The sequence below is a fragment of the Euzebya sp. genome, from assembly GCF_964222135.1.
Classification (GTDB): domain Bacteria; phylum Actinomycetota; class Nitriliruptoria; order Euzebyales; family Euzebyaceae; genus Euzebya.
In genome coordinates this window covers 1-49061 of sequence record NZ_CAXQBR010000020.1, presented here as the reverse complement: position 1 = coordinate 49061, position 49061 = coordinate 1, and the positions used below count along the sequence as shown (strand labels likewise).

The following is a 49061-nucleotide window of genomic DNA, read 5'->3' as shown; positions in this document are numbered from 1 at the left end:
CCGCCGCCGATGAAGGCGATGCCGATGGCGGCGAGGACGACGCCGAGGATGCGGATGCGGGACGCGATCATGACGGTGGACCTCCTCGTAAGGTCCCAGGTCTCCGGTCTGGTGTGGGGTTGGTGGGGTGTGGTGGAGACACCATCAGCATCGACACCCGGCCGGTCTGTCGACAGGCCGCACAGCCCCCTCCCCGCGGGACCCTCGACCCCACCCGGCACGGACCACACGACCCGGGCCCATCAGCTGGCGTGCACCGGCGTCGGACGTCGCGTGCGATGTCACAGGGGGGCGGCACCCTGCACACCACCCCGTCGCACGGCGCCGCCGCAGGCCCCGGCGTCGCAGGCCCGACGCCCCGACCCACACACACCTCCGGAGCCCCCACATGACCGGTCGCACCCACGCGCTGCTCGGGGCGGTGACGTGGGTCGTGGTGGCGGGCGAGGCCGTGCCCGGTGCCCCCTCCTCCGGCGAGATCGCGTTCGGGGCCGTGATCTGCGCCGGCAGGGCCCTGCTCCCCGACCTCGACCACGTCGGCAGCCGGGCCAGCCGCGCGGGTGGGGTCGCCACCCGCGCACTCGCGGTCGGCGTCCGGACCGCGGCCGGGGGCCACCGCGGCGCGACGCACAGCGCGGTGGCGGTCCTGGCCCTGTGGCTCGGGCTGACCGCGGTCGCGGATCGCATGCTGGTGCCCGACGCGCGGTGGATCGCCGATGCGGTGGCCGCCGGGGCGCTCAGCCACCTCGTCGCCGACGGCCTGACCGCCGGCGGCGTCCCGCTGCTGTGGCCGCTCACCCGCCGGCGGCTGGGCGTCCCCCTCGCCCGGACCGGCGGGTCCGTCGACCGACTGGTCGGCCTGGCCTGCCTCGCCCTGCTCGCGGTGGTCGCGATCCGGTCGGTGTGGCCGGCGCTGCTCTGACCGGTCCCGGCCCGGCCGTCAGCCGGCCGGCTGCTGCTCGCCCAGGGTGGCGTCGAGGGTCAGCTCCTCACCACCGCGGACCACGTCTAGGGAGATCGTGTCACCCGGATCGTGCGTCTGGACGGCGACGGAGAGGTCGGCGATGGACTCGACCGGTTCGCCGTCCACGGCGACGACGATGTCGCCCCGACGGACGCCGGCCTCGTCGGCCGCTGAGCCGTCCTGCACCTGGGCGATGACGGCGCCCGACTCGACGCCCAGCGCGTAGCGCTCGGCGACCTGGGGGTCGACGGTCTGCCCGGCGACGCCGAGGGCGGCGTGCACGACCGTGCCGGTCTCGAGGATCTGGTCGGCGACGTCCCGGACGGTCGTCACGGGCACGGCGAACCCGACGCCGCTGGAGGTCCCGCTGCCGGACAGGATCGCGGTGTTGAGGCCGATCAGCTCACCGTCGCCGTCGACGAGTGCGCCGCCGGAGTTGCCCGGGTTGATCGAGGCGTCGGTCTGGATCAGGTCGCCCAGCACACCGGACTGCCCGCCGAGCGTCCGGTTGGTGGCGCTGACGATCCCGGTCGTGACGGACCCCTCCAGCCCGAACGGGCTCCCGATCGCGATGGTGGGCTCCCCGACGGTCGGTTCGTCGTCGGCGAAGGGCACGGACGGCAGGTCGGTCGCGCCGATCCGGAGCACCGCCACGTCGGTGGCGGGGTCCGCCCCGACCACCTCGGCCGGGAACACCTCGCCGCTGGCGAGCGTGACCTCGACCTCCGCGGCGTCAGCCACCACGTGGGCGTTGGTCACCAGGATGCCCGCGGGGTCGTACACCACCGCAGAGCCCGAGCCCTGCCCGGCCGGACCGGACACCCCGACCCGGGCCACGGAGGGTGAGACGGCCGCCGCGACCTCTGCCACCGAGGGCATCTCCGCCACGACGGGCGCGGTCGTCCCGCTCGTCTCTGCAGTCGGGGCAGTCGGGTCGTCGACGGTCGCGCGGGCCACTGGGACGGCGACGGCGGCGGCGACGACGGCCGCGATGGCCGCGCTCGCGACCGGCGTCCACCGACCCCGGCGATCTCCGCGGCGGTGGTGCGAGGTCGACGGCGGCGGGGGGACCGGCAGCGGTGCGGGTGCGGGCGGGGTGTGGCGCTCGTCGACGTCGACGGGGCGCTCGATGACGGTGGGCATGCGACGAGGGTGCAGCCCACCCCGTCAACGCTGGCCCGCACGACCGCCAAGACTTCGCCACGACCTGCCGGTCATGGCAAAGCTCGTCTCAGGCCGGGCTCACCTCAGGCCCGCTCACCTCATGCCGGCCCGTCCCAGATCAGGCGGCGACGAGCGGCGTGGAGATGTAGAGGCGTGACCCGTCGGTGTAGCGCAACCGGTTCTTGTGCACGTCGACCAGTTGGAACCGCCCCTCGGGCTCGTCTCCTGTCAGCTTCTGCACGGTCTCACCCTGGATGCGGTACCGCGAGCCGGACTGGGTCCGGATGATCCGCGGCGCGTCGGTCCTCTCGGGGGTGGTGGTCTGGGTGGTCATGGTGGTGTACCTCCTGACTGCGAGGACATCATCCCCCCGCGCTCGCAGGGTGTAACGGGCCGTTCGGACGGGGTGACCTCGCGTAGGACGACCCCTGATCGGCCGGCCGGCGGGAATGTTGAGCGCCCGCCCCGCGCTGTACCGCCCATGACCACGATCGGCATCACCGGATCCACCGGGCACGTCGGCGGGATGGTGGCCCGCCAGCTCGCTGACGTCGCCCCCACCCTCATCGTGCGCGACCCCGATCGCGCGCCGGACATCCCCGGCGCGACCGTGCGGGTCGCCGACTACGCCGATCGCGGGGCGTGCGCCGACGCCTTCGCGGGCGTCGACGTCCTCTTCCTGGTCTCGGGCGCGGAGCATGCCGACCGCCGCCAGCACCACCGCAACGCGATCGGCGCAGCCGCCGAGGCCGGTGTGACCCACCTGGTGTACACGTCCTTCGCGGGCGCCGCGCCGGACGCGATCTTCACGCTGGGGCGGGACCACGCCGACGCCGAGGCGGCGATCAGGGAGTCCGGCCTGCCCGCGACCATCCTGCGGGACAACTTCTACGCCGACCTGCTCCCGTGGTTCGCCGACTCCGAGGGGGTCATCCGCGGGCCCGCGGGGGAGGGGCGGGTTGCCGCCGTGGCCCGCGCCGACGTGGCGGACGTCGCCGCGGCGGTCCTCCGCGACCCCGCCGCCCACGCCGGTGCCGTCTACGAGCTGTCCGGCCCGGAGGCGCTCACGATGGCCGAGATCGCCGACCGCGCCGGGGCCGTCATCGGCAAGGAGCTGCGGTACGTGGCCGAGACGGTGGACGAGGCTCGCGCCTCCCGCGCCCACCTGGATCCCGAACCCTTCGAGATGGACGCCTGGATCTCCACCTACACGGCGATCGCGGCGGGAGAGGTGTCCCGCGTCACCGACCACGTGGAGCGCGTGGCCGGCCACCCGGCCCGGACGATCGAGGAGGCACTCGAGTAGGCCCGGGCCTGACGAGCGCGCAGCCGCCGACGACGCGCCCCTGAAAACGACGACGAGGCCGACCAGGTGGTCGGCCTCGAGTGCGCTGAAGGGGTGCTACAGCGGCGTGACCTGCTGGGCTTCGTCGCCCTTGCGGCCTTGACCGATCTCGAACTCCACGCGCTGGCCGTCCTCGAGGGACTTGAAGCCAGAACCCGTGATGTTCGAGAAGTGGACGAAGAGGTCCTCGCCGCCGTCATCCGGCGCGATGAAGCCGTACCCCTTGTCGTTGTTGAAGAACTTGACAGTGCCTTGAGCCATTTTGTGAATCACTTCATTCATTGCTGCCGGCCCGATTGTGGCAACCGGCAAAGGAAAAGGTGTCGGGCCGAATCGCACCCGACACCGGACACGAGCCTATCCGCTCGACGCCGATCGCACACCAGTTCCTCCACAGGTCCGATCGGCCGGGCTGGCACCCTGGGCGACGTGGACGACTTCGTCATCGCGGAGAACCCCGAGGAGGGCACGAGCCTGCCGTACCTCGTGCGCATCCCCCTCGGCCCGGACGGGATCGTCCTCAAGACCCGCGACACCTGGCCGCGGACGTCGAAGCTCTACTGCCACCCCGCCGAGTGGCCCGAGGACCCCGTCGTGGTCGAGCGCGTCGCGGTGCGGACCTGCCGTCGGCGCGGCGCCGCGATCGACCTGGTCCTCGACCGCGGGCGGCACAGCCGGTCGCAGTTCGTCTTCGCCCGCGGCCGTGGTCGCCAGATGATCTTCTGGCAGACCGCGACGGTCGCCAAGCAGGCGCGGCCGGCGGTGTCCCTGCCGACCGCGCGGGCCCACGGTCGGGTGCTGACCATCCTGGTGGACACCAACGAGCGGTACGGCTGGCGCTTCGCGAACCAGCAGGCAGCGGTGCTGCGCCGCAGCCTGCCCGCCGGCGACTACGCCGTCGAGGCCGAGGCCGGGCACCTGGCCGCGGTCGTGGAGCGCAAGAGCCTGCAGGACCTCGTCGGCGGTCTGCTCGACGGCAGGGTGCGCCAGCAGGCAGCCGAGCTGGCCGCGGCGCCGCACGCCGCCATCGTGGTCGAGGACCGCTACTCCCAGATCTTCGCGTTGCGCCACGCCCGACCCTCCGCCGTCGCCGAGGCGTTGGCGGAGCTCGCCGTGCGCGTCCCCTCGGTGCCGGTCATCTTCGCCGAGACGCGCCCCCTCGCGGAGGAGTGGACCTACCGGTTCCTCGGCGCCGCGCTGGCGCACCTGGAGGAGGACCGCGGGGCCGAGGCGCTCGTGTCCGCGCTCGCCACCGCCGGACCGCTGCCGCCGTCGGAGCCGACCAGCGCCGAGATCAGGTCGTGGGCCCAGCGGGCCGGCGTCGCGGTGTCCGACCGGGGTCGGGTCCCCGCGGCGGTGCGCGCGGCGTACGACCGGGCGCACGGCCGGTCCTGATCGGAGCCGTCCGGTCCTGGCATCTCGAGGTCCTGGCATCCCGGGGTCCTGGCATCCCGGGGCCGTCCTGGGCGATGCTGGTCGGTCCACGCGCCGTCGTGCCGCCCGCTCCCGCCTGAGAGGACCGCTGTGCCAGCCCTCGGACCGTCCACCCGCTCCGTCCACCTCACCGAGGTCGTCGACCCGGCCACGGGGTCAGTGGTCCCGCCCATCGCGACGAACTCGGCGTTCGCGTACCCGGACGTCGACGCCTGGCTGGCCGCGGCGACGGGGCAGGCCGAGGGGCACATCTACAGCCGCAACTCCAACCCGACGACCGACCGGTTCGAGGCGAAGGTCGCGGCGCTCGAGGGCGCCGAGGCCGGGACCAGCTTCACCACGGGCATGGCCGCGATCTCCTCGACCCTGCTCGCCCTCACCGGCAAGGGCAGCCGCGTGGTCAGCGTCAAGGACGCCTACGGCGGCACCTACCTGATGCTCACCGAGATCCTCCCCCGCTTCGGGGTGGACTGCGTCGTCGTCGACACCGACGACGCCGACGGGCTGGACGCAGCCATCGCGGAGGGGTGCGACGTGCTGTACCTCGAGACCCCGACCAACCCGGCGCTCAAGGTGCTCGACATCGCCCGGACCGCGAGCGCCGCGCACGAGGCCGGTGGCCTGGTCGTCGTCGACAACACCTTCGCCACGCCCATCAACACCCAGCCGCTGGCCCACGGCGCGGACCTGGTGCTGCACTCCGCCTCGAAGTACCTGGGCGGGCACGGGGACGTCCTCGGCGGCGTGGTCTGCGGCGCCGCCGAGCTCATCGACCGGGTCTTCCGGTACCGCGAGATCGCGGGGACCGGGATGGACCCCGCCGTCGCCGCCCAGATGCTGCGGAGCCTGAAGACCCTCGGGCTGCGCGTCGAGCGGCACAACGCCAACGCCATGCGGGTCGCCGGGTGGCTCGAGGACCACCCGGCCGTCGTCGCCGTCCACTACCCCGGGCTGCTCAGCCACCCGGGTCACGAGATCGCCAAGCGGCAGATGGCCGGGTTCGGGGGGATGCTCTCCTTCGAGCTCGCGGGCGGGATGGCGGCGGTGAAGACCGTCCTGCCCCGGCTGGCGCACGCCTACCTCGCGGCCAACCTGGGACAGGTCGAGACGATCGTCGGCCCGCCGGCCACGACCAGCCACGTCGAGCTGACGCCGGAGGAGCGGGCGGCCGCCGGCATCAGCGAGGGGCTGATCCGCTACTCCGCGGGGATCGAGGACGCCGAGGACCTCATCGACGACCTGGACCAGGCCCTGTCCGTCCTGTGAACCGTGCCGGTCAGCCACCCGGAGCGCGGTCGACCTCGGGCACGTGGACGACGTCGACGGGTTCCAGCACCAGCACACCGGCGACGACGTCGCCGCGGTCATCGATCGACATCGACTGGATCGCCTTCGGGCGCCAGGTGCCGGTGAAGGTCCAGCCGCCGCTCGACCGGGTCCGCACCCAGACCGGGACCGACCGGGCCTCGCGGACGAGCTCTGCCGCCGCCCGGTCGGTCGCGGCGCCGTCGAGCGCGATCCGCGCCGGCGCGTCCGGGTTCCGGGCGATGGTGACGGCGAGCCCGACGATCGGCCCGCCGCCGGCGGCGCGGAGCACCGCGGCCCGGCGCGTGCGGGACCCGGCGGTGGCGAGCACCTCGGCGCGGGACTGGACGGTGCCGGGTGCGGGGAGCTCAGGGAGAGGAGTGGTCATGGACCGGACGCTAGGCAGGACTGCGGGGGCCAGGAACGCCGATGTGCGGAGGCTGTGGACAACCCGCGCTCGCGTCGGGGGCCATCGGTGACCCCCTCGCCCCCGGCGGCGCTGACCGCGGACGAGCAGCGGGTCCTCGACGCGATCGACGAGGCCGCGCTGCTCGACCTGCTCGCCGACCTGGTCGCGGTGCCCTCGGTCAGCGCCGAGGAGACGGCCGGCCAGCGCGTCGTCGCCGACCACCTGGAACGGCTCGGCCTCGACGTCGAGACCTGGGACGTCGACGTGCCCGCCCTGTCCGCCCACCCGGCGTTCAGCGCCGAGTTCGACCGCCCGGAGGCGGTCGGCGTCCTCGGTCGGCTCGGGGGAGGGGACGGGCCGACGCTGCTCCTCGACGGCCACATCGACGTCGTCCCGCCCGGCATCGACGAGGACTGGACCTCACCGCCGTTCACCGCGACGGTCCGGGACGGCCGGGTCGTCGGCCGCGGCACCTGCGACATGAAGGGCGGGCTCGCCGCCGCGATGACCGCGGTGGCCGCGATCCGCGCCGCGGGGGTCGAGCTGGCCGGCACGACGCTGCTCGCCTCGGTCGTCGGCGAGGAGGACGGGGGCACCGGCACCCTGGCCCTGCTCGAGCACCTCGCCGCGGGCCGCACGACGGTCGACGGGTGCCTCATCGCCGAGCCGACCGACCTCGCCGTCGTCCCCGCCAGCGCGGGGGCGCTGAGCTGGCGCATCACCCTCCGCGGGCTGAGCGCCCACGGGTGCCTGCGCGAGGAGGGCGTCTCCGCGATCGAGAAGTTCCCCGTCATCCAGCGGGCGGTCCTCGAGCTCGAGCGCACCCGCAACGCCCGGGAGACCGACGAGCTGTTCTCGTGGCTGGAGCGGCCGTTCGCGATCTGCGGGGGGCGGATCGCGGGTGGGGACTGGCCGTCGTCGGAGTGCGACTGGCTGACCTGGGAGGGCCGCTACGGCGTCGCCCCCGGCGAAGACCTCGACGTCGCCCGCGCCGAGCTCGTCGACGCCGTCGCCCACGCCTGTCAGACCGACCCCTGGCTGTCCGCGAACCCCGCGACCGTCGAGTGGTGGGGCGGGCAGTTCCTCCCCGGCGCCACCCCGCTCGACGCCGCCGTCGTCACGACCGCCAGCGCCGCCGCCGAGGCGGTCACCGGACGCCCGGCGGACGTGCGCGGCATGCCGTACGGGTGCGACCTCGGCCTGACCGTCGGCGTCGGGCAGATCCCGACGATCGTCTACGGACCCGGTGACATCCGCGACGCCCACCGCCCCGACGAGTCCGTCGCCATCGCCGACCTGCGCACCGCCGCCCGCACGATCGCCCTGACCGCGATGCGGTTCTGCGGGACCCGTTGACGGGGGACGGCCGGCCTGCTCAGTAGGCCCGCTGCAGGACGAGGGGGAGGGTGGGGCCGGCGCCGTCCTCGGCCAGCAGCGCCGCGGTGACCGTGAGCGTCCACCCGGTCTGGCGGATGTCGTCGATGACCAGCACCGGGCCGGGCGGCGCCTCGGCGATCGCCGCCGAGTCCACCGCCAGACCCGCGAGCGCGTTCGCCGCGGCGTGGGCCGAGTTGCCCATCCGGTCCTGGGGCGGGGTGTCTCGTGCGCGGCGGACGACATCTGCCAGGTGCAGCCGACCGGTGGTGGCGATCCGCTCGGCCAACGCCGCCGGTAGCCACGGTCGGCGGCGGGACGGCACCCACGTGACCCAGGTGGGCCGCGCCGCCCAGTCCCAGCGGGCCAGGACGGCCACCAGCCCCTCCACCGCCTCGTCCAGCGCTGCGGATACCGCCGGGTCGTCGGCCGCGGCGTCGTCGGCCAGCAGGGCGTCCACGACGGACCGCCACCCGGGGTCCGAGCCGCGGGCGAGCGCCCGCCCCTCCGCCGCCTGGGCGGCACCGGCGATGCGGCCCTTCCGGCCTGGCACCCCGGAGGGCCACATCTTGCGCGGCTCGAGCACGACGTCCTGGCTGCGCAGGTGGCCGAGCGCCGCGGCCACCGTCGCCGGATCGGCGCGGAACCGGGCGGAGGGGAGGTCCGGGTCACAGCCGGCGCACCGGCCGCAGCGCCACCCCGGCGCCGCTCGCACGTCGGGGTCGTCGAGGTGCTCGAGCAGCAGCGCCATCAGGCACCCGCCCTGCGCGGCCAGGTCGGCGTAGGTCCGCATCGCCTCCGCCTCGGTGGCCCGGGCCGCCGCGACGCGATCGATGCGGTCGCGGTCGGGCTGCCACCCGCGGCCGGTCGCGACCCACCCGCCGTCGGTTCGCTCGACCGCCCCGTCGACGTCGAGGATCCGCAGCGCCGCGTCGAGGCGGCCGCGGCCCGCGTTGACGCTCGACTCGAGGCGCACCAGCGACGTCGCGGACCGGGTGTCCAACGCGTCGAGGATCTGGTCGACGAGCCGACCCGACGGCATCGACGCCGACGCGAAGTACCGCCACACCGCCTCGTCCTCCACCCCCGGCAGCGCCACCACGTCCGCGCGCGGCACCCCGCGGCCGGCGCGGCCGATCGCCTGGTAGTACGCCACCGGGGAGGAGGGGAGCCCGTGGTGGACGACGAAGGACAGGTCGGACTTGTCGAACCCCATGCCGAGCGCGGACGTCGCGACGACCGCCTTCACCCGGTTGGCCTTCAGGTCAGCCTCGAGGGCCTCGCGGTCCTCGGTCGACAGGGCCGAGGAGTAGGCGACCGCCTCGACGCCCCGCTCGCGGAGGAACCCCGCGACCAGGTCGGTGTCGGCCACTGTGAGGCAGTAGACGATGCCGGTCCCCTCGACGGTCGGGACCCAGTCGGCCAGCCAGGCCAGCCGCTCGTCGTCGTCGAGCCGGTGGACGGCGAGGTGCAACGACGTCCGGTCCAGCCCGCCGCGCAGCACCAGCGGCGCCTCGCCGAGCTGGGCGGTGACGTCGGCGACGACCCGGTCGTTCGCCGTCGCGGTGGTGGCCAGCACCCCCACCTCCGGGCCGAGGTCGTCGAGCACGTCGCGGATCCGGCGGTAGTCCGGGCGGAAGTCGTGGCCCCAGTCGGAGATGCAGTGCGCCTCGTCGATCACCAGCATCCCGACGGTGTCGGCCAGGACCGGCCACACGCGCTCGCGGAAGCCCGGGTGGTTCAGCCGCTCGGGGCTGACGAGCAGCAGATCGACGGTGTCGGCCAGCACGGCCTCCTCCACCTCGCGCCAGCGGTCGACGTTCGCCGAGTTGATCGTCGCCGCGGTCACGTCGATGGCCGCGGCGGCGGCCAGCTGGTCGCGCATCAGGGCGAGCAGCGGGCTGACCAGCAGGGTCGGCCCGTCGCCGCGGCGTGGGGCGAGGGCCGTCGCCACCAGGGACACCGCCGTCTTGCCCCACCCGGTCCGCTGCACGACCAGCGCGCGGCGACCGTTGAGCAGCGCCGTGATCGCGGTCAGCTGGTCGTCGCGGATCGACGCGTCCGGCCCGGCCAGAGCGCGCACGAGGGCGTCGGCGTCGGGCCGGACCGCGACCTCGTCGGTGTCCTCGGCCTGCCGTCGAGGACCGGTGCGGGTGGACCGTCGGGGGACGTGCCGTGCGGTGTCGGCATCGACCGGGGGGCCGGCCGGCTCGTCGTCGGTCTCCACCGGTGGGGGCTCGGGCAGGGGCGGGCGGTCGGTGGTCATGTCACCACCCTCGCAGGCCGCTGCGACGCCGCCCGCCGGCGGTCCACACCCCGCCGGGGTCAGGCAGACCGGGTCAACCGCCGGTAGGAGGTGTCGCCCGCGGTGGTGCGCCGCCAGCCCGCGTGGCGCGCCACCTCGCGGGCCAGGTCGATCTCCGCCTCCCAGCGGTAGGTCGTCGGCCAGGTCCGGAACACCGGCGCGACCGCGGTGACGACGCGCATGAGCGGGGGCAGGCCCTCCGGTCGCCAGCGGCGGGTCACGGCCATGGCGACATCGACCACGTCGTCGCGCCGTCCGGCGGTCCAGGTCCCGCCCGTGATCGCCGTCCCGCCGACCGACACCGCCCAGCGGCCCTCCACCCGGTCCCCGGCGTCGAGGCGCCGCAGGTCGAGCAGCGGCGGATCGAGCGACAGCCGCGCAGACGCCCCGTCCAAGACCACCGCCACCCCGTGGATCGACGACGCGTCGGCGCACGCCTCGACCGACCCCGGGGCGTCCGGGTCCACGACGGTGCGGTCCGCGCGACGCGAGAGGAAGCACAGCAGCCCGGAGCCGTGCACCTCGTCGTCGAACGCCTGGATCTCCACGCCGTCGTACACCGGGTGGTCGGCGAGCTCGCAGTTGAGCATCGCCGCGATCGGCTCCACGGTCAGGTCGAACGGGCAGAGCAGCTGACCCGGTCGTCCTCCGCTCGTCGCTCCTCCGGCATCCCGCTCAGCTGCGGCTCCACCCACACGTCGTCCCAAGTCGGCGACCTCCTGTCTCGAGCGCTGCCCGCGATCCTGCGCCCGACCCCCGGCGTTCGGCCAGGCCGAAGGGCCCTCGCGGGGGTGGACGGAGGTCCTCGTCCCCGTCCCCGTCCCCCGACGAGGACCCTGGACACCGTCGCCGATCTGCGGTGGACTGGCCGGAGCCGAAGGCCCCCAGGGGCCCGCGACGGGGGTCGTGGCCCGGGGACCGGAGAGGAGCCCGCCATGCCGGCAGTCGTCGTCCTCGTCGTGGTGCTCGGGGCGTTCGCCCTGGGCTACAGGTTCTACGCGACCTACCTGGCCGAGAAGGTGTACGCCCTGGACGACAGCCGGCCCACGCCGGCGGTCGAGATGGAGGACGGGGTCGACTACGTCCCGACCAACAAGCACGTGCTGTTCGGCCACCACTTCACGTCGGTGGCCGGCGCCGCCCCGATCGTCGGGCCGGCCATCGCGGTGTTCTGGGGCTGGGTGCCCGCCCTGCTGTGGGTGTCGATCGGGACGATCGTCGCGGCCGGGGTCCACGACTTCGGCGCGCTCGTCGTCTCGGCGCGCAACGGTGGACGCAACATCGGGAACATCGCCGGGGACATCATCAACCGGCGGGCCCGGACCCTCTTCCTCCTCATCCTCTTCTTCCTGCTGACCCTGGTCGTCGCCGTGTTCGCCGTCGTCATCGGCAACCTGCTGGTCGCCAACCCCGGGGCGGTCATCCCGATCTTCGCCGAGATCCCCCTCGCGATCGGGATCGGCATCTACATCCGCAGGACGAACACCGGGGCGCTCGTCCCCTCCATCGTCGGCGTCATCGCCCTGTACCTGCTGATCGCCGTCGGGCAGGCCGTCCCGATCGAGATCGACGGGCTGGCGGAGTCCCTCGGCATCGGCGCGCGGACCCTGTGGGTGCTGATCCTCTACGCCTACGCCTTCATCGCCTCGCGCATCCCCGTGTGGATCCTGCTGCAGCCGCGCGACTACATCAACTCCCACCAGCTGTTCATCGCCCTCGGGGTGATCTTCCTCGGGCTCACGATCGGCCTGGACACGATCGAGGCGCCGGCTCTCAACTCCGACGTCCCCGACGGGTCGCCGAGCTTCTTCCCGTTCCTCTTCGTGACCATCGCCTGCGGGGCGATCAGCGGCTTCCACTCCCTGGTCAGCTCGGGCACGACCTCGAAGCAGCTGGCCAAGGAGTCCGACGCCAAGTACGTCGGCTACGTCGGGGCGCTGGGGGAGGGGGCGCTCGCCCTCGGATCGATCCTGGCCGTCACCGCAGGCGTCGCGGCCTCGGGGATCGAGGCGGACTTCTCGACTATGTACCCGGACTTCGCGACCGCGTCGGGCGGCGCGGTCGGCAACTTCGTCAACGGCATCGCCGGGTTCGCGAGCCACGTCGGCGTCCCGATCGAGCTCGGCACCGTCTTCGCCGCGGTCGTCGTGATCAGCTTCGCCGCGACCTCGATGGACACCGGCGTCCGGCTGCAGCGCTACATCGTGGAGGAGATCGCCGAGCTGGCCGGTGCGCGCGCCCTCAAGCGGAACATCACGCTGACCACCGCGATCGCGGTCGCCGTCCCCCTCGCCCTGTCCCTCGCCCCCGGCGGTGGCGAGCAGGGCTACGCCTTCGGCCGCCTCTGGACCCTCTTCGGCACGACCAACCAGCTGACCGCCGGTCTGGCCCTCGCCGTGGTCGCCGTGTGGGTCACCAAGGGCGGGCGCTCCGCGGTGGCCCAGATCGCCCCGCTGGTCTTCCTGTTCGTCATGACGGTGTGGGCGCTGCTCGAGAACCTCGGCGACTTCATCAGCGAGGGCGACTGGGTCCTGGCCCCCCTCGACGCGATCATCCTCGGGCTCGCGCTGTGGCTGATCGTCGAGGCGACGCTGGCCCTGCGCGCGGCCCGGGCCGCCGGCGGCGTGTCGGAGGACGCCGAGGAGATCGGCGCGATCACGTGAGGATCATCCTGGTCCGCGAGTGGGACAGCCAGCACACCGGCTCGGGGTGCTGCGGCACCATCGGCGGGATCCACGACGAGCTGGGCGGCGGATCCGACTACGCGCACTGCCGCGTGCTCATGGACCGGATGGGGGCGGTCTACCGGGCGCTGCGCGCCGCGCTCGGGGCCGCCGTCGCGATCGAGGTGGTCGACCCGCGGAACACGTTCTGGCTGCTCCCGGCCCTGTGGCGCGACGCCCGTCGGCGGGGGGCGACGTGGGCCGAGGCGTGGCGGACGGTGCGGCAGGGCACCGCGAACGGCGCGATCGTGGCCGACGGCCGTGTGCTGTCGGTCGGGCCGCCACCGGACCCGGCGGCCGTCGTCACCAAGGTGGAGGGTCTGCTGCGCGCCGGGTGACGGCATCCTCAGCCCTGCTCGGCCAGGTCGCCGGCTGATCACGCGACGGACAGCCACTCCCCGACCAGGCCGCGGAGGCGGTCGACTCCGGTGCCCTTCGCCGTGCTCACCCAGACGACGTCCCCGGGCTCGACGCCGAGGGCCTCGGCCACCTGCCGCTTCCGCTTCTGCCGCTGGGACGACTTGACCTTGTCGTGCTTGGTCGCGACCACGGTGAGGGGGATGTCGTGGTGGACCAGCCAGGCGAGGGTCGCCAGGTCGAGGCGCGTCGGACCCACCTCCCCGTCGACCAAGGCCATGACCATGACCAGGGGCTCGCGGGTCAGGACGTAGCGCTCCATCCGCTTCTGCCAGCGCCCCCGGTCGGCCTTGGACGCCTTCGCGTACCCGTAGCCGGGCAGGTCCACGAGCGTCGTCCCCTGCCGGCCGGGGACGGTGACGTCGAACACGTTGAGGAGTTGGGTCCGCCCCGGCGTCTTGGACGTCCTCGCGAGCTCCCTGCGGCCGGCGACGGCGTTGACCAACGACGACTTTCCGACGTTCGAGCGGCCGATCACCGCCACCTCCGCGGTCGACGCCGGCAGGTCGTCCGGGTCGTCGGCGGAGGCGCGGAACGTCATTGCCAGGGGCGCGGTCACCGGCCGTAGTGTGCCGTGCCTCGCGGATCTGGACGTCGCCGGTCCGGTGTGGTGCGATCGCGTCCCTCGGCGCCAGCCGCCGCGCACCACCAGGGAGCCCCGTGACGACCTCGACACCACGACTGACCCCCCGCTGGGCTCACCTCGCCGACCTCGGCCGCTGCTACGTGCTGGCCGGTGCTGGGATCGGGGTCGTGACCGCGGTGATCGCGGTGGGCTGGCTGGTCCCGGTCGAGCGGGCGATGGCGATGGCCGTCACCGCGGTCGGCGTCGTGCTGCTGGTGACCGGTGGCGGGGTCGTGAAGCTGCGGGGCGTCGGGGACGCCGGCGACCTCGCAGGTCCCGCCGACCGAGCCGCGGGCGACCAGGGCGGGTTCGGTGAGGTGGGGACCCTCAGCTCGCTCGGCGTGGCGCTGCTCGTCGGCCTGCCGCTGCTGGTGGCCGGCACCTGGCTGCTGTCCGTGGCCGACGGCGGCTGACCCCCGGCCGGGGGGATCCAGCCCGTCAGGCGTGCGCGTCGCCGATCGGCATCGCGCCCCAACGGAGCAGGTGGCGCCGGAGGGGCGGGTCGGCGGCCGCGAACAGCGCCAGCTGCGCCCGGGCGACACCGACGAGGTCGGTCCGTGACGACAGGTAGGCGCGCTGCTGCTCGCGGGGGAGGCTGAAGAACCGGTCGAAGAAGTCCGGCACCCGGTCCGGGGGGAGGGCGAGCAGCGCCTCCAGCCCCCGCCGTCGCAGGTGGTGGACCAGCCGGGCGCGGCAGGGCCACAGCACCTCGCGGGCGGCGGTGGCGGCGGCACGGCCGTCGGGGAGGTGGGCCGCGATCGCGGCGACCACGGGGTCGGCCATCCGCAGCGCGGCGGCCAGGCCGTACCCGGTGGCCGGGTGGATGAGCGGGACGGCGGCGCCGAAGGGGATGACGTGCCCGGTCCCGCGGGTGCGGGGGGTGTCGACCGCGATGGTCACGACCTCCTCCGGGGCGTCGGCCGGGACCTCGATCCCGCGGGCGGCCAGCCGGGCGGCCAGCCGACTGCGCAGCTCGTCGTGCGACAGCGCCGGACGGCGGGCGAGCGCGGTCTCCTCCAACAGGACGCGGCCACCGCCCAGGGGGACCTGGTACAGGAAGGTCGGCCACGCCCCGGCCGACGGATCGCGCCCGTGGTCGACCGACCAGTCCATGAACACCGTCGGGAGATCCGTGCGGTCGAGGACCACCCCGACGGCGGTCTGCGCGGCCCGGTCGCCGGGCGCACGGCCGCCGGTGAGGGTCCGGCGGTCGCCGCTCGCGTCCACCACGACCCGGGCGGGGACGGTCTCGCCGGTCCGGGCGACGACGCCCACGGTCCCGGCCGCGCCCCCGATGACGCGCCGGGACCCGACGGCGGCGCCCGTGACCACGCCCACCCGGTCGTCGGACGACAGGTGGCGCTGCAGACCCGGGGTGTCGAGCACCACGTACGCGCGGTCGAGGCGGTGGGTCCGCCGGGCGACGACCTCGACGACGTCGCTGCGAACGGCGTGCAGCGCGGGTGGGAGCCACCCGGGGAGCTCGTCCTCCCAGGCCCCGTACGTCGCCGGCCAGGCGCGGGCGGGGGAGGGGTCGAGCACCGCCGCGGTCAGACCGGACGCCACCGCGCGGTGCGCGAGCGCCCGTCCCGTCGGGCCGGCGCCGACCACCAGAACGTCGACGGGGTCGTGGTGGGGCACGGGCGGATCCTCCTCGGGCGGCGTCACGTGATTGTGCAGGTCGGCCGCCCACGTGGCCGAAGTGCACATCGCTGGGCGCATCCGCCGCTCGCGCCATCCGCGCCGGCGCTAGCCCTGCCCCTCCTCCCACCAGCGGAGGACCCGGAGCGCCCGCACGGTGGTGAGCCGGCTGGGGACGCGCGGGGGTTCGAGCACGAAGTGGTACCGGCCGGGGTGGCGGGCGTTCATCGCCCACGTCCCGTCCGGCCGTCGGCGCGACCGGAGCAGTGCCACGGCGTCCGCCAGCCGGTCGTCGACCGGTGCACCCGCCGATGCGAAGTGCTCGAGACCGCGCAGCAGGTCGTGGTGCCAGCCCGGGGGGAACACGATCCGCTCGTAGGCGGGGTCGACCACCTCGCCGGTGCGGTGGGAGCAGTACAGGCGGTGGGCGGCGAAGAACTCCCGGCCCCGCTCGGCGGCGCGAGCGACCTCGGGGTCCGGTCCCCTCGCCGATTCCCACGCGTGCAGCGCCTCGAGCACGAGGATGGAGGTGTCGAACGAGCCGTGGGTGCTGTGCGTCCGGATCGTCTCGCAGTTCCACCCCCCGTCACCCAGCTGCTGGTCGAGCAGCCAGGTCCGCAGGGGGCCGAGCCGCTCGTCCTGCACGCCGCAGTCCGCGGTGGTGCGGAGGACCAGCGCGGTCATGCACACCTCGGGGTACCGCACGGTCTTGGCGAGGTTCAGCCCGCCGCCGTCGATCCAGCGCGCCCCGTCGAGGAGACGTCCGCACCCCTGCCGGGCCCGGTCGTCGCCGGCGGGCAGGCCCAGCTGGCACAGCAGGAGCAGCGTGTAGGTCGTCGAGGTCCACTTGGGGCTGTACAGACCCTCCCCCCACCCGCCGTCGCGGTGCTGTGCGGCCAGCAGCGCGGCGCCCCACCCCTCGGTCGCGACCCGGGCCCGCTCGACGGCGACGACGTCGGCGGGCGCGTCGAGCAGATCGCGGCGGACCTGCCACTGGACGGCCGGGTCGCCGTCGAGGAGCCAGGTGATCAGGGCTTCGGGTGCGCGCACGGTCGCATGGTGCCCCGTGCGGTCGGCGTTGGGGAGGGCCGGCCCGGCTGTGCGAACATCGAAGGCCATGACCCAGCCCACCAGCTACGTGCTGACGCTCGAGTGCGAGGACCAGCCGGGCATCGTCGCCGGCATCGCGAACGGCATCGCCGACCTCGGCGGCAACATCCTCTCGAACGCCCAGTTCAGCGAGCCGTCGATCAGCCGGTTCTGCATGCGCACCCGCTTCGCCGTCGACATCGACGACCCGACCGAGATCGCCGCGGCGCTCGGGGACCGCGTGACGGCGTTCGGCGCCCACCTCGAGGTGCGGCGCGCCGACCACCGGACCCGCACCGTGGTCCTCGTCAGCAAGTTCGACCACTGCCTCCGGGATCTGCTGTACCGCTGGCACGCCGGCGAGCTGCCGATCGACATCCCGCTGGTCGTCAGCAACCACTGGGACCTCCAGCAGGTCGCGGCGAACTACGGCGTCCCGTTCGTCCACATCCCGGTGACGGCGGACACCAAGGCCGAGGCGGAGGGTCGGTTGCGCGAGCTCCTCGTGGCGCACGACATCGAGCTGGTCGTGCTCGCCCGGTACATGCAGATCCTGTCCGACGGGCTGTGCGAGCAGCTGGAGGGACGGGCGATCAACATCCACCACTCGTTCCTGCCCGGGTTCAAGGGGGCGCGGCCGTACCACCAGGCGTGGGAGCGGGGGGTCAAGCTGATCGGGGCGACCGCCCACTACGTGACCGCCGACCTCGACGAGGGGCCGATCATCGACCAGGACGTCGCGCGGGTCAGCCACTCCGACACCCCGGAGGACCTCGCGACCATCGGCCGCGACGTCGAGCGCATCGTCCTGTCCCGCGCCGTCAAGGCCCACGCGGAGCACCGCGTCTTCCGCTTCGCGGAACGGACGATCGTGTTCCGATGATCGCGAGCTTGCGAGCGGTCATCGGCGAGGCCGGGGGGGCGAGCCCGGCGCGCAAGCGCGGGGGTCGGGCCATGAGCGCGATGCAGCCGTGAACGCGCCCACGAAGGTCCGCGGTCGGATGATCGCGTTCGCACGGCGCGAGCCCGGGCTGCTCGCGCTCGGTGGGGTCATCGGGATCCTGACGGGCCTCCTCGCCTTCGCGTTGATCCAGGTGATCGGGCTCGCCCAGGACCTCGCCTTCGGCGCGGAGGCCTCGACGCTACGGACCGTCCTGGTCCCCGCGCTCGGCGCGCTGGTCGTCGGACTGCTCGTGGCGTACTGGGTGCCGGAGACGGCCGGCGGCGGGATCACCGAGGTGATGCGGACGATCGCCCTGCGCGGGAGCCGGTTCCGCAAGCGTGTGCCGGCCGGGATGCTCGTCGCCTCGGGGGTGGCGCTCGGCACCGGCGGGTCCGGTGGCCGTGAGGCCCCGATCGTCCTCGGCGGCGGGGCGGTCGGGTCGCTCGTGGGCGCGGCGTTCGGCGTTGACGAGGACCGGATGCGCACGCTCGTCGCCGCCGGTGCGGCCGCGGGGATCGGTGCGTCGTTCAACGCGCCGATCGGCGGGATGCTGTTCGCGATCGAGCTGATCCTCGGGCGGCTGTCCGCCCGGTCGCGGCAGGTCGGGGTCCTCGCCGCCGTCGCCGGGTCGGTCACCGCCCGGGAGCTGGTCGGTCCCGAGATCGTCTTCGAGTCCCGCGTCGAGTACGGCCTCACCGACCCGCGCGAGCTGCTCGGCTACGCCCTGATCGGGATCCTCGCCGCGCTGGTGGGGATGGCGTTCCTGCACGGCGAGCGGATCGGCCACGACCTGTTCGACCGCCTCCCCGGCTGGCGTCCGCTGCGGGTCGCGCTCGGTGGCCTCGGCGTCGGCCTGATCGCCCTCGCCGTGCCGGAGGTCCTGGGCAGCGGGCACCAGCTCCCGCCGATCTTCGGCGACACCGAGCCGATCGACACGATGATCGACGGGGCCACCGCCGGAGGAGGGTGGGAGCCGGTCCGCATCCTGCTCACCCTGATGGTCGCGAAGTTCGGCGCGACCATGCTGTCGGTCACGTCCGGGAACGCGGTCGGCTCGCTGCTGCCGACCCTCTTCTGCGGCGCGGCGCTCGGCGGGGCGGTCGGCCACGCCGCCGATCTGCTCGTGCCCTCGGCCTCGCTCGAACCGGGGGCCTACGCGCTGGTCGGCATGGCGGCCGTGTTCGCCGCCGCCGCCCGGGCGCCGCTGACGGCCATCCTGATCGTGTTCGAGCTGACCGGCGACTACGGGCTGGTGCTGCCGCTGATGTTCGCCGCCGGCCTGGCGACGTTCGTCGCCGACCGGATGCACCCCGACGGCATCTACACCGCCCCGCTCAAGCGGCAGGGCATCGTCGTCGACGAGCCCGAGGAGATCGACGTCATGCAGTCGGTCACCGTCGGCGAGGTGATGACCAGCGACCCGCCGAGCGTCGGTGTCGACATGGGCCTCGACGCGCTCCGCCACCGCTTCGCCGAGACCGGCCACCACGGCTTCGCCGTCGTCGACGACCGCGGCGGCCTCGTCGGGGTGGTGACGATCAGCGACCTCCCCGACCCGCCGGTCGAGGGGGAGGACCCCCGGACCGCCGTCGACGTGTGCAGCCGCAAGCCCCTCACCGTGTCGCCGACCACGCCGGTGTTCCGCGCCCTCCACCGGATGGCGGCCGCGGACGTCGGACGGCTGCCCGTGGTCGACCCGCAGACCAGCCCCTCCCTCGTCGGCATGCTGCGGCGGGCCGACATCATCGAGGCCTACCGGCAGGCGGTGAACCAGGGTCTGGGCAGGCAGCACCGCAAGGAGCGCATCGCGATGCGCGAGCTCAGCGGCGTGCACTTCGTCGAGCTGACCGTCGCGATCGGCTCGCCGGCGGCGGGGATGGCCCTGCGGGACCTGCAGCTGCCCGAGGGCACGACGATCACCAGCGTCCGACGCGAGGGCCGGTTGATCGTCCCGCGCGGCGACACCATCCTGTACTCCGGCGACGAGGTCGTGGCGCTGGCGGACGTGGAGGGGCGCGACCAGCTCGATGCGCTGTTCGAGCGCGACTGAAGGTGAGCGGTGGGCGCCGAGGTCGGGCGCGATCGGGGCCTGCCTCGCCGGACGGCGAGGTTCGGCGCGATCCTGAGGTGTAGGAGGCGACGCGGTCGGCACGGGCGCCGGCGGGGTAGACCGTCCTCATGGCCACCGAGACCCACGACCGCTACGTCACCGACTCCTACGAGCGCGACACCGACTACATCACCGACCGGATCGTCGCCGACCCGCAGCGGGAGGGTGAGTGGCCGGTCGAGGCGGACCGCTACCGGCTGGTCGTCGCCCGCGCCTGCCCGTGGGCGAACCGGGCGCTGATCGTCCGGCGGCTGCTCGGGCTCGAGGACGTCCTGTCGATGGGCATCGCCGGACCGGTGCACGACGCGGACTCCTGGACCTTCGACCTCGATCCCGGCGAGGTCGATCCCGTCCTCGGCATCCCTCGATTGAAGGACGCCTACCTGGCCCGCTTCCCCGACTACCCGAAGGGCATCACCGTCCCCGCGATCGTCGACGTGCCGACGGGGCAGGTCGTCACGAACGACTACCCGACGATGACGCTCGACCTGTCGACGGAGTGGACCGCCCACTACCGCGACGGCGCCCCGGACCTGTTCCCCGACGGACGTCGGGAGGAGATCCTCGAGGTCGCCGACAGCTTCTACGAGGACGTCAACAACGGGGTCTACAAGTGCGGGTTCGCGGGCTCCCAGGCGTCCTACGAACGGGCCTACGCCGCGCTGTTCGACCGGCTCGACGAGCTCAGCCGGCGCCTCGAGACCCAGCGCTACCTCGTCGGGGACACGATCACCGAGGCCGACGTCCGGCTGTGGACGACCCTCGCCCGCTTCGACGCGGTGTACCACGGCCACTTCAAGTGCAACCGGGTCAAGCTGACCGAGATGCCGGTCCTGTGGGCCTACGCCCGCGATCTCTTCCAGACCCCCGGGTTCGGCGACACCCAGCACTTCACCCAGATCAAGCAGCACTACTACGCGACCCATCTCGACATCAACCCCACCGGGGTCGTGCCCGCCGGTCCCGACCTGACGGTGTGGGCCGAGCCGCACCACCGTGAGGCGCTCGGCGGCAGCCCGTTCGGTGACGGGACCCCGCCCGGCCCCGTCCGCGCCGACGAGCGGGTGCCCGCGGCGGACAACCCGGCCCTGCCCCTCCTCGGCCTGTCACACGCCTGAGATCTGCGCGGCGGGGCCGCCTACGGACCTCGGGCTCAGATCTTGGATCGGGAGGGCGCGGAGGGGGAGGAGGGGGCCACGCCGGCACGGCGGAGGTCCTGGGTCCCGAACGCCCCGGAGGCCTTGGCCGACGCGATGAGCCGTGGGCGCCGTGCACCTGCGCGCGTCGGCGCCTCCAGGACGTTCGCCGCGGTCGCCCACAGGACGGTCTTGAGCTGGAACGGCCGCAGGTCCGGGTGCTTCGCCTTGATCCGCGCGGCGATCCCGGCGATGTGCGGCGCGGCGTAGGAGTTGCCCGTGCCGACGATGCGGGACCCGCCCCGCCACGCCACCTCGACGTCGACGCCGTGGGCCAGGAACTCCGTCGGCGGCTCGGGGTTGTAGTGGAACCGCTCGGGGTCCGCGCTCAGGTTGCACGCGACGCTCGTGACGGACCCGATCAGCGACGGCCACGAGGGGCGCTGGACGTTGTTCGCGGCCGTCACCACGAACGACCCGGCGAAGTACGCGGAGTCACAGACCTCGTAGAAGGCCAGGGCCCAGTCCTGCTTGGTCGTCCCGAGCGACAGGTTGATCACGTCGAAGCCCTGCTCGACGCACCAGGCGAGCCCGCGGAGGAACACCGCCGCCTTGCCGCTGAGTCCCTCGCCCAGCACCTTGACCGATGTGATCGTCGCGTCGGGCGCCAGGCTGTGGATGATCCCCGCGCAGGCCGTCCCGTGCCCGAAGGCGTCCCGGTGCGGTCCCGGCGTGGCGATGACCTCCCCGTCCGGGTCCAGGCGGAAGGCCATGCCGCCGCCGGCGTCGACGCACCCCTCGAGGTCCGGGTGGTCCGCGTCGACCCCGGAGTCCACGACGGCCACCCTGACGCCCTCGCCGGTCGAGCCTCCCCAGGCCCACTCCGGCGTCAGGTCCCCGAGCGAGGTGACCGCGGCGAGCTCGAGGACCGCCGACTCCTTCGCCCACGCGGGGATGTCCGCCCGCGACATCACCGCACCAGCGACTGCAGGATCGTCGCGACGGTCGCGTAGCGGGACGGGTCGGCCGCGGCCAGTCGCCGCAGCTCAGCCGCCAGCTCGGCCGGGTCGGGGACGTCGCGCATGCCGGCCAGGCGCTCGTCGGCCAGCGCCGCGGCCGCCACGCCGGCGTGGAGGGTCGCCTGCTCGGTGTCGTCGACCCCGAAGGTCCCGTCGATGGCGTCGAGCAGCTCGATGACGCCGAGGACGTGCTCGTCGCCCTGGACCGGCACCGCGAGGACGGAGGAGGGGTTGGTGCCGAGCAGGCTCGCCGTGCCCTCCCCGAGCCGGGGGTCCGCGGAGCCGGCGGACAGCACCAGCGGCTGGCCCGCGGCGACGACGTAGCCCGCCACGCCGTCGCCGATCGAGATCGGTTCCCCGAGCACGTCGGGTGGCACCGCACCGGCGGTGGCGACGACGCGCAGGACCCGTCCCTCTGCCCGCAGCAGCAGCCCGACCGCGGCCCCGGTGGCGCGGGTCGCCGCGGCGGTCACGGCCGTGAGGACGGGGTCGGGGGTCTGGTGGGCCATGCCGCGCGGACACTATCGCGCCCAACTTCGCCGTCAGGCGAAGGAGGCCCCGATCGCGCCCGAGCTCGCCGGTACCCTGCGCCGCTGATGCGGCCCGTCGACGACCCCGCGGAGATCCTCGCGATCTACCAGCGGGCCCCCCACGTCCACCCCTACGGCATCGCCGACGTGGTGCAGCTGTGGCCGACCTCGACGTGGTGGCGGCGGGGGGACGCCGTCGTGGGCCTCCTCGACCTCCCGGGAGGTGACGTCGTCTACAGCGTGACCGCGGACCCGTCGGCCCGTCCCGCCACCCTCGAGCTGCTCGCGGACCTGGCCGCACCCGCGCGGGGGGACCTCCCGGACGCGTTCACGATCACCGGCCCGACCGGGTTGACGGCGGCGCTGGAGGGGGCGGGCTACACCGCCCGGTGGGCCGACGCGTACGACAAGCTGCACCTCCCCCCGGACGCGCCCCTCCCGGACCCACCGGACGACCTGGTGGTGCTCGACCGCGCGGACGTGCCGGCGATGACCGCGCTGTTCGCGACCGACCCCGATGCCGGGGACTTCTTCCACGCCGGCCTGGTCGACACCGGCTTCTACCTGGGCCGCCGCGAGGGCCGGAGCCCCGACGGGGTGCTGGTCGCCGTCGCCGGCGTCCACGTGGTCGAGCCCGGCACCGGGGTGGCCGCGATCGGCAACGTGGCGACCCACCCCTCCCACCGCCGGCGCGGGCACGGCCGGGCCGTCGTGGTCGGCCTGGTCCACCGCCTGCGGGAGGTCGCCGACGTCATCGGGCTGAACGTCCGGCACCGCACCGCCCCCGCCCGGGCGCTGTACCGCGACCTCGGGTTCCTCCACGCGACGACCTACGAGGAGGCCGCGGTCGTCAGGGGTTCACCACGTTGACCCGCCGGCCCGGCTGGCCGGCGAGGACTCGGCTTGGTACACCGGTGGCCCTCAACGACCCGTGTAGGAGGTTCGAGATGCCGTTGCGCCGCAGCCTGTTGGGTGTCCTGGTCCTGGCCGTGCTGGCCGCCTCGTGCGGGGGCGCGGACGAGCCCGACGCCACCGACGACGCCACCGAGGACGCGACCGAGGAGGCCGCCGCCGACACGACCGAGGCCGCAGCCGGCGGCGAGTGCGCCGTCGAGGACCTGCCCCTCTTCGAGGAGGGCACGCTGACCGTCGCCACGGGCGAGCCCGTCTTCGAGCCGTGGATGGTCGACGACGACCCGACCAACGGCGAGGGCTTCGAGTCCGCCCTGGTCTACGCGCTGGCCGAGGAGATGGGCTTCGCCGAGGACGCCGTCACCTGGGTCCGGACCGGCTTCGACGAGGCGATCGCCCCGGGTGAGAAGGACTACGACTTCAACGTCCAGCAGTACTCGATCACCGAGGACCGCGACGAGGTCGTCGACTTCTCCGTCGGCTACTACGCCGTCGAGCAGGCCCTCGTGGCGGCCGAGGACTCGCCCGTCGCCGAGGCGACGACCGTGGGCGACCTGGCCGACGACCGGCTCGGCGCCGCGATCGGCACCACCTCCCTCGACTACGTCGACGCGGTCATCGACCCCGAGGAGCCCGCGCAGGTCTACGACGACAACGCCGGCGCCAAGGCCGCCTTCGACGCCGGCCAGGTCGACGGGCTGGTCTTCGACCTCCCGACCGCCTACTTCATCACCGCCGTCGAGATCCCGGACGCCTCCATCGTCGGCGTGCTGCCCCGCGAGGGTGACGATCCCGAGGAGCTCGGCCTGCTCTTCGAGGAGGGCAGCGAGCTGGTGAGCTGCGTCGACGCGGCCCTCCAGGCACTGCTCGACGACGGCACGGTCGAGGCGCTCGAGGACGAGTGGCTGAACCAGGGCGGGGACATCCCCACCCTGGAGCCGTGACCGACCCCTCCCGACTCCGCTGAGCGGCCCGGACCAGCCCGCCACCAGCCCCCAGCCGCCCGGCTGGGGGCCGCTGCGCCGTCGGTCCCGCTGGCGCGAGGCGGTCGGGGACTTCTTCGCCGAGGAGGGGGCGAGGGGTGCGGCGATCGCCGCGATCTCGACGGTGGCCGTCTTCGGGCTCGTCGCGGTCCTGATCGCCACCAGCCCCCAGTGGCCCGTCGTCCGCGACCAGTTCTTCAACCCCGCGGACATCGCCGCGGCGTGGCCGGACGTCCTGCGCGGGTTCTGGCTCGACGTCCGCCTGTTCGTGGTGGCGCAGGTGGCGATCCTGCTGCTCGCCCTGCTGATCGCGGTGATGCGGAGCCTGCGCGGACCCGCGTTCTTCCCCCTCCGCCTGCTGAGCGTCCTCTACATCGACTTCTGGCGGGGCATCCCGCTGATCCTCGCCATACTCCTCCTCGGCTTCGGGGTGCCGGCCCTGCAGATCCCCGGCCTGCCCCGATCCGAGCTGTTCTGGGGGACCACGACGCTGGTGCTGAGCTACTCCGCCTACACCGCGGAGGTGTACCGCTCCGGCATCGACGCGGTCCCCGAGAGCCAGCGGATGAGCGCCAAGTCCCTCGGTCTGACCCAGGCCCAGGGCCTGCGGCACGCGATCCTGCCCCAGGCGGTGCGCAACGTGATCCCTGCGCTGCTGAACGGCGTCGTCAGCCTGCAGAAGGACGTCGCCCTCATCAGCGTCCTCGGCGTCCGCGACGCGGTCCGGGAGGCGGGCATCTACACCGCGCGGACGTTCAACTACTCCTCCTACGTCACCGCGACCGTGCTGTTCCTGGCCATCTCGATCCCCGCGGCGCGGTTCGCGGACTGGTACACCGCCCGCGACCGGGCGCGGCGCAGCCAGACGATGGCATGAGCGACGCGCTGCTGGTCTGCGACGCCGTCGAGAAGGCCTACGGCGACAAGGTCGTGCTCGACGGGCTGTCGCTCGAGGTCCGCAGCGAGCAGGTCGTCTGCCTGATCGGCCCCTCCGGGTCCGGCAAGTCGACGCTCCTGCGCTGCATCGACTTGCTCGAGCGGATCGACGCCGGTCGGATCCTGCTCGACGGCGAGGACATCTCCGGCCGGCGGGTCGACCAGAACGCCGTCAGGCGGCGCATGGGCATGGTGTTCCAGTCCTTCAACCTGTTCCCGCACCTGTCGGTCCTCGACAACGTGACCCTCGGCGCCCGGAAGGCGCAGCGGATCCCCCGGGACGAGGCGGAGGCGACCGCGATGGAGCTGCTCGGCCGCGTCGACCTGGCCGACAAGGCCACCGAGTACCCCGACCGGCTGTCCGGCGGGCAGCAGCAGCGCGCCGCGATCGTCCGCGCGCTGGTCGGCGGGCCCGAGCTGCTGCTGCTCGACGAGATCACGTCCGCGCTCGACCCCGAGCTGGTCGGCGAGGTCCTCGACGTGATCCGCGAGCTGGCCGACGGGGGCATGACGATGGTCCTCGCCACCCACGAGATGGCCTTCGCCCGCGACGTCGCCGACGTCGTCTGCTTCATGGACGGCGGGGTGGTGGTCGAGTCCGGACCGCCGACCCAAGTCCTCACCGACCCGTCGGAGGCCCGGACCCGCCAGTTCCTCAGCCGCCTGATCGACGGCGGACGGCTCTAGGCTCTGCGGCGATGGCAGACGACGTGGTGCTGGACCTGGCCGGACGACCGGTCAAGGTGACCAGCCCCGACAAGGTCTTCTTCCCGAAGCGCGGCGAGACCAAGCTGGACCTCGTCCGCTACTACGAGGCGGTCGAGGGGCCGCTGATGGCCACGATGGGCGGCCGGCCGGTCCTGCTCGAGCGGTACCCGGAGGGGGCCCGGGGGAAGTCGTTCTTCCAGAAGCGGGTGCCGAAGGGCGCGCCGGCCTGGCTCGAGACCACCAGCGTGCAGACGGTCAACGGCACCCCGTCGAACGCCCTGGTCGCCGTCGACCTGGCCCACGTCGCCTGGGCGGTCAACATGGGGTGCCTCGGCTTCCACGTCTGGCCGCTGCGGGTCGGCGACGACGGCGCGGTGGTGACCTTCGATCCGGCCGCGAGCTCGTCGGTCGAGCTGCCCGACATCGACGTCGAGCAGTGGGGTGGGACCGAGGGGCGGGAGGTCGTCGACGAGCTGCGCCTGGACCTCGACCCCATGCCGTCCGTCGGCTTCGACCGCGTGCGCGAGGCCGCCGGCGTGCTGCGCGAGCTGCTCGCGGAGGCGGGCATCGCCGGGTTCGCGAAGACCACGGGGAAGCGCGGCATCCACGTGTACGTGCGCCTCGAGCCGCGCTGGGACGCCTACGAGGTCCGTGCGGCCGGCGTGGCGGTGGCACGCGAGCTGGAGCGCCGCCGCCCCGACCTCCTGACCGCCGCGTGGTGGAAGGAGGAGCGCGGCGACCGGGTCTTCGTCGACTACAACCAGAACGCGCCGCACAAGACGGTGTTCGGGGCCTGGTCGGTCAGGGCGAAGGTCGGCGGGCAGGTCTCCGCCCCGTTCGCGTGGGAGGAGCTGGGCGTCGTGGACCCGGACGCGCTCACCATCGCGACCGTGCCCGCCCGGCTGGCGTCGGAGGGGGACCCGTGGGCGGCGATGTACGACGCGCCCCAGTCCCTCGATCCGCTGCTCGCGATGCACGCCGCCGACGCCGCGGCCGGACTGGCGGACGCCCCCTGGCCGCCGGTGTACCCGAAGATGCCCAACGAACCCCCGAGGGTCGCGCCCAGCAGGGCGCGCAAGGAGTAGGGCGGGGCTCGCTGCGGTAGGTGGCCGGTGATGGGTGGACCGATCGAGGAGCAGGACGACCGCGGGCTGGTGCGTGCCCCCGCCGAGGTGGTCCGCCGGGTGCTGAGCGGTGCCGGGCGGGTGGGGGAGGGGCTCGCGAGCGCCGCGGTCCTGGCGCACACCGGGTCGGCGGTCGATCGGGCGCGGGAGGCGACCGCAGCCGGGACCCCGACGTGGAAGGCCGTCGACGATGTGGTCGCCGAGCACGTCGCGCTCGCCCGCCGTCAGGGCATGATCGCCGGCGGGGCGCTGACCGCCGTGCAGGTCACCTCGTTCTGGGGCTCGGCCGGCACGCTGACGATCCCCGCGGCGATCGCCGGCCTGGCCGGCGACCTGACGTCCCTCGCCTGGATCCAGGCTCGGATGGTGACCCAGCTGGCGGCCACCTACGGCCGCGATCCGTACGACCGCGATGCCCGGGTCGCCGACCTGCTGGCCCTGTGGGAGATCGACGGGCTGGACGACGTCGTCGCCGAGGGGAGGGTGCGCTGGCGGGGGGCGCTGAGCCGCCTGACCGGACCGGCGCAGCGGCTCCGCACGCTGATGCACCTGGTGGGGCTCCGCTCCCTCGCCCGCCGGGTGATCCCGCTGGTCAACGTGCCCCTGACCGCCGCGGCGAACGAGCGGGCCACCCAGGAGCTGGCCGACCGGGCGATCGCCCGGTTCGCCGGCGGACGCCCCTGACGCATCGGACCTGGGTCAGCGCTCCTGGGCCCGGTGGTCGTGGTGGTGGTGCGGGTCGTCCAGCACGACGTGGTCGCCGACGACGATCGGTCGGGCGCCGTAGGCGGCCTGCAGGTGCTCGGCGGTCAGCACCTCGTCGGGCGGTCCGACCGCGAGGACGCGCCCGGCGAGCAGGACGACCAGGTCGGCGGCTCGCGCGTCCGCCATCTCGTGGGTGGTCATGACCACCGACCGGCCCGCGTCGCGCTCGGCGCGGACCACGTCGAGGATCGCGTCGCGGGACACGAGGTCGAGGCCGGTCACCGGTTCGTCGAGCAGCAGCACGTCGGCGTCCTGGGCCAACCCCTGGGCGATCAGCAGGCGCTGCTGCTGACCGCCGGACAGCTCGCGCAGCTGGGAGTCGGCCAGCCCGGTCGCGTCCATCCGCTGGAGGGCGGAGTCGACGGCGGCGCGGTCCGCTGCGCGGAGCCGGCCGAGCAGCCCGCGGTGGGCGTAGCGGGCCATCGCCACCACCTCGCGACCGCTGACGGGCAGCAGGGCGTTGTCCTCGGTCCGCTGCAGCACGTAGGCGATGCGGGCCCGGACCCGCTCGGGCGGCTGGCCCAACACCGCGATCGTGCCGGCGGAGGGGGTGATCAAGCCGGCGATCCCGTGCAGCAGCGTGCTCTTGCCCGACCCGTTCGGGCCGATCAGGGCGGTCAGCGTGCCGGCCGGCAGGGCCAGGTCGACGTCGGCCAGGACGGGTGCCCCGCCGTAGCCGAGGGCGACCCCGTCGAGGGTGATCACGCCGTCGACGGCGGCCACGTCGCCTCGATCATCTCGGCGACCCGCGGGCCGCTGAAGTCGGTCTTCGCCAGCACGGCGGCGCGGTCGACGATCTCGGGGTGCTGGACCAGGAGCGCGTCGGCGGCCGCGGTGACGATGATGCGCCTGACGTCGGGGTGGTGGGCGGCGAGCCAGTCGACGACCTCGACGCCGGACATCCCCGGCATCATCCAGTCGATGAGCGCCGAGCCGGTGCGGCCCCACTCCGCCTTCTCGATCGCCTCCGCGCCGGAGCCGAAGGCGTCCACGTCGAACCCCTGCAACGCCATCGTCTCGCTGAGCAGGACCCGCAGCGCGGGGTCGTCGTCGATCACCACCAGCCGGTTCGCCACGGCTCGCAGACTAGGACCTGCACCGCGGGACGGCCCCGCCGGTCATCGTCCGTCCAGCCGGTCGCGTGCCGCCTCGAGCGCCTCGGCCGCCGCCGTGACGGCGGCCTCCGCCTCCGCCTCCACCCGCGCCGCCTCGACCAGCCGGTGGTCGGCCTCGGCTGCCTGTGCGGCTGCGGTGCGCGCGGTCTCCTCCGCCGCGGTGAGCTCCTCGCGCAGGCGGGCGACGTCCGCGTCGGCTGCGTCGGCCGCGGTGCGGGCGCGCTCGGCCGCCTCCGCGGTCGTGCGGTGGCGCCGGGCCGCCGCCAGGTGGGTCATGGTGACCTGGCCCAGGTGGCGCTCGGCCTCCTCGACGCGGGCCCTCGCGGCCCGCTCGGCGGCGATCCGCGCCTCGTCCTCGGCCGCGGCCTCCCCATCGGCGGAGGCCGTGGCGTCCGCGGCGTCCGGCACGGCGGCCAGCGGCACGCCCATCCCGAGCGCCGCGGTGGGGTCCGGTGCGGTGGTCGGCGTCGCCTGCAGGACGCCCGTCGCGATGGCACGGGCGAGGTCGGTGTCGACCGCGGCGGCCAGCAGGGCGGTGCGGACCGCGTCGCGCACCGGCGTCGTGTCGGGGTCCAGGGCGGACAGGACCTCGTCGATCGCCGCGTGGTGCGCCCGGACGGCGCCGCGCAGGTCCGCGCCGCGCACGCCGCTCAGGGCGCGGCGCTGCACCCTGGCGAGCTCTTGGGCGGCACCGGCGACCGCCGTGATCAGGTCGGGCTGGTCGCGGGACACGTGGTTCAGGGCCGCGGCGGCGACCGTGGGACGGCGCAGCGCCTTCACCGCGGCCGCCGCGCCGGGATCGCCGGCGGCCTTGAGCGAGCGGACCAGGTCGTCCCGCGCGGCGACGAACGCCGGCGGGTCCAGCTCGAAGAGCGGCACTGCCACATCGGGGACGGTCACGACCCGGAGTGTGGCAGGAACACGCCGTGGCGTGGCAGCGTTCGAGGCCGGGCGACCATCCCGACCCCGATCCCCTCCCGAGGAGCGACGCGATGCCCACCACGCCCGAGATCACCCTCTACTGGCGCCCCGGCTGCGGCTTCTGCGCGGCGCTGCAGCACGGGCTGGACGCCGCGGGGGTCGAGTACCGGGGCGTGAACATCTGGGAGGATCCCGACGGCGCGGCGTTCGTCCGCTCCGCGAACGACGGGAACGAGCTGGTCCCCACCGTCCAGGTCGGCGACGAGGTGCTGTCCAACCCCTCCGCCCGGCAGGTCGTCGCGCTGGTCCGACCCGACGCCTGAAGCGCGGTGCGCCGACCCGCTATCCTGCCGGTCAACGCGGCGGGACCGGAAGGGGGAGAGGTGAGCGACCGCACCGAAGAGGGCGAGGGCGCGTTGCGCCTGACGCTGTACGTCGCGGGTCGCACGCCGCGGGCGGACCGGACCGTCGACGAGCTGCAGGCCGTCGTGGCCGACGAGCTCGACGTGGCGGTGACCGTGTCGATCGTCGACGTGCTGGAACGCCCCGACCTGGCCGAGGAGTCGCTGATCCTGGCCACCCCCACCCTCGTCCGCGAGTCCCCCCGGCCGGCCCGCCGCCTGATCGGGGACATGACCGACACCCGGTCGGTGCTCGAGGCCCTCGGCGTGATCGCCGCACCCGACCCGCGCCCGCAGCCGCCGACCGGCGACGGCGACACCTGACGTCCACGGGGGGCAGGAGGCAGCACGAGTGAGGACCCCCCGCGGCGACGCCGGCGCGCTGGACCCGTCGGTGTACCGGCGCATGGTCGAGGTCAGCGACGACGGGATCCTCGCCGTCGACGGCCACGGGATCATCGCGTTCGCCAACCCGGCTGCCGCGCGCATGCTGGGTCGTCCCGCAGCGGTCCTGCGGGGCCTGTCCTTCGGGGTGCCGATCGTCGCCGGGGGGGCGGCCGAGATCCGCCTGCTGCACGCGCGACGCGGGGTCAGGGTGGCGGAGCTGCGGGCGGCGTCGGTCCCCCAGGGGGATGCCGCTGACGTGACCCACATCGTCATGCTGCGCGACATCACCCGCAGCGCGCGGACCCGCAGCGAGCTGCAGCGGCTGGCGCTGGCCGACCACCTGACCGGCGTCGGGAACCGGCGGGCGTTCCTGGCCCTCGCCGACCAGGCGTTGAAGGTCGCCGAGCGCGAGCAGCGAGCCTGCCTGCTGGTGTTCGTGGACATCGACCGCATGAAGGCGATCAACGACCGGTTCGGCCACCGCGCCGGCGACCAGGCGGTGGTCGAGACCGCCCAGATGCTCACCGACACCGTGCGGGATGCCGACATCGTCGCCAGGATCGGCGGGGACGAGTTCTGCGTCCTGTTGACCGGCGCGCCGGGACGGCCGGAGTCGCTCGACGAGGCGCTCGAGCGGCTGCGGGAGGCGACGGCGCGCCTGGGCGAGCGGACCGAGTTCCCCCTCTCGGTCACGATCGGCGACGCCCGGACCGAACCGGGGGAGCACTGGACGGTCGCGGAGCTGATGGAGGCCGCCGACGCCCGCATGTACGAGGCGAAGCGCCGTCGTGATCGCGACGTCCGGGTGGTCGTGATCGGGGACGGATCCGTCGGGCGTGCGGTGCGCGAGGCGGTCGGCGACGAGCTGCCGGTCCTCGTCCTCGACGCCGTCGCCGAGCTGGCCGACCGGGTCAGCCCCGTCCTGACCGACGTGGTGGTGGTCGCCGTGGCCGATCTCCCGGGGACGATCGCCGACCTCGGCACCTCGCCCCGCACGACCGGCATCCCGGTGGTCGCGCACCAGCCGACGCCCGACGCCGAGCAGGAGCGGATGGCGCTCGACCTCGGCGCGGCGGACGTCATCACCGGTGAGATGGCACCCCCCGTGGTGCTCGCCCGCATCCGTCGGGTGCTCGGCCAGATGGCGCTGTGACGTCCGGTTAGGATCCGGGTGATCGACGCGGCAGCCGGCGACCCCGGCGCGCCGCCGCACCCGGACCGGAACCGGTGGGACCCACCGGCCGGCGACCAAAGGCAGGTCCTCATGCGCACAGGCCCCTTCGCACTGATCGACGACCACGAGCAGGTGGTGTTCGGCAACGACCCCCAGAGCGGGCTGCGGTGCATCATCGCGATCCACTCGACGGCGCTCGGACCCGCGCTCGGCGGCACCCGGATGTACCCGTACGCGACCGAGGACGAGGCCCTCGTCGACGTGCTGCGCCTGTCCCGCGGCATGACGTACAAGGCCGCCTGCGCCGGGCTCGACCTGGGCGGCGGCAAGGCGGTCATCATCGGCGACCCCGCGACCGACAAGTCAGAGGCGCTGCTGCGGGCGTACGGCCGGGTCGTCGAGTCCCTCGGCGGGCGGTACGTGACCGCCTGCGACGTCGGCACCTACACCGACGACATGGCGCTGGTGGGCCGGGAGACGCGGTGGGCGACCGGCGCGTCGATCGACGAGGGCGGCTCGGGGGACTCCGGGGTGATGACGGCGCTCGGGACCTACGTCGGCATCAAGGCCGCGGTCGAGTTCGTGTTCGGCGACCCGAGCATGCGCGGCCGCCACGTCGCCATCCAGGGCGTCGGCAAGGTCGGGCGCCGGCTGGCCGAGCACCTCCACGCCGAGGGCTGCCGCCTCAGCGTCGCCGACGTCGACGCCGGCGCGGCAGCGGCGTGCGCCGAGCGGTTCGGCGCCGAGGTGGTCGACGTCGCCGACGTGCACGCCGTCGACGCCGACGTGTTCAGCCCGAACGCCCTCGGGGCGGTCGTCAACCCGGCCACGCGGGGGGAGATGCGGTGCGCGATCGTCGCCGGCGCGGCGAACAACCAGCTGGCCACCGAGGAGGACGGGGAGGCGCTGGCCGACGCCGGGATCCTCTACGCGCCCGACTACGTCATCAACGCCGGCGGGGTCATCCAGGTCGGCGACGAGCTGCACCCCGGCGGCTGGTCGACCGACCGGATCACCGCGCGCGTGCACCGCATCGGCCCGCGGCTGGCCGAGATCTTCGCCGACGCGAAGGGGTCGGGCATCTCGACCGCCCGGGCCGCCGAGCGCGCCGCGGAGGCCCGGATCGCCGCCGTCGGCCGGCTGCGGTCGTTCCACCTCCCGGACCGGTAGGACCCGGTAGCTCCGGCACCGCAGAACCCAGATCTGAGCCTCAGCTGCGTCACCGGACCCAGCCCTCAGATCTCAGGTTCAGCTCCGGCGTCACAGGACCCAGATCTGAGCCTTAGCTCCGTCACAGGACCCAGTTCTCAGATCTGAGGTTCAGGGGTGCATGACCGGGATGGCTCAGCGCAGGCGCACGCCGGCGGGGGTGGTGACGCGGCCGAGGACCCACCCCTCCACCCCGTGGCGGCCGAGCACGGCCAGCGCGGCGTCCACCTCGGTGGCCGGCACCACGGCGACCATGCCGACGCCCATGTTGAAGACGCGGAACATCTCGTCGGTCGCCACCGACCCGAGGCGTTGGAGCAGACCGAAGACCGGCGCCGGCGTCCACGACCCCAGCCCGACGTCCGCACCCAGCCCCGCCGGCAGGACCCGCGGGAGGTTCCCCGGCAGCCCCCCGCCGGTGACGTGGCACAGGGCGTTGACCAGCCCCTCCGCCGCCAGGGCCAGGCACGGGCGGGTGTACAGCGCGGTTGGGGTGAGCAGCTCCTCGCCGAGCGGACGGTCCAGCCCGTGGCCGTCGGCCAGGTCCAGCCCGTCCACCAGCGCCCGGACCAGGCTGTAGCCGTTCGAGTGCAGCCCGCTCGCCGGCATCCCCACCAGCACGTCGCCCTCCGCCACCCGGTGGGGGCCGAGGATCGCTGACCGCTCGACCAGGCCGACCCCGAACCCGGCCAGGTCGTAGTCGCCGGCGGGCATGACGCCGGGGTGCTCGGCGGTCTCGCCACCCGCCAGGGCGCAGCCGGCCTGCACGCACCCCTCCGCGATGCCGGCGACGACCTCGGTCACCACGTCGGGGTCCAGCCGGCCGATCGCGATGTAGTCGAGGAAGACCTGCGGCTCGGCGCCGCTCACGACGATGTCGTCGACGACCATCGCCACCAGGTCGATGCCGACGGTGTCGTGCCGGCCGAGGCGCCGGGCCAGCTCGAGCTTGGTGCCCACGCCGTCGGTGGCGGTCACCATGACCGGCTCGCGCCAGCGCGCGGTGTCGATGGCGAACAGGCCGCCGAACCCGCCGATGCCGTCCAGGACCTCCGGTCGGTGCGTCCGCTCGACGTGGGGTCGGATGCCCTCGACGACCGCGTCGGCCGCGTCGAGGTCGACCCCGGCGCCCGCGTAGGTCTCGCCCATCAGGTCGACTCCCACAGCGTCGCCATGACCGCCTTGCCGCGCTGGCGGGTCAGCGCCTCGACCGGGATCGGGTAGTCCCCGTCGAAGCACGCGCTGCAGAGGGAGGTGGCGGGCCGCTTCGTCGTCTCGATCAGCCCGTCGAGGGAGAGGTAGGCGAGCGAGTCCGCGTCGAGGAAGCGCCGGATCTCCTCGACCTCCATGCCGGCGGCGATCAGCTCGGCCCGGGTGGCCATGTCGATGCCGTAGAAGCACGGCCACTTGATCGGCGGTGCGGTGATGCGGAGGTGCACCTCGGCGGCGCCGGCGGCCTTCAGCATCGCCACCAGCTGCCGGGAGGTGTTGCCCCGCACGATCGAGTCGTCGACGACCACGAGCCGCTGCCCGGCGATGATGTCCGGCAGCGGGTTCAGCTTCAGGCGGATGCCGAGCTGGCGGAGGCTCTGGGTCGGCTGGATGAACGTCCGTCCCACGTAGCGGTTCTTGGTCAGCCCCTCTGCGTAGGGGATGCCGGACGCGGCGGAGTACCCGCCGGCGGCGGCCATTCCGGAGTCCGGGACCGGGATGACCAGGTCGGCGTCGACGGGGGATTCGTTGGCCAGCAGCTCGCCCATGCGCCGGCGGGCGGCGTACACCGACGTCTCGGCGGTCATGTGGTCTGGCCGGGCGACGTAGACGTACTCGAACACGCACGCCTTCGGACGGGCGTCGGCGTAGCGGCGGCTGCGCAGCCCGGCGTCGTCGATGGCGACGATCTCTCCCGGTTCGACGTCGCGCACCCGGTGGGCGCCGACGATGTCGAGGGCGGCGGTCTCGCTGGCGACCACCCAGCCGCCGCTCTTCAGCCGCCCGATGACGAGGGGACGGACGCCCTGGGGGTCCCGCGCCCCGTAGATCGTCCGCTCGTCCATCACCACGAGGGAGAACGCGCCGTCGACGTGGGGGAGGACCTCGGCCAGCGCGTCCTCGGTCGTGCCGTCGGCGCCGAGGCGGTCCCGCGCGTCCGACACGAGGGCGCTCAGCAGGTCGGAGTCGCTCGAGCAGCTCTCCCCGACCGGCAGCTCCCCGGAGAGGTGGCCGGTGTTGGTCAGGTTGCCGTTGTGGGCGAGGGACAGGACGTGCCCCTCGGGGGTCGAGCGGAAGGTCGGCTGGGCGTTGTCCCACGTCGACGCGCCGGTGGTCGAGTAGCGGACGTGGCCGATGCCGAGGTGACCCTCGAGGGCGGTCAGGCGGGTCTCGTCGAAGACCTGGTTGACGAGCCCCATCTCCTTGGTGACGACGATCGACGCACCGTCGCTCACGGCGATCCCTGCGGACTCCTGCCCGCGGTGCTGCAGGGCGTAGAGGCCGTAGTAGGCCAGCTTCGCCGCGTGCTCGGTGGGGGCGTAGACCGCGAAGACGCCGCAGGCGTCCCGAGGTCCGGTCGCGGGCTGGTCCTCGGGGGTGTCGCTCACGGCGCAAGCGTAGACGCCGGGAGCGCCGAGACGCCCGTGGCCGGCGGGGTGGCGGTGTGGGATGCTCGACGGATAGACCTGCGCACCGAGCCGACGCCGGCCACCGCGACGCCACCTCCCGCAGACGGCGGGTGGCGCCGGAGGGTGGGTGTCCTGTGGCTGGTCGTCGTGGTCGTCGCCGTCGGCGTCGTGGCCCGCATCGGCGGTGGCGACGATCCCACCGCCGACCTCGAGGTCGACCCGACCCCCGCGGTGGCCGACGAGGAGGAGCCGGCCCCGCTCCCCACCGCCCCGGCGCCGGGACCGGCCACCACCGCCGTCGGGTCGTGGGTGCCGCTGGGAGTCTCCCCGCTGGCCGCGCGCACCCGCCCCAGCGCGACCTGGACGGGGGAGGAGGTGCTGGTGTACGGAGGTCAGCCGGACCTCGGCCCGGTCGGTGCCCGGTTCGACCCGGTCAGCCGGACCTGGTCGCCCATGGCGACGTCACCCCTCGGGCACCGGGTCGCCCACACCGCGACCTGGACCGGCACCGAGCTGGTCGTGTTCGAGGGGACGCCGGTCGGCCTGGAGGCCGCCCGCGCGGCCCAGGACGTCGACGGCGCCGTCTACGACCCCGCGACCGACACCTGGCGGCCGCTGCGCGACGCCCCCCTCAACCCGCGCTCGGGCCACGTGGCGGTGTGGACCGGCGAGCAGGTGTTCGTCTACGGCGGGTCGCGGACCTTCGAGACCGAGGCTCCGGCGGCGCTGTACGACCCGGCCGCTGACACCTGGACCCTCACCAGCCCCGCACCGCTCGAGCGCGCCTTCGGGCTGCTGGCCGCGGTGTGGACCGGGGAGGAGGTCGTCGTCTGGTCCGGCACCGGCCCCACCGACGTCGCCGCCTACGACCCCTCCACCGACACCTGGCGGCTCCTGCCCGGCTCGCCGGTCGGGATGCGGTCGGCGCAGGCCGTCTGGACGGGCAGCGAGATGCTCCTGCTCGGCCGGCCCGATGCGGTGGAGGTCGGCGGGCTCGCGCTCGACGTCGCCGAGGGGCGCTGGACGGTGCTGCCCCCCTCCCCCCAGGGGTACGCCGCGACCCACGCGGTGGTCTGGACCGGGGACCGGGCGGTCGTCCTCGGCGGGCCGGCGGAGGTGCCCGGCGCGGTCTGGGACCCCGCGACCGCCCGCTGGTCGGCGCTGCCGCCGGCGCCGCTGCAGGCCGTGAGCGGCCACGCCGCCGCGTGGACGGGGGAGGAGATCTGGCTGTGGTCGGGGCAGGGCCCGGCGGGCCCGGTCGCCGAGGGCGCGACCTTCCGGGCCGGATGGTCGACCGCGCGCGGGTGAGCAGAGCCGGCTCGCGTCGGAGCCCCCGGTGGTCCACACTGCGCGGCGATGTACGAGACGCTGAAGTTCATCCACGTCATGGCCGTGATCGCCTGGTTCGGCGGGGGCATCTTCCTGACCGCCCTCGCGGGGCGCGCCGCCCGGACCGACACCGCCGCCCTCGGGACGGTCGTCCGGCTCGGCGGGGCGATGGGGCCGTTCTTCGGCGCGATGGGGGGCATCGCGTTCCTCGCGGGCATCGCGATGGTCCTGACGACCGACGGGCTCGACTTCGAGGAGGCCTGGATCACCATCGGGATCGTCGTGTACCTGGTGTCGGCGTTCCTCGGTGGCCGGGTGCTCGGTCCCCGCTACGAGCGGCTCGGCGAGGCGGCGGCCGGCGGCGACGCCGCGGCGACCGAGACCGCCCGCAAGGCCGTGGTCAGCATCACGATGGTCGACCTGACGCTGCTGACGATCGCCGTCGCCGCGATGGTCTTCAAGTGGGGCGCCTGACCTGACCGTCGCTGACCCGGCCGGCGGTCAGCTCAGCGGCCCCGGGCGGTCCAGCGGTCGCCGTCCCGGCTCACCTCGAGCGGGTGGTCGAAGGCCGCTGACAGCGACTCCGACGTGAGGACCTCCTCCAGCGGGCCGGCGGCGACGACCGTCCCGCCGGCGACCAGCGCGGCGTGGGTGAAGCCGGGCGGGATCTCCTCGACGTGGTGGGTGACGAACGCCGCCGCGGTGACCGAGGGGTCCTCGGCCACGTCCGCCAGGATCCCGAGCAGCTGCTCGCGACCGGCGATGTCGAGCCCCGCGGTGGGCTCGTCGAGGAGGAGCAGCTCGGGACCGGCCAGCAGCGCACGGGCGATCTGGACCCGTCGCCGCTCACCCTCGCTCAGCAGGCCGATGCGACGGTCGGCGATCCCGTCCAAGCCGACCCGCGCGACCGCGTCGTCGACCCGCGCCCACTGCGCGTCGTCGTAGGCCGGGCGGAAGGACACCAGGGTCGCGTCGACGCCGCTCGCGACCGCGGCCCGCACGGCCATGCGCGGATCCATCAGCCGTTCGAGGGCGCTCGCCGTGTAGCCGATCCGGGTCCGCAGCGTCGGGATGTGCGTCGCGCCGAGCCGCTCGCCGAGCACCCGGACCGTCCCGCTGGACGGCAGCTCGTACGCGGCAGCCAACCTCAGGATCGTCGACTTCCCCGCCCCGTTCGGGCCGAGCAGCACCCACCGCTCGCCGGCCGCGACGGCCCAGTCCACGTCGTGGACGACCGGGACGCCCCCGCGACGGAGGGCGACGCCGGACAGCTCGATGGCGAGGTCGGCCACCAGGCGGTCCCTACGGCCCCAGCAGCGCCGGGAGCACCGCGGCCTGCGCGGCGGCGACGGCGTCCAGGTCCAGGTCGAGCGACCCGCCGACCAGCCGCCGGGCGGCGGTGGTCATGCCGATGGGGCGGACGTCGAGGTCGTGCTCGCGCGCCAGGGCGTCGACCGCCCGGGCATCGGGTGCGGAGACGACGACCCGGCCGGGGGCCTCGGAGAACCAGATCTGGTGCTCCGGCAGGTGCGTCGGCAGCTGGCAGGTGACGCCGAGGCCGTCGCCGCACGCCTCCACGAGCGCGGTGACCAGCCCACCGGTCGACACGTCGTGGGCGCTGGCGAGGATCCCCTCGGTCCGGGCGATGTTCAGGAACCGGTGCAGGCGCCGCTCGAGTGCGAGGTCGATCGGGTCGAGCGCTCCCGCGATGCGCTGGTTGCACACCCAGTCCCACTCGCTGCCGGCCAGGCCCGCCCGGGTGGGGGCGCCGACCAGCAGCACCGCGTGGCGGGGGGCGGCGAACGTCGCCGGCGTCGACTGCGTCACGTCGGGGTGGACGCCGAGGACGCCGACGACCGGCGTCGGGTGGATCGCGGTGTCTGCCGTCTGGTTGTAGAACGACACGTTCCCGCCCGTGATCGGCGTGTCGAGGGCGGTGCAGGCGTGCGACATGCCCGCGATCACGTCCCGGAACTGCCCCATCACCTCCGGCACCTCGGGGGAGCCGAAGTTCAGGCAGTTCGTCGCCGCCACCGGCAGCGCGCCGGTGCAGGCGACGTTGCGGGCCGCCTCGGCGACGACCCGCCGCGCCCCCTCCACCGGGTCGAGGGCGCACCAGCGGCCGTTGCCGTCGGTGGCGATCGCGATGCCCCGCCGGTTGCGGTCCTCGATCCGGAGGACGGCGGCGTCGCCACCGATTCCCTGGACCGTGCCGTGCCCGACGATCGAGTCGTACTGGTCGGTCACCCAGGCCGGCGGGGCGATGTTGGGACTCGTCAGGACGGCCATCGCGTCGGCGGCGAGGTCCCTGGTCCGGTCGTAGGCGGCTGCGGCGTCCGCGTCGACGTCGATGCCGGCGTGCGGGTGGACCCAGTCGGCCACCGGGCGGGTGTAGGTCGGGCCGTCGTGGGCGAGGGATGCCGCGGGCGCGTCGTGGACCCGCTCGCCGTGGCGGTCGAACACGAGCCGGTCGCCCTCGACGACGGTCCCGATCGGGGTCGCGTCGATGCCCCAGCGCCGGCAGATCGCGAGGACCTCGTCGAGGTGGTCCGGGCCCACCAGCGCCAGCATCCGCTCCTGGGACTCGCTGCAGAGGATCTCCCACGCGTCCATCGACGCCTCGCGGAGGATCACGTCGTCGAGGTCGACGTGCATCCCCAGGCCGGCGGCCGAGGCCATCTCCGAGGTGGAGCAGGCGATGCCGGCCGCGCCCATGTCCTGGATGCCGCTCAGCAGGTCCGCGGCGTACAGCTCGAGGCAGCACTCGATCAGCTGCTTGCCGGCGAACGGGTCGCCGACCTGGACGTTGGGACGCTTGGCCTCGTCGACCCCGTGCTCGGAGAACTCGGCGGACGCGAGCACCGACGCGCCGCCGATCCCGTCCCTCCCCGTCCGCTGCCCGATCAGGACGGCGACGTCGCCCGGCCGCTCCGCCTTGGCGAGCTGGATCCGATCGGCCGGCAGCACGCCCACGCAGAGGACGTTGACCAGCGGGTTGCCCTGGTAGCAGGGGTCGAAGACGACCTCGCCGCCGACGGTCGGGACCCCGATGGAGTTGCCGTAGTGGCCGATGCCGCGGACCACGCCGTCGACGACCCACCGGGTCTTGGGGGAGGTGGGGTCGCCGAAGCGCAGCGGGTCCATCAGCGCGATCGGCCGGGCCCCCATGGTCAGGATGTCCCGGATGATCCCGCCGACGCCGGTCGCCGCGCCCTGGAACGGCTCGACGAAGGAGGGGTGGTTGTGGCTCTCGATCTTGAACGTCACCGCCAGGCCGTCGCCCACGTCGACCACGCCGGCGTTCTCGCCCGGCCCGACCAGGATCCGGCTCCCCTCGGTCGGCAGGGTCTTCAGGTAGATCTTCGACGACTTGTAGCTGCAGTGCTCGGACCACATCACCGAGTAGGTCCCGAGCTCGGCGGTCGACGGGTCGCGTCCGAGGGTCTCGACGATCCGGTCGTACTCGTCGTCGGTCAACCCCAGCTCGCGGGCGAGCGCGCGGGGCTCGGGGGCGGGGGCGGGCGTCGGGGTGTCAGCGGAGGTCGTCGCCATCGGGGCGGCAGCCTACGCCGCGACCCCGTGGGCGGCGGCACACGGGTGGGTCGGCGAGGAGGGCTGGGGGGGCACCCGTGGATGGATTCGACATCCCGGGGGAGGGGTGGGGGTGCGCCCGTGGATGGAATCGACACCCTCACGCGAGGGTGGCGGTCTCAGGAGTCACACCAGGCCTCCCACTCCACTCCTGCACCACGCCGGACCATCCACGGTGTCGATTCCATCCGCTGGGGTGGGACCGACGGTGCAGATTCCATCCGCTGGGACGGGGCCGACGACGTAGCGTGTCGCGGCGATGACCGATGCTCTCGCTCAGGCGGTCGAGGTCCGTCCCCTCGACCCGGCCGACCACCCCGCGGCCCACGCCCTGCGCGTGGCGGCGTTCAGCTCGTCGCTGGCCACCCGCTACCCCGAGGAGGGGGAGGCGAACTACATCCCCGCGGACAGCCGGCTCGGCGCCTACGACGGCGACCGCCTGGTCGGGCACACCGGCGTCTGGTCGCTGGGCCAGTGGCTCGGCGGCCGGCAGGTGCCGATGGCCGGCGTCGCGTCGGTCACCGTCGCCGCCGACCAGCGCCGTCGGGGCATCGCCGGCCGGCTCGTGCGTGCGGCCCTCGAGCTCGCCCGGACCCGCGGCGATGTGATCGCCTGCCTGTACCCGACCGTGCCGGCGCTCTACCGGTGGTCGGGGTTCGAGTTCGCCGGCGTGCAGATCCGCCACGTGCTGCCGACCGGGACGCTCGGCGGCCTCCCGCGCCCGAGCGCCCCGCCCCGCCTCCGCCGTCTCGCCTACCCCGACGACCTCCCCGGGATCGCCCCGGTGTGGGACGCCGCGGCGCAGGCGCACGGGCGGGAGACCCGCAGCGACGCACGGCTCCGCCACATCTTCGAACCCGACGACGCGCGCACGCGCGACCTCGATGCCCTCGTCGCCGAGCGTGACGGCACGATCACCGGCGTCCTGCAGGTCAGCCGCAGCGCCACCCCGCCGGGTGACCGGTCGATCTTCACCCAGCGGGTCGTCGGACTGGCGGCGACCGACCGCGACACGTGGCTGGCTCTGTGGCACGTCGTCGCCGGTCAGGCGTCGGTCTGCGCGCGGACGCAGTTCACCGGCGCACCCCACGAGCCGCTCCTCGACGAGCTGTCCGTGCCGGCCCACGACCTCGACACCGAGGTCCACCCGTGGATGGCGCGCCTGGTCGACCTCCCCACCGCCGTCGCCGGTCGCGGCTGGCCGGCCGGTGCCCCGACCGCCATCAGCCTGGGCGTCCACGACCCGCTGCTCGCGGCGAACGACGGGACCTGGACCCTCGAGGTCGCCGACGGCGAGGGTCGGCTCACCCGCGGCGGACCGGACGCCGCCCCGACCATCGACGTCGGCGCGCTCTCGGCGCTGTTCACCGGGCACGTCCGGGCCCGGACCCTCGCCTTCCAGGGTCGGCTGTCAGGGGCGTCCGCCGCCGACGTCGCGACCCTCGACGCCGTCTTCGGCGCGCCGCAGCCCTGGTTCCACGACTACTTCTGAGGGGCGACCCGCCGGCGGTAGGCGCTCGGCGTCTCCGCGTACACGGCTCGGAACGCCCGGCTGAGCTGCGAGGCGTCGCCGAAGCCCCAGCGGTGGGCCAGGTCGGTCAGGCTCCACGCCGCCAGGCGCGGGTCGGCGAGATCGCGGGCGATCCGCTCCAACCGCCGCCGCCGGATGTGGGCGGCGACCGTCGTCCCCGTCGAGGCGAACGCGAGGTGGAGGTAGCGCGGTGACACGCCGAGCCGTCCGGCCAGCGCCGTCGGCGTCAGGTCGGGGTCGTCCAGGTCGGTCTCGATCGCGGTGAGGGCGCGGGCCGCCAGCGCCTCGACCGCCCCGCCTGGCCCCCCGCTCACCGGCTCGGCTCCGCGGACAAGAAGGTCGAGGGCGACGTCCACGGCCAGCAGCGCGTCGCCGGTCCCGAGCTGCCCGCCGACCTCGGCCAGGGTCCGGAGGTGGCCCGCCAGCAGCCGGCCGAGCGCGCTCGACGCCGGCAGCGCGACCGGGCCGACCCGGCCTCGCCGCGTGCGGACCGCCAGCCGGTCCGTCGGCACCAGCAGGGTGACCTTCCGGACCGCCTCGACGACCTCGAACTGCACCGGGGCGGCGGAGTGCCAGCACAGCACGTCGCCGGCGGTCAGCTCGGCGGTGGGGTCGCCCTGGCGGACCCGCTCCCGACCCTCGGTGACCAGCAGCACCCCGACGGTGTCCTGGTCGGTGCGGCGCAGCTCCGGGGTGGCCCGCCGGCCCCGGAGCGGCGCGGAGCGGCAGTCGACGACCGTCGCGTCCCCGAGCTGGTGCCAGGTCACCTCGAGCTCGTAGGCGGAGGGGTCCTCGAGGCGGAGGTCCCAGGGCAGGTGCGTGCCGCTCAGGATCTCGCGGACCGCCTCCTCGCGCTCGATGACCGCCGTCTGCGTCGACGACCAGCCCCCGGCGCCTGGGGGCGCACCACCCATCGGGTCTCCTCGGCTCTGCACGCGATGTCGAGTCCGCGTTCCCCCACACGCAAGCACTCCTGCCCCCCGTCGTCCAGGGTGCGGATCACCACCCCATCGAGGGACCCGACGACGACGAGGAGCCGACCGTGCGCCACGACATCGAGTTCAGGACCGAGGACGGCACCACCCTGCGGGGGTGGCGCTACGACGCCGAGGGGGTGGAGGGGCCGGCGCCGACCGTCGTCATGGCCCACGGCTTCTCCGCCACCAAGGAGATCCACCTGGACGACTTCGCCGAGGTCTTCGCCGCCGCGGGCCTCGGCGTCATCGTCTACGACAACCCCAACCTGGGCGAGAGCGACGGCTAGCCCCGCCAGCACATCGACCCGACCACCCAGATCCGCGCCTACCGCGACGCGATCACCTGGGCGCAGAGCCTCGACGAGGTCGACGCCGACCGGATCGGCGTGTGGGGGTCCAGCTACGCCGGCGGGCACGTCCTGGTGGTCGCCGCCCTCGACCGGCGCGTGAAGGCCGTCGTCTCCCAGGTGCCGCTGACCTACGGCTACACGAGCGCGCAACGCCTGATCCGCGGCGACGTCTGGGCCGGGCTCCGCCAGGGCTTCGACGCCGACCGGGCCGCGAGGCTCGCGGGCGAGCCACCGTCGGTCCTCCCCGTCACCGCGCCCGAGGGCGAGCCGTGCGCCCTGCCGACGCCGGACACCTGGGCGTTCTTCACGAACCTGCCGGAGGACCGCGCCAAGCACTGGCGCAACGAGGTGACCCTCCACTCGGTCGAGCTGTTCACCGAGTACGAGCCGGCCACGTACATCTCCCGGATCTCGCCCACGCCCCTCCTGCTCGTCGCCGCGCGCGAGGACCACCTCGTCCCCTTCGACCTGACCGCGACGGCCTACGAGGCCGCGCTGCAGCCCAAGGAGCTGGTGATCCTGCCGGGCGGGCACTTCGACGCCTACACGGGCGAGGCGTTCGCGACGTCGTCCACGGCCCAGCGCGACTTCCTCCTCCGCCACCTGGCCGGCTGACCCACACAGCCCCCGGTGCCCGGGATCGAGGGCAGGATGGGGCGCGTGCTGCTGCCCCCGCGCGACCTGACCGACGCCGACGTCGCCGGGGTCGTCGCGGGCGGGTGGGGCGTCGACGTCCGCAGCGTCACGTACCTGCCGGTGGGGTTCGGGAGCCACCACTGGGCGGTCGTCGACGCGCTCGGGGCGCGCTGGTTCGCCACGGCAGACGACCTGCGGGCACCCGGCCACCTGGGGGAGGGCGGCCCCGACGCGCGCCACGACCGCCTCGATCGGGCTCTGTCGACCGCGCGCAGCCTCCGGGCCGCCGGGATCGCGGCCGTGGTCGCCCCCACACCGACCGCGGAGGGGGCGGTGACCGTCCGCCGGGAGGGGCACGCGATCTCCCTGTACCCCCACGTCGACGGCGAGTCCTTCGGCTGGGGGCCGTTCCCGAGCGCCGCCGTCCGCGACGCCGCCCTCGACGTCGTGGTCGAGGTGCACACCACCTCGACGGCATCGGACCTGGTGCCCCCGAACGACCTCGCCGTCCCCGGCCGCGCCGACCTCGAGGCCCTCCTCGACCGTCGGACGACGGTGGCCGGTGGGCCGTACGCCGCTCGCCTGGCGGAGCTGCTCGACCGCCACGACGCGGACCTGCGGGCCCGGTTGCGCGCCCACGACCAAGCCGTCGATGCGGAGGCGGCGCTGGCCGACCGGCGGGTCATCACCCACGGCGAGCCGCACGCCGGGAACGTCATGGCGGTGCTCGGCGGGGTCCGCCTGGTGGACTGGGACACCACCGCGCTCGGCCAGCCCGAGCGGGACCTGTGGTTCCTGGTGCGCGAGGACGCCGAGCTGGCGGCGCGCTACGCCCGGCAGACCGGGGTGGAGGTCCGCGACGACCTGCTCGACCTGCACCGCGAGTGGTTCGCGCTGGCCGACGTCGCCGCGTTCGCGGTGCAGCTGGCGGGGGCGGTGTCCGAGGACGCCGAGACCGAGGTGGCCTGGGAGGCCCTCCGCGCGGAGGTCGCCGGGCTCTGACCGGAGCGGCGTGGACCGGGCGGGTCAGGAGGGCTTGGTCAGGCCGGGACGGGCTGGCCGATCAGCCGCTCGAGGAGGAGCCCCCGTCCGTCGGTGCTGCCCCAGCCGACGAGCGCGTCGACGGCGTGTTCGGGGTGGGGCATCAGGCCGGCGACGTTCCCCGCGGTGTTGGTCACCCCGGCGATGCCGGCGACGCTGCCGTTCGGGTTCGCCGCGTCCGTGACCGCGCCGTCGGGCTCGCAGTAGCGCGCCAGGACCTGTCCGCCGGCGGCGAGCGCCGTGGGATCGGGGTGGACGTAGCGGCCCTCGCCGTTCTTCAGCGGGATGGCGAGGACCCGCCCGGTTGCCTCGTCACGGAGGTGCTGCAGGCGGTGGGTGAAGCGCAGCCCGACGTTGCGCGTCAGGGCGCCGGGGAGCAGGCCGGCCTCGCAGAGCACCTGGAACCCGTTGCAGATGCCCAGCACCCGCCCGCCGTCCGCCGCCAGCTGGGCGACCGATCGCATGGCCGGGCTGAACCGGGCGATCGCGCCGGCGCGCAGGTAGTCCCCGTAGCTGAACCCGCCGGGGACCACGACGGCCTCGACGCCCTGCAGGTCGGCGTCGCCGTGCCACAGCACGACCGGTTCGTGGCCGATCGTCCGGATCGCGTAGGCGCTGTCGCGGTCGTCGCAGGTGCCGGGGAACCGCAGGATGCCGATGCGCATGGCCGGCAGCGTAGCGGCCGCCCTGCCACCCGAGGCGCCTACTCGAACCCGGCCGCCTCGAGCGCGCGGATCGGGTCCAGGAGGTCGACGAGGGCACGGGCGTCCTCACAGGCGCGGGACGGCCGGTCGTCCTCCTCGAGCCGGTCGCAGATCACCGCCTCGGCCTCCCTGGCCTCCAACGCGCTCGCCGCCAGCGTCGGGTCCAGCTCGAGGAACGTCGTGTCGTGCGCCACCAGCGGCGCGATCCACCAGGACTCGGTGTCGTCCCGTGCGAAGCGGGCGTTCAGAAGCACCCGCGGCGGGTCGGTGGACACGTCGAGGGTCGAGTCGACACCGGTCGCCTGGAACTGGGCGAACCGGATCACGCCGTCGGCGGCGGCGAACGCCTGCAGGCGGCGGGCGACGGCCTCGGGGACGGTGACCTCGCAGAGCGCGGACACGGCGGCGTCGATGCGCGCGACGTCGGCGTCGCTGCCCGCGCCCTGGATGCCCCGGTACCGGGCGCAACCCTCCAGGGTCAGCGGTTCGGGAGCCGAGGTGCCGACGTTGAACTGGCCGACGTCGGTGGCGAGGTCGCCAGCCGGTGGCGGCCGGCGCTCGGCGCCCGGGCCGTCGTGCGGGCCGAAGACGCCGAAGGCCCAGACGGCGACGCCGAGCGCGACCGGGACGGCGGTCAGGGCCAGGAGCACGAACCAGCGCGGGAGCAGCGGCTCGGCGAGCTCCTCGGACCGGGCGCCCGCGTAGACGTCGCGGGCCCGGTCGTCCCTCATCGGGGCGCCCTCACGTCGAGGGCTGCTCAACCCGGACGGTGTAGGTCTCGATGACCGGGTTGGCGAGCAGCTTGTCAGCGACGGTGGCGGCGACGGCTTCCGGGTCGCCGGCGCCGTCGGCGACCTCGAGCTCGATGTGCTTGCCGATCCGGACCCCCGTCACCCCCTCGAGGTCGAGGGAGGGGAGGGCCCGCTCGACGGCCTGCCCCTGGGGGTCCAGGATCTCCGGCTTCAGCATCACGTCGACGACGACTCGGGTCACGGGGTGGTCCATTCGGTGAAGGAGGTCTCGGTCAGCTGCTCGTAGGCCCGCACGTACCGCTCGCGGGTCCGCGCCACGACGTCGTCGGGCAGGTCGGGCCCGGGTGGCGACTTGTCCCAGTCGAGGGTCTCCAGCCAGTCGCGCACGTACTGCTTGTCGACGGATCGCTGCGGACGACCGGGTTCGTAGTCCTCGGCCGGCCAGAAGCGCGAGGAGTCGGGCGTCAGCACCTCGTCGATCAGGATCAGCTCGCGCTCGCCGTCGGCGCCGGGCAGCAGCCCGAACTCGAACTTCGTGTCGGCCAGGATGATCCCGCGGCTCGCGGCGTGGTCGGCGGCGCGCCGGTACAGCTCGATGGTCAGCTCGCGCACCCTCGCCGCCAGGTCGGTGCCGATCAGGTCGGCGGCCCGCTCGAGGCTGATGTTCTCGTCGTGGTCGCCGCGCTCGGCCTTGGTCGCCGGGGTGAACAGCACCTCACCGAGCCGCTCGGACTCGACCAGCCCGTCAGGCAGGGCGATGCCGCAGACGGTCCCCCGCTCGCGGTACTCCTTCCACCCCGAGCCGGCCAGGTAGCCCCGGGCGACGCACTCGATCGGCAGGGGCTCGGCCCGGCGGCACAGCATGGCGCGGCCGCGGAGGAGGTCGGCGTGGGCCGCGAGCCCGTGGCCGAACCGGTCGGGGTCGGTGGTGACCATGTGGTTGCCGACCACGTCGGTGAGGCGGGTCAGCCAGAACGCGGTCATGCCGGTCAGGACCTTCCCCTTGTCGGGGATCGGCGTCGGCATCACCACGTCGAAGGCGCTGATCCGGTCGGTGGCCACCAGCAGCAGGTGGTCGTCACCGACGGCGAACAGCTCGCGCACCTTCCCCGACCCGACGCGGGTGACCCCGTCGAGTGCGGTGAGGCGGTCCAGTTCCTCCATCGCCGCGGAAGGCTACCCGCGCCCACCCGGTGGACGTGTGGGGCATAGGATCCGCGCCGATGGCCGTCACGCTGTCCAGCCCGGACAAGGTCCTGTGGCCCGAGGTGGGCCTGACGAAGCGGGACCTGTTCGACTACGTCCGCGAGGCGTCGGACCGGCTCCTCCCGCAGGTGGCCGACCGGCCGCTGTCGTTCAAGCGCTTCCCCCGCGGCGTGGACGCGAAGGGGTTCTTCCAGAAGGACCTGCCCGACCACGCGCCCGAGGCGATCGGCCGGTGGCGCCAGTGGGCGGAGTCCGCAGACCGCGAGGTCGCCTACGCGCTGGTGGACGACGTCGAGGGGCTCGAGTGGCTCGCCCAGCAGAACGTCGTCGAGCTGCACCCCGCCCTCTTCCGGGTTGACCGCCCGGACCGGGGTGACCAGCTGGTCTTCGACGTCGACCCGGGCCCGGACCCGATCCCCCCGGCGAGGGTGGCCCGGTGGATCCGCGAGGTGCTGGTGGAGCTGGGCCTCGACCCCGTGGCGAAGACCAGCGGCGGGAGGGGACTGCACGTCATCGTCCCGATCGAGCGCCGGTACGGCCAGGACCTGCTGCGGCCCCTGACCCTCGCGATCGCCCGGATGGTCGTCGACCGCCACCCCGACGTGCTGACCGTCGAGATGCGCAAGGACGAGCGGCACGGCCGCACGCTGGTCGACTGGTCGCGCAGCGGGGCGTCGACGCTGATCGCCGCGTGGAGCCCGCGGGCGCACCCGCAGGCGACGGTGGCCACCCCGCTCGACTGGGACGAGGTGACCGACGAGCTGGACCCGACGGCCTTCACGTTGCGGACCGTCCTCGACCGGCCCGACCCGTGGGAGGGGGCATGGCAGGTCCAGCGGCTGGAGCGGGCCGCCACCGCGGTCGTCGACGCTGGGTTCGACCTATTGGACGCCAGCCCGCGGGGCCGGACGGGGAGCTACCTGGGCGGGACGGCGCGCTGACCCGCGAGGGTGATGCGGGGGATGGGGCGCCCCGTCTGCACGTCGTCCTGTGATCGTGGGGGCCGTCTGCACGTCGTCCTGTGACCGTGATGGCCCGTCTGCCCGTCGTCCCGGAGGGTCCCGGAGAACGTGCGGATGGCCCGGGCCGGCGGCCGGAGAACGTGCGGATGGCCCGGGCCGGCGGCCGGAGAACGTGCGGATGGCCCGGGCCGGC

General features: G+C 74.3%; 51 protein-coding genes. 28 read left to right on the top strand and 23 right to left on the bottom strand.

The annotated features are described in order from the left end of the window. Nucleotides 1-388 precede the first annotated feature (388 nt). Complete coding sequence (locus ACEQ2X_RS05200; RefSeq protein ID WP_370324722.1) at nt 389-922, top strand: metal-dependent hydrolase; 534 nt, start codon at nt 389-391, stop codon at nt 920-922. An 18-nt stretch (nt 923-940) separates the two neighbouring features. On the opposite strand, the gene ACEQ2X_RS05195 is transcribed toward ACEQ2X_RS05200, so the two are convergent. Then, nucleotides 941-2107, bottom strand: a complete 1167-nt coding sequence (locus tag ACEQ2X_RS05195) for a S1C family serine protease (protein WP_370324721.1) — start codon at nt 2105-2107, stop codon at nt 941-943. Nucleotides 2108-2246: 139 nt separating this feature from the next. Then, on the bottom strand, nt 2247-2462 hold the full coding sequence (locus tag ACEQ2X_RS05190; RefSeq protein WP_370324720.1) for a hypothetical protein: 216 nt from the start codon (nt 2460-2462) through the stop codon (nt 2247-2249). 147 nt (nt 2463-2609) lie between these two features. Here ACEQ2X_RS05190 and ACEQ2X_RS05185 point away from each other — a divergent pair, with 147 nt between their 5' ends. Continuing rightward, nucleotides 2610-3434 (top strand): SDR family oxidoreductase, encoded by an 825-nt coding sequence (locus ACEQ2X_RS05185; RefSeq protein WP_370324719.1) that lies wholly within the window; start codon nt 2610-2612, stop codon nt 3432-3434. Nucleotides 3435-3530: 96 nt separating this feature from the next. Here the strand turns inward: ACEQ2X_RS05185 and ACEQ2X_RS05180 are convergent, their stop codons facing one another. Further along, nucleotides 3531-3734: a cold-shock protein gene (locus ACEQ2X_RS05180; protein ID WP_370324718.1), complete on the bottom strand. Its 204-nt coding sequence runs from the start codon at nt 3732-3734 to the stop codon at nt 3531-3533. A 168-nt stretch (nt 3735-3902) separates the two neighbouring features. Between ACEQ2X_RS05180 and ACEQ2X_RS05175 the strand changes: the two genes are divergently transcribed. Next, entirely contained in the window at nt 3903-4868 is a 966-nt protein-coding gene (locus tag ACEQ2X_RS05175; RefSeq protein WP_370324717.1) for a histone-like nucleoid-structuring protein Lsr2, read from the top strand. Nucleotides 4869-4997: 129 nt separating this feature from the next. Then, nucleotides 4998-6173 carry a PLP-dependent transferase gene (locus ACEQ2X_RS05170; RefSeq protein ID WP_370324716.1) on the top strand — a complete coding sequence of 392 codons (1176 nt, stop codon included), beginning with the start codon at nt 4998-5000 and terminating at the stop codon, nt 6171-6173. Nucleotides 6174-6183: 10 nt separating this feature from the next. On the opposite strand, the gene ACEQ2X_RS05165 is transcribed toward ACEQ2X_RS05170, so the two are convergent. After that, entirely contained in the window at nt 6184-6600 is a 417-nt protein-coding gene (locus tag ACEQ2X_RS05165) for a hypothetical protein (protein ID WP_370324715.1), read from the bottom strand. An 87-nt stretch (nt 6601-6687) separates the two neighbouring features. Between ACEQ2X_RS05165 and ACEQ2X_RS05160 the strand changes: the two genes are divergently transcribed. Further along, a complete protein-coding gene (locus ACEQ2X_RS05160) occupies nt 6688-7977 on the top strand; it encodes an ArgE/DapE family deacylase (RefSeq protein WP_370324714.1) in 1290 nt (429 codons plus the stop codon). Nucleotides 7978-7996: 19 nt separating this feature from the next. Here the strand turns inward: ACEQ2X_RS05160 and ACEQ2X_RS05155 are convergent, their stop codons facing one another. Both ACEQ2X_RS05155 and ACEQ2X_RS05150 read right to left on the bottom strand, forming a co-directional pair. After that, nucleotides 7997-10261 (bottom strand): ATP-dependent DNA helicase RecQ, encoded by a 2265-nt coding sequence (locus ACEQ2X_RS05155; protein ID WP_370324713.1) that lies wholly within the window; start codon nt 10259-10261, stop codon nt 7997-7999. 59 nt (nt 10262-10320) lie between these two features. Then, nucleotides 10321-10908 carry a hypothetical protein gene (locus tag ACEQ2X_RS05150; RefSeq protein ID WP_370324712.1) on the bottom strand — a complete coding sequence of 196 codons (588 nt, stop codon included), beginning with the start codon at nt 10906-10908 and terminating at the stop codon, nt 10321-10323. A 327-nt stretch (nt 10909-11235) separates the two neighbouring features. Here ACEQ2X_RS05150 and ACEQ2X_RS05145 point away from each other — a divergent pair, with 327 nt between their 5' ends. Together ACEQ2X_RS05145 and ACEQ2X_RS05140 are read left to right on the top strand one after the other, a co-directional pair. Continuing rightward, nucleotides 11236-12963 carry a carbon starvation protein A gene (locus ACEQ2X_RS05145; RefSeq protein ID WP_370324711.1) on the top strand — a complete coding sequence of 576 codons (1728 nt, stop codon included), beginning with the start codon at nt 11236-11238 and terminating at the stop codon, nt 12961-12963. Further along, on the top strand, nt 12960-13361 hold the full coding sequence (locus ACEQ2X_RS05140) for a hypothetical protein (protein WP_370324710.1): 402 nt from the start codon (nt 12960-12962) through the stop codon (nt 13359-13361). The genes ACEQ2X_RS05145 and ACEQ2X_RS05140 overlap by 4 nt, the downstream gene beginning before the upstream one ends. A gap of 38 nt (nt 13362-13399) precedes the next feature. Here the strand turns inward: ACEQ2X_RS05140 and yihA are convergent, their stop codons facing one another. Then, nucleotides 13400-13999, bottom strand: a complete 600-nt coding sequence (gene yihA / locus ACEQ2X_RS05135; protein ID WP_370324709.1) for a ribosome biogenesis GTP-binding protein YihA/YsxC — start codon at nt 13997-13999, stop codon at nt 13400-13402. 101 nt (nt 14000-14100) lie between these two features. On the opposite strand from yihA, the gene ACEQ2X_RS05130 reads away from it, so the two are divergent. Continuing rightward, nucleotides 14101-14478 carry a hypothetical protein gene (locus ACEQ2X_RS05130; RefSeq protein WP_370324708.1) on the top strand — a complete coding sequence of 126 codons (378 nt, stop codon included), beginning with the start codon at nt 14101-14103 and terminating at the stop codon, nt 14476-14478. 25 nt (nt 14479-14503) lie between these two features. Here the strand turns inward: ACEQ2X_RS05130 and ACEQ2X_RS05125 are convergent, their stop codons facing one another. Beyond that, nucleotides 14504-15706 carry a lycopene cyclase family protein gene (locus ACEQ2X_RS05125; protein WP_370324707.1) on the bottom strand — a complete coding sequence of 401 codons (1203 nt, stop codon included), beginning with the start codon at nt 15704-15706 and terminating at the stop codon, nt 14504-14506. 108 nt (nt 15707-15814) lie between these two features. Continuing rightward, nucleotides 15815-16756 (bottom strand): hypothetical protein, encoded by a 942-nt coding sequence (locus ACEQ2X_RS05120; RefSeq protein WP_370324706.1) that lies wholly within the window; start codon nt 16754-16756, stop codon nt 15815-15817. Between the two features lie 67 nt (nt 16757-16823). Here ACEQ2X_RS05120 and purU point away from each other — a divergent pair, with 67 nt between their 5' ends. The 3 genes from purU (at nt 16824) to ACEQ2X_RS05105 (ending at nt 20966) form a co-directional block, all read left to right on the top strand. Then, a complete protein-coding gene (gene purU, locus ACEQ2X_RS05115; protein ID WP_370324705.1) occupies nt 16824-17678 on the top strand; it encodes a formyltetrahydrofolate deformylase in 855 nt (284 codons plus the stop codon). An 88-nt stretch (nt 17679-17766) separates the two neighbouring features. After that, nucleotides 17767-19788, top strand: coding sequence for a chloride channel protein (locus tag ACEQ2X_RS05110; RefSeq protein ID WP_370324704.1), 2022 nt, complete (start codon nt 17767-17769; stop codon nt 19786-19788). A 128-nt stretch (nt 19789-19916) separates the two neighbouring features. Continuing rightward, entirely contained in the window at nt 19917-20966 is a 1050-nt protein-coding gene (locus tag ACEQ2X_RS05105) for a glutathione S-transferase family protein (RefSeq protein WP_370324703.1), read from the top strand. Nucleotides 20967-21001: 35 nt separating this feature from the next. On the opposite strand, the gene ACEQ2X_RS05100 is transcribed toward ACEQ2X_RS05105, so the two are convergent. Together ACEQ2X_RS05100 and ACEQ2X_RS05095 are read right to left on the bottom strand one after the other, a co-directional pair. Next, nucleotides 21002-21955: a S8 family serine peptidase gene (locus tag ACEQ2X_RS05100; RefSeq protein ID WP_370324702.1), complete on the bottom strand. Its 954-nt coding sequence runs from the start codon at nt 21953-21955 to the stop codon at nt 21002-21004. After that, on the bottom strand, nt 21955-22512 hold the full coding sequence (locus ACEQ2X_RS05095) for a GAF domain-containing protein (RefSeq protein WP_370324701.1): 558 nt from the start codon (nt 22510-22512) through the stop codon (nt 21955-21957). Before ACEQ2X_RS05095 ends, ACEQ2X_RS05100 begins: the two co-directional genes overlap by 1 nt. Nucleotides 22513-22599: 87 nt before the next feature. Between ACEQ2X_RS05095 and ACEQ2X_RS05090 the strand changes: the two genes are divergently transcribed. From ACEQ2X_RS05090 to ACEQ2X_RS05065, 6 genes are all read left to right on the top strand, one after another. Continuing rightward, nucleotides 22600-23403: a GNAT family N-acetyltransferase gene (locus ACEQ2X_RS05090; RefSeq protein WP_370324700.1), complete on the top strand. Its 804-nt coding sequence runs from the start codon at nt 22600-22602 to the stop codon at nt 23401-23403. A gap of 77 nt (nt 23404-23480) precedes the next feature. Further along, nucleotides 23481-24389: an ABC transporter substrate-binding protein gene (locus ACEQ2X_RS05085; protein ID WP_370324699.1), complete on the top strand. Its 909-nt coding sequence runs from the start codon at nt 23481-23483 to the stop codon at nt 24387-24389. Between the two features lie 163 nt (nt 24390-24552). Continuing rightward, nucleotides 24553-25305 (top strand): amino acid ABC transporter permease, encoded by a 753-nt coding sequence (locus tag ACEQ2X_RS05080; protein WP_370324698.1) that lies wholly within the window; start codon nt 24553-24555, stop codon nt 25303-25305. Continuing rightward, the gene (locus ACEQ2X_RS05075) at nt 25302-26051 is read left to right on the top strand and encodes an amino acid ABC transporter ATP-binding protein (protein ID WP_370324697.1); all 750 of its coding nucleotides are present in this window, start codon (nt 25302-25304) and stop codon (nt 26049-26051) included. Before ACEQ2X_RS05080 ends, ACEQ2X_RS05075 begins: the two co-directional genes overlap by 4 nt. A gap of 11 nt (nt 26052-26062) precedes the next feature. After that, nucleotides 26063-27157, top strand: coding sequence for a DNA polymerase domain-containing protein (locus ACEQ2X_RS05070; protein WP_370324696.1), 1095 nt, complete (start codon nt 26063-26065; stop codon nt 27155-27157). A 30-nt stretch (nt 27158-27187) separates the two neighbouring features. Continuing rightward, a complete protein-coding gene (locus tag ACEQ2X_RS05065; RefSeq protein ID WP_370324695.1) occupies nt 27188-27880 on the top strand; it encodes a hypothetical protein in 693 nt (230 codons plus the stop codon). 15 nt (nt 27881-27895) lie between these two features. On the opposite strand, the gene ACEQ2X_RS05060 is transcribed toward ACEQ2X_RS05065, so the two are convergent. The 3 genes from ACEQ2X_RS05060 to ACEQ2X_RS05050 are packed head-to-tail and all read right to left on the bottom strand — an operon-like array spanning nt 27896 to nt 29976. After that, nucleotides 27896-28684 carry a metal ABC transporter ATP-binding protein gene (locus tag ACEQ2X_RS05060; protein ID WP_370324694.1) on the bottom strand — a complete coding sequence of 263 codons (789 nt, stop codon included), beginning with the start codon at nt 28682-28684 and terminating at the stop codon, nt 27896-27898. Then, a complete protein-coding gene (locus ACEQ2X_RS05055) occupies nt 28663-29037 on the bottom strand; it encodes a response regulator (protein WP_370324693.1) in 375 nt (124 codons plus the stop codon). The genes ACEQ2X_RS05060 and ACEQ2X_RS05055 overlap by 22 nt, the downstream gene beginning before the upstream one ends. A gap of 42 nt (nt 29038-29079) precedes the next feature. Next, the gene (locus ACEQ2X_RS05050; protein WP_370324692.1) at nt 29080-29976 is read right to left on the bottom strand and encodes a hypothetical protein; all 897 of its coding nucleotides are present in this window, start codon (nt 29974-29976) and stop codon (nt 29080-29082) included. 92 nt (nt 29977-30068) lie between these two features. On the opposite strand from ACEQ2X_RS05050, the gene ACEQ2X_RS05045 reads away from it, so the two are divergent. From ACEQ2X_RS05045 to ACEQ2X_RS05030, 4 genes are read left to right on the top strand one after another with little or no spacing between them, the layout of a single operon-like run. Next, the gene (locus ACEQ2X_RS05045) at nt 30069-30320 is read left to right on the top strand and encodes a mycoredoxin (protein ID WP_370324690.1); all 252 of its coding nucleotides are present in this window, start codon (nt 30069-30071) and stop codon (nt 30318-30320) included. 60 nt (nt 30321-30380) lie between these two features. Further along, nucleotides 30381-30722 (top strand): circadian clock KaiB family protein, encoded by a 342-nt coding sequence (locus ACEQ2X_RS05040; protein ID WP_370324689.1) that lies wholly within the window; start codon nt 30381-30383, stop codon nt 30720-30722. Between the two features lie 28 nt (nt 30723-30750). Beyond that, a complete protein-coding gene (locus ACEQ2X_RS05035) occupies nt 30751-31938 on the top strand; it encodes a diguanylate cyclase (protein ID WP_370324688.1) in 1188 nt (395 codons plus the stop codon). Between the two features lie 18 nt (nt 31939-31956). After that, entirely contained in the window at nt 31957-33129 is a 1173-nt protein-coding gene (locus ACEQ2X_RS05030) for a Glu/Leu/Phe/Val dehydrogenase (RefSeq protein ID WP_370324687.1), read from the top strand. Between the two features lie 174 nt (nt 33130-33303). Here the strand turns inward: ACEQ2X_RS05030 and purM are convergent, their stop codons facing one another. Next, nucleotides 33304-34317, bottom strand: a complete 1014-nt coding sequence (gene purM, locus ACEQ2X_RS05025) for a phosphoribosylformylglycinamidine cyclo-ligase (protein WP_370324686.1) — start codon at nt 34315-34317, stop codon at nt 33304-33306. After that, the gene (gene purF, locus ACEQ2X_RS05020) at nt 34317-35768 is read right to left on the bottom strand and encodes an amidophosphoribosyltransferase (RefSeq protein WP_370324685.1); all 1452 of its coding nucleotides are present in this window, start codon (nt 35766-35768) and stop codon (nt 34317-34319) included. The genes purM and purF overlap by 1 nt, the downstream gene beginning before the upstream one ends. A gap of 144 nt (nt 35769-35912) precedes the next feature. On the opposite strand from purF, the gene ACEQ2X_RS05015 reads away from it, so the two are divergent. Together ACEQ2X_RS05015 and ACEQ2X_RS05010 are read left to right on the top strand one after the other, a co-directional pair. After that, nucleotides 35913-37097, top strand: a complete 1185-nt coding sequence (locus ACEQ2X_RS05015) for a Kelch repeat-containing protein (RefSeq protein ID WP_370324684.1) — start codon at nt 35913-35915, stop codon at nt 37095-37097. A 48-nt stretch (nt 37098-37145) separates the two neighbouring features. Further along, on the top strand, nt 37146-37592 hold the full coding sequence (locus tag ACEQ2X_RS05010; protein WP_370324683.1) for a DUF2269 family protein: 447 nt from the start codon (nt 37146-37148) through the stop codon (nt 37590-37592). 32 nt (nt 37593-37624) lie between these two features. Here ACEQ2X_RS05010 and ACEQ2X_RS05005 read toward each other — a convergent pair whose 3' ends face one another. Then, nucleotides 37625-38410 (bottom strand): ABC transporter ATP-binding protein, encoded by a 786-nt coding sequence (locus ACEQ2X_RS05005; RefSeq protein WP_370324682.1) that lies wholly within the window; start codon nt 38408-38410, stop codon nt 37625-37627. 10 nt (nt 38411-38420) lie between these two features. Next, the gene (gene purL / locus ACEQ2X_RS05000; RefSeq protein WP_370324681.1) at nt 38421-40670 is read right to left on the bottom strand and encodes a phosphoribosylformylglycinamidine synthase subunit PurL; all 2250 of its coding nucleotides are present in this window, start codon (nt 40668-40670) and stop codon (nt 38421-38423) included. 298 nt (nt 40671-40968) lie between these two features. Here purL and ACEQ2X_RS04995 point away from each other — a divergent pair, with 298 nt between their 5' ends. Beyond that, nucleotides 40969-42201, top strand: a complete 1233-nt coding sequence (locus tag ACEQ2X_RS04995; RefSeq protein WP_370324680.1) for an enhanced intracellular survival protein Eis — start codon at nt 40969-40971, stop codon at nt 42199-42201. Here ACEQ2X_RS04995 and ACEQ2X_RS04990 read toward each other — a convergent pair. Next, the gene (locus ACEQ2X_RS04990) at nt 42192-43154 is read right to left on the bottom strand and encodes a helix-turn-helix domain-containing protein (protein WP_370324679.1); all 963 of its coding nucleotides are present in this window, start codon (nt 43152-43154) and stop codon (nt 42192-42194) included. The genes ACEQ2X_RS04995 and ACEQ2X_RS04990 overlap by 10 nt on opposite strands. A 128-nt stretch (nt 43155-43282) precedes the next feature. Here ACEQ2X_RS04990 and ACEQ2X_RS04985 point away from each other — a divergent pair, with 128 nt between their 5' ends. The 3 genes from ACEQ2X_RS04985 to ACEQ2X_RS04975 are packed head-to-tail and all read left to right on the top strand — an operon-like array spanning nt 43283 to nt 45205. Beyond that, nucleotides 43283-43504: an alpha/beta hydrolase gene (locus ACEQ2X_RS04985; RefSeq protein ID WP_370324678.1), complete on the top strand. Its 222-nt coding sequence runs from the start codon at nt 43283-43285 to the stop codon at nt 43502-43504. Between the two features lie 12 nt (nt 43505-43516). Further along, nucleotides 43517-44182, top strand: coding sequence for an alpha/beta hydrolase (locus ACEQ2X_RS04980; protein ID WP_370324724.1), 666 nt, complete (start codon nt 43517-43519; stop codon nt 44180-44182). A gap of 45 nt (nt 44183-44227) precedes the next feature. After that, a complete protein-coding gene (locus ACEQ2X_RS04975; protein WP_370324677.1) occupies nt 44228-45205 on the top strand; it encodes a phosphotransferase family protein in 978 nt (325 codons plus the stop codon). Nucleotides 45206-45243: 38 nt separating this feature from the next. On the opposite strand, the gene purQ is transcribed toward ACEQ2X_RS04975, so the two are convergent. The 4 genes from purQ to ACEQ2X_RS04955 are packed head-to-tail and all read right to left on the bottom strand — an operon-like array spanning nt 45244 to nt 47864. Next, nucleotides 45244-45909, bottom strand: a complete 666-nt coding sequence (purQ, locus tag ACEQ2X_RS04970) for a phosphoribosylformylglycinamidine synthase subunit PurQ (protein ID WP_370324676.1) — start codon at nt 45907-45909, stop codon at nt 45244-45246. 38 nt (nt 45910-45947) lie between these two features. Next, nucleotides 45948-46679, bottom strand: coding sequence for a hypothetical protein (locus tag ACEQ2X_RS04965; RefSeq protein WP_370324675.1), 732 nt, complete (start codon nt 46677-46679; stop codon nt 45948-45950). Between the two features lie 10 nt (nt 46680-46689). Continuing rightward, a complete protein-coding gene (gene purS / locus ACEQ2X_RS04960; protein WP_370324674.1) occupies nt 46690-46953 on the bottom strand; it encodes a phosphoribosylformylglycinamidine synthase subunit PurS in 264 nt (87 codons plus the stop codon). Continuing rightward, on the bottom strand, nt 46938-47864 hold the full coding sequence (locus tag ACEQ2X_RS04955; protein WP_370324673.1) for a phosphoribosylaminoimidazolesuccinocarboxamide synthase: 927 nt from the start codon (nt 47862-47864) through the stop codon (nt 46938-46940). The genes purS and ACEQ2X_RS04955 overlap by 16 nt, the downstream gene beginning before the upstream one ends. A 59-nt stretch (nt 47865-47923) precedes the next feature. Between ACEQ2X_RS04955 and ligD the strand changes: the two genes are divergently transcribed. After that, nucleotides 47924-48847 carry a non-homologous end-joining DNA ligase gene (gene ligD / locus ACEQ2X_RS04950; protein WP_370324672.1) on the top strand — a complete coding sequence of 308 codons (924 nt, stop codon included), beginning with the start codon at nt 47924-47926 and terminating at the stop codon, nt 48845-48847. Nucleotides 48848-49061 lie beyond the last annotated feature (214 nt).

Bases quoted from the DNA above. Each gene is read 5' to 3' on its own strand.
- ACEQ2X_RS05090 (WP_370324700.1), top strand. From the start codon at position 22,600: ATGCGGCCCGTCGACGACCCCGCGGAGATCCTCGCGATCTACCAGCGG.
- ACEQ2X_RS05185 (WP_370324719.1), top strand. From the start codon at position 2,610: ATGACCACGATCGGCATCACCGGATCCACCGGGCACGTCGGCGGGATG.
- ACEQ2X_RS05075 (WP_370324697.1), top strand. From the start codon at position 25,302: ATGAGCGACGCGCTGCTGGTCTGCGACGCCGTCGAGAAGGCCTACGGC.
- ACEQ2X_RS05195 (WP_370324721.1), bottom strand. From the start codon at position 2,107: ATGCCCACCGTCATCGAGCGCCCCGTCGACGTCGACGAGCGCCACACC.
- ACEQ2X_RS05065 (WP_370324695.1), top strand. From the start codon at position 27,188: ATGGGTGGACCGATCGAGGAGCAGGACGACCGCGGGCTGGTGCGTGCC.
- purL (WP_370324681.1), bottom strand. From the start codon at position 40,670: ATGGCGACGACCTCCGCTGACACCCCGACGCCCGCCCCCGCCCCCGAG.
- ACEQ2X_RS05180 (WP_370324718.1), bottom strand. From the start codon at position 3,734: ATGGCTCAAGGCACTGTCAAGTTCTTCAACAACGACAAGGGGTACGGC.
- ACEQ2X_RS04955 (WP_370324673.1), bottom strand. From the start codon at position 47,864: ATGGAGGAACTGGACCGCCTCACCGCACTCGACGGGGTCACCCGCGTC.
- ACEQ2X_RS05085 (WP_370324699.1), top strand. From the start codon at position 23,481: ATGCCGTTGCGCCGCAGCCTGTTGGGTGTCCTGGTCCTGGCCGTGCTG.
- ACEQ2X_RS04990 (WP_370324679.1), bottom strand. From the start codon at position 43,154: ATGGGTGGTGCGCCCCCAGGCGCCGGGGGCTGGTCGTCGACGCAGACG.
- ACEQ2X_RS05200 (WP_370324722.1), top strand. From the start codon at position 389: ATGACCGGTCGCACCCACGCGCTGCTCGGGGCGGTGACGTGGGTCGTG.
- ACEQ2X_RS04965 (WP_370324675.1), bottom strand. From the start codon at position 46,679: ATGAGGGACGACCGGGCCCGCGACGTCTACGCGGGCGCCCGGTCCGAG.
- ACEQ2X_RS05045 (WP_370324690.1), top strand. From the start codon at position 30,069: ATGCCCACCACGCCCGAGATCACCCTCTACTGGCGCCCCGGCTGCGGC.
- ACEQ2X_RS05070 (WP_370324696.1), top strand. From the start codon at position 26,063: ATGGCAGACGACGTGGTGCTGGACCTGGCCGGACGACCGGTCAAGGTG.
- ACEQ2X_RS05010 (WP_370324683.1), top strand. From the start codon at position 37,146: ATGTACGAGACGCTGAAGTTCATCCACGTCATGGCCGTGATCGCCTGG.
- purQ (WP_370324676.1), bottom strand. From the start codon at position 45,909: ATGCGCATCGGCATCCTGCGGTTCCCCGGCACCTGCGACGACCGCGAC.
- purM (WP_370324686.1), bottom strand. From the start codon at position 34,317: ATGGGCGAGACCTACGCGGGCGCCGGGGTCGACCTCGACGCGGCCGAC.
- purU (WP_370324705.1), top strand. From the start codon at position 16,824: ATGACCCAGCCCACCAGCTACGTGCTGACGCTCGAGTGCGAGGACCAG.
- ACEQ2X_RS05095 (WP_370324701.1), bottom strand. From the start codon at position 22,512: ATGGCCCACCAGACCCCCGACCCCGTCCTCACGGCCGTGACCGCCGCG.
- ACEQ2X_RS05190 (WP_370324720.1), bottom strand. From the start codon at position 2,462: ATGACCACCCAGACCACCACCCCCGAGAGGACCGACGCGCCGCGGATC.
- ACEQ2X_RS05100 (WP_370324702.1), bottom strand. From the start codon at position 21,955: ATGTCGCGGGCGGACATCCCCGCGTGGGCGAAGGAGTCGGCGGTCCTC.
- ACEQ2X_RS05105 (WP_370324703.1), top strand. From the start codon at position 19,917: ATGGCCACCGAGACCCACGACCGCTACGTCACCGACTCCTACGAGCGC.
- ACEQ2X_RS04995 (WP_370324680.1), top strand. From the start codon at position 40,969: ATGACCGATGCTCTCGCTCAGGCGGTCGAGGTCCGTCCCCTCGACCCG.
- ACEQ2X_RS05145 (WP_370324711.1), top strand. From the start codon at position 11,236: ATGCCGGCAGTCGTCGTCCTCGTCGTGGTGCTCGGGGCGTTCGCCCTG.
- ligD (WP_370324672.1), top strand. From the start codon at position 47,924: ATGGCCGTCACGCTGTCCAGCCCGGACAAGGTCCTGTGGCCCGAGGTG.
- ACEQ2X_RS05165 (WP_370324715.1), bottom strand. From the start codon at position 6,600: ATGACCACTCCTCTCCCTGAGCTCCCCGCACCCGGCACCGTCCAGTCC.
- ACEQ2X_RS05155 (WP_370324713.1), bottom strand. From the start codon at position 10,261: ATGACCACCGACCGCCCGCCCCTGCCCGAGCCCCCACCGGTGGAGACC.
- purS (WP_370324674.1), bottom strand. From the start codon at position 46,953: ATGGACCACCCCGTGACCCGAGTCGTCGTCGACGTGATGCTGAAGCCG.